44 protein-coding genes and 2 tRNA genes are annotated in these 46,736 nt (G+C 67.4%); 18 read left to right on the forward strand and 28 right to left on the reverse strand.

Annotated elements, in window-relative coordinates:
• Nucleotides 1-68: 68 nt before the first annotated feature.
• Complete coding sequence (locus ACFWU2_RS08110) at nt 69-221, forward strand: hypothetical protein (protein ID WP_378603631.1); 153 nt, start codon at nt 69-71, stop codon at nt 219-221.
• Nucleotides 222-462: 241 nt separating this feature from the next.
• Here ACFWU2_RS08110 and ACFWU2_RS08115 read toward each other — a convergent pair whose 3' ends face one another.
• The gene (locus ACFWU2_RS08115) at nt 463-789 is read right to left on the reverse strand and encodes a hypothetical protein (RefSeq protein ID WP_378603634.1); all 327 of its coding nucleotides are present in this window, start codon (nt 787-789) and stop codon (nt 463-465) included.
• A gap of 435 nt (nt 790-1,224) precedes the next feature.
• Here ACFWU2_RS08115 and ACFWU2_RS08120 point away from each other — a divergent pair, with 435 nt between their 5' ends.
• Nucleotides 1,225-1,968 (forward strand): ANTAR domain-containing protein, encoded by a 744-nt coding sequence (locus tag ACFWU2_RS08120; RefSeq protein WP_378603637.1) that lies wholly within the window; start codon nt 1,225-1,227, stop codon nt 1,966-1,968.
• A gap of 165 nt (nt 1,969-2,133) precedes the next feature.
• Here ACFWU2_RS08120 and ACFWU2_RS08125 read toward each other — a convergent pair whose 3' ends face one another.
• Nucleotides 2,134-3,741 (reverse strand): CHASE3 domain-containing protein, encoded by a 1,608-nt coding sequence (locus ACFWU2_RS08125; RefSeq protein ID WP_378603640.1) that lies wholly within the window; start codon nt 3,739-3,741, stop codon nt 2,134-2,136.
• 365 nt (nt 3,742-4,106) lie between these two features.
• Between ACFWU2_RS08125 and ACFWU2_RS08130 the strand changes: the two genes are divergently transcribed.
• Nucleotides 4,107-4,604 (forward strand): hypothetical protein, encoded by a 498-nt coding sequence (locus ACFWU2_RS08130; protein ID WP_378603643.1) that lies wholly within the window; start codon nt 4,107-4,109, stop codon nt 4,602-4,604.
• Between the two features lie 62 nt (nt 4,605-4,666).
• On the opposite strand, the gene ACFWU2_RS08135 is transcribed toward ACFWU2_RS08130, so the two are convergent.
• The 10 genes from ACFWU2_RS08135 to ACFWU2_RS08180 all read right to left on the reverse strand — a co-directional run bounded on the left by ACFWU2_RS08135 (nt 4,667) and on the right by ACFWU2_RS08180 (nt 13,628).
• Nucleotides 4,667-4,740 (reverse strand) — tRNA-Leu (locus ACFWU2_RS08135).
• A 12-nt stretch (nt 4,741-4,752) separates the two neighbouring features.
• A complete protein-coding gene (locus tag ACFWU2_RS08140) occupies nt 4,753-5,706 on the reverse strand; it encodes an exopolyphosphatase (RefSeq protein WP_378603646.1) in 954 nt (317 codons plus the stop codon).
• On the reverse strand, nt 5,703-6,230 hold the full coding sequence (locus ACFWU2_RS08145; RefSeq protein WP_169621523.1) for a DUF501 domain-containing protein: 528 nt from the start codon (nt 6,228-6,230) through the stop codon (nt 5,703-5,705). Before ACFWU2_RS08145 ends, ACFWU2_RS08140 begins: the two co-directional genes overlap by 4 nt.
• On the reverse strand, nt 6,227-6,931 hold the full coding sequence (locus tag ACFWU2_RS08150) for a septum formation initiator family protein (protein ID WP_378603649.1): 705 nt from the start codon (nt 6,929-6,931) through the stop codon (nt 6,227-6,229). The genes ACFWU2_RS08145 and ACFWU2_RS08150 overlap by 4 nt, the downstream gene beginning before the upstream one ends.
• A gap of 8 nt (nt 6,932-6,939) precedes the next feature.
• Nucleotides 6,940-8,226 (reverse strand): phosphopyruvate hydratase, encoded by a 1,287-nt coding sequence (eno, locus tag ACFWU2_RS08155; protein WP_378603652.1) that lies wholly within the window; start codon nt 8,224-8,226, stop codon nt 6,940-6,942.
• Nucleotides 8,227-8,365: 139 nt separating this feature from the next.
• The gene (locus tag ACFWU2_RS08160; RefSeq protein ID WP_378603655.1) at nt 8,366-9,127 is read right to left on the reverse strand and encodes a lytic transglycosylase domain-containing protein; all 762 of its coding nucleotides are present in this window, start codon (nt 9,125-9,127) and stop codon (nt 8,366-8,368) included.
• Nucleotides 9,128-9,174: 47 nt separating this feature from the next.
• Complete coding sequence (locus ACFWU2_RS08165) at nt 9,175-10,590, reverse strand: sugar transferase (RefSeq protein ID WP_378603658.1); 1,416 nt, start codon at nt 10,588-10,590, stop codon at nt 9,175-9,177.
• Nucleotides 10,591-10,843: 253 nt separating this feature from the next.
• Nucleotides 10,844-12,616, reverse strand: coding sequence for a putative bifunctional diguanylate cyclase/phosphodiesterase (locus ACFWU2_RS08170; protein ID WP_378603790.1), 1,773 nt, complete (start codon nt 12,614-12,616; stop codon nt 10,844-10,846).
• Nucleotides 12,617-12,741: 125 nt separating this feature from the next.
• A complete protein-coding gene (locus tag ACFWU2_RS08175; protein ID WP_378603661.1) occupies nt 12,742-13,167 on the reverse strand; it encodes a hypothetical protein in 426 nt (141 codons plus the stop codon).
• Nucleotides 13,164-13,628, reverse strand: a complete 465-nt coding sequence (locus tag ACFWU2_RS08180; protein WP_378603664.1) for an effector binding domain-containing protein — start codon at nt 13,626-13,628, stop codon at nt 13,164-13,166. The genes ACFWU2_RS08175 and ACFWU2_RS08180 overlap by 4 nt, the downstream gene beginning before the upstream one ends.
• Before the next feature lie 316 nt (nt 13,629-13,944).
• Here ACFWU2_RS08180 and ACFWU2_RS08185 point away from each other — a divergent pair, with 316 nt between their 5' ends.
• Nucleotides 13,945-15,051 (forward strand): class I SAM-dependent methyltransferase, encoded by a 1,107-nt coding sequence (locus ACFWU2_RS08185; RefSeq protein ID WP_378603667.1) that lies wholly within the window; start codon nt 13,945-13,947, stop codon nt 15,049-15,051.
• A 19-nt stretch (nt 15,052-15,070) separates the two neighbouring features.
• Here the strand turns inward: ACFWU2_RS08185 and ACFWU2_RS08190 are convergent, their stop codons facing one another.
• The 6 genes from ACFWU2_RS08190 to ACFWU2_RS08215 all read right to left on the reverse strand — a co-directional run bounded on the left by ACFWU2_RS08190 (nt 15,071) and on the right by ACFWU2_RS08215 (nt 21,856).
• Complete coding sequence (locus ACFWU2_RS08190) at nt 15,071-15,727, reverse strand: MazG family protein (protein WP_378603670.1); 657 nt, start codon at nt 15,725-15,727, stop codon at nt 15,071-15,073.
• Nucleotides 15,724-19,377: a transcription-repair coupling factor gene (mfd, locus tag ACFWU2_RS08195; protein WP_378603673.1), complete on the reverse strand. Its 3,654-nt coding sequence runs from the start codon at nt 19,375-19,377 to the stop codon at nt 15,724-15,726. Before mfd ends, ACFWU2_RS08190 begins: the two co-directional genes overlap by 4 nt.
• Before the next feature lie 102 nt (nt 19,378-19,479).
• Nucleotides 19,480-20,061 carry a PIN domain-containing protein gene (locus ACFWU2_RS08200; RefSeq protein ID WP_378603675.1) on the reverse strand — a complete coding sequence of 194 codons (582 nt, stop codon included), beginning with the start codon at nt 20,059-20,061 and terminating at the stop codon, nt 19,480-19,482.
• A gap of 20 nt (nt 20,062-20,081) precedes the next feature.
• The gene (locus ACFWU2_RS08205; RefSeq protein WP_378603678.1) at nt 20,082-20,411 is read right to left on the reverse strand and encodes a helix-turn-helix domain-containing protein; all 330 of its coding nucleotides are present in this window, start codon (nt 20,409-20,411) and stop codon (nt 20,082-20,084) included.
• Nucleotides 20,412-20,495: 84 nt separating this feature from the next.
• A complete protein-coding gene (locus tag ACFWU2_RS08210) occupies nt 20,496-21,137 on the reverse strand; it encodes a ScbR family autoregulator-binding transcription factor (protein ID WP_378603681.1) in 642 nt (213 codons plus the stop codon).
• 113 nt (nt 21,138-21,250) lie between these two features.
• A complete protein-coding gene (locus ACFWU2_RS08215) occupies nt 21,251-21,856 on the reverse strand; it encodes a TetR/AcrR family transcriptional regulator (protein WP_378603793.1) in 606 nt (201 codons plus the stop codon).
• A gap of 236 nt (nt 21,857-22,092) precedes the next feature.
• Here ACFWU2_RS08215 and ACFWU2_RS08220 point away from each other — a divergent pair.
• The 8 genes from ACFWU2_RS08220 (at nt 22,093) to ACFWU2_RS08255 (ending at nt 31,059) form a co-directional block, all read left to right on the forward strand.
• A tRNA-Gln gene (locus ACFWU2_RS08220) sits at nt 22,093-22,164 on the forward strand.
• 83 nt (nt 22,165-22,247) lie between these two features.
• Nucleotides 22,248-23,723, forward strand: coding sequence for a bifunctional UDP-N-acetylglucosamine diphosphorylase/glucosamine-1-phosphate N-acetyltransferase GlmU (gene glmU / locus ACFWU2_RS08225; RefSeq protein ID WP_378603684.1), 1,476 nt, complete (start codon nt 22,248-22,250; stop codon nt 23,721-23,723).
• Entirely contained in the window at nt 23,720-24,697 is a 978-nt protein-coding gene (locus tag ACFWU2_RS08230) for a ribose-phosphate diphosphokinase (protein WP_378603687.1), read from the forward strand. Before glmU ends, ACFWU2_RS08230 begins: the two co-directional genes overlap by 4 nt.
• A 56-nt stretch (nt 24,698-24,753) precedes the next feature.
• Nucleotides 24,754-25,383: a DUF2461 domain-containing protein gene (locus tag ACFWU2_RS08235; protein ID WP_378603690.1), complete on the forward strand. Its 630-nt coding sequence runs from the start codon at nt 24,754-24,756 to the stop codon at nt 25,381-25,383.
• 155 nt (nt 25,384-25,538) lie between these two features.
• Nucleotides 25,539-26,216 carry a hypothetical protein gene (locus tag ACFWU2_RS08240; RefSeq protein ID WP_378603693.1) on the forward strand — a complete coding sequence of 226 codons (678 nt, stop codon included), beginning with the start codon at nt 25,539-25,541 and terminating at the stop codon, nt 26,214-26,216.
• Nucleotides 26,217-26,268: 52 nt separating this feature from the next.
• Nucleotides 26,269-27,240, forward strand: coding sequence for a calcium/sodium antiporter (locus ACFWU2_RS08245; protein ID WP_378603696.1), 972 nt, complete (start codon nt 26,269-26,271; stop codon nt 27,238-27,240).
• Between the two features lie 137 nt (nt 27,241-27,377).
• The gene (locus ACFWU2_RS08250; RefSeq protein ID WP_378603699.1) at nt 27,378-28,346 is read left to right on the forward strand and encodes a TIGR03557 family F420-dependent LLM class oxidoreductase; all 969 of its coding nucleotides are present in this window, start codon (nt 27,378-27,380) and stop codon (nt 28,344-28,346) included.
• 118 nt (nt 28,347-28,464) lie between these two features.
• Nucleotides 28,465-31,059: a LuxR C-terminal-related transcriptional regulator gene (locus ACFWU2_RS08255; protein WP_378603702.1), complete on the forward strand. Its 2,595-nt coding sequence runs from the start codon at nt 28,465-28,467 to the stop codon at nt 31,057-31,059.
• Here ACFWU2_RS08255 and ACFWU2_RS08260 read toward each other — a convergent pair.
• The 5 genes from ACFWU2_RS08260 to egtA are packed head-to-tail and all read right to left on the reverse strand — an operon-like array spanning nt 31,007 to nt 36,534.
• Nucleotides 31,007-32,266 carry an MFS transporter gene (locus ACFWU2_RS08260; protein WP_378603704.1) on the reverse strand — a complete coding sequence of 420 codons (1,260 nt, stop codon included), beginning with the start codon at nt 32,264-32,266 and terminating at the stop codon, nt 31,007-31,009. The two genes, ACFWU2_RS08255 and ACFWU2_RS08260, sit on opposite strands and share 53 nt — an antisense overlap.
• A gap of 42 nt (nt 32,267-32,308) precedes the next feature.
• Nucleotides 32,309-33,265: an L-histidine N(alpha)-methyltransferase gene (egtD, locus tag ACFWU2_RS08265; RefSeq protein WP_378603706.1), complete on the reverse strand. Its 957-nt coding sequence runs from the start codon at nt 33,263-33,265 to the stop codon at nt 32,309-32,311.
• Nucleotides 33,262-34,011, reverse strand: a complete 750-nt coding sequence (egtC, locus tag ACFWU2_RS08270; protein ID WP_378603708.1) for an ergothioneine biosynthesis protein EgtC — start codon at nt 34,009-34,011, stop codon at nt 33,262-33,264. The genes egtD and egtC overlap by 4 nt, the downstream gene beginning before the upstream one ends.
• Nucleotides 34,004-35,350: an ergothioneine biosynthesis protein EgtB gene (gene egtB / locus ACFWU2_RS08275; protein WP_378603711.1), complete on the reverse strand. Its 1,347-nt coding sequence runs from the start codon at nt 35,348-35,350 to the stop codon at nt 34,004-34,006. Before egtB ends, egtC begins: the two co-directional genes overlap by 8 nt.
• Nucleotides 35,311-36,534 (reverse strand): ergothioneine biosynthesis glutamate--cysteine ligase EgtA, encoded by a 1,224-nt coding sequence (gene egtA, locus ACFWU2_RS08280; protein WP_378603714.1) that lies wholly within the window; start codon nt 36,532-36,534, stop codon nt 35,311-35,313. Before egtA ends, egtB begins: the two co-directional genes overlap by 40 nt.
• A gap of 173 nt (nt 36,535-36,707) precedes the next feature.
• Here egtA and ACFWU2_RS08285 point away from each other — a divergent pair, with 173 nt between their 5' ends.
• From ACFWU2_RS08285 to ACFWU2_RS08305, 5 genes are all read left to right on the forward strand, one after another.
• Nucleotides 36,708-37,886, forward strand: coding sequence for an aminotransferase class V-fold PLP-dependent enzyme (locus ACFWU2_RS08285; protein WP_378603796.1), 1,179 nt, complete (start codon nt 36,708-36,710; stop codon nt 37,884-37,886).
• 207 nt (nt 37,887-38,093) lie between these two features.
• Nucleotides 38,094-38,714, forward strand: a complete 621-nt coding sequence (locus ACFWU2_RS08290; RefSeq protein WP_378603716.1) for a 50S ribosomal protein L25/general stress protein Ctc — start codon at nt 38,094-38,096, stop codon at nt 38,712-38,714.
• A 95-nt stretch (nt 38,715-38,809) separates the two neighbouring features.
• Complete coding sequence (gene pth / locus ACFWU2_RS08295; protein ID WP_378603719.1) at nt 38,810-39,382, forward strand: aminoacyl-tRNA hydrolase; 573 nt, start codon at nt 38,810-38,812, stop codon at nt 39,380-39,382.
• Between the two features lie 119 nt (nt 39,383-39,501).
• The gene (locus tag ACFWU2_RS08300; protein WP_378603722.1) at nt 39,502-41,190 is read left to right on the forward strand and encodes a peptide chain release factor 3; all 1,689 of its coding nucleotides are present in this window, start codon (nt 39,502-39,504) and stop codon (nt 41,188-41,190) included.
• Nucleotides 41,191-41,289: 99 nt separating this feature from the next.
• Complete coding sequence (locus ACFWU2_RS08305) at nt 41,290-41,910, forward strand: hypothetical protein (protein ID WP_378603725.1); 621 nt, start codon at nt 41,290-41,292, stop codon at nt 41,908-41,910.
• Between the two features lie 48 nt (nt 41,911-41,958).
• Here ACFWU2_RS08305 and ACFWU2_RS08310 read toward each other — a convergent pair whose 3' ends face one another.
• The 5 genes from ACFWU2_RS08310 to ACFWU2_RS08330 all read right to left on the reverse strand — a co-directional run bounded on the left by ACFWU2_RS08310 (nt 41,959) and on the right by ACFWU2_RS08330 (nt 45,542).
• Nucleotides 41,959-42,996 carry an enoyl-CoA hydratase/isomerase family protein gene (locus ACFWU2_RS08310; protein ID WP_378603728.1) on the reverse strand — a complete coding sequence of 346 codons (1,038 nt, stop codon included), beginning with the start codon at nt 42,994-42,996 and terminating at the stop codon, nt 41,959-41,961.
• 58 nt (nt 42,997-43,054) lie between these two features.
• Entirely contained in the window at nt 43,055-43,729 is a 675-nt protein-coding gene (locus ACFWU2_RS08315) for a pyridoxal 5'-phosphate synthase (protein WP_378603731.1), read from the reverse strand.
• A 56-nt stretch (nt 43,730-43,785) separates the two neighbouring features.
• On the reverse strand, nt 43,786-44,256 hold the full coding sequence (locus tag ACFWU2_RS08320; RefSeq protein ID WP_378603733.1) for a VOC family protein: 471 nt from the start codon (nt 44,254-44,256) through the stop codon (nt 43,786-43,788).
• 63 nt (nt 44,257-44,319) lie between these two features.
• Nucleotides 44,320-44,805, reverse strand: coding sequence for a nuclear transport factor 2 family protein (locus tag ACFWU2_RS08325; protein ID WP_378603798.1), 486 nt, complete (start codon nt 44,803-44,805; stop codon nt 44,320-44,322).
• A gap of 131 nt (nt 44,806-44,936) precedes the next feature.
• Nucleotides 44,937-45,542 (reverse strand): TetR/AcrR family transcriptional regulator, encoded by a 606-nt coding sequence (locus tag ACFWU2_RS08330; RefSeq protein WP_378603735.1) that lies wholly within the window; start codon nt 45,540-45,542, stop codon nt 44,937-44,939.
• A gap of 97 nt (nt 45,543-45,639) precedes the next feature.
• Between ACFWU2_RS08330 and ACFWU2_RS08335 the strand changes: the two genes are divergently transcribed.
• A partial coding sequence (locus ACFWU2_RS08335; RefSeq protein ID WP_378603737.1) for an acetyl-CoA acetyltransferase occupies nt 45,640-46,736 on the forward strand: 1,097 nt, incomplete at its 3' end.

Consider the following 46,736-nt stretch of genomic DNA (forward strand, 5'->3'; position numbering starts at 1 on the left):
CGGCCGAGACCCGGGTGCCACACACGAGCATCTGGCTATTTCCGGCGAAGAAGTCCATTGTTCATCGCATGCAGTCGGTTCTGTGGGCGCTCCTCGCGTGGTGTGCGGTGTCGGTGACGACAGCGTTGGTCGTCGGTCGTGTCATCGCGATCCGCGACCGGAAGGAAGCGCCCTCGTTCGCCGGGAACGACGAGGACAGCCGTGACGCGCAGGTCCGGTGAGGCGCGGCGCTCCGGGACGGTCCCGGCCGCCGTCCGGGCGGCTCGTCGGCCGATCCGGACTCGGCCGGGATCGAACGATCCCGGAGCCCGCGTCGTACTACCCGTTCAACGTCGCCGAAGGTCCCTACCGATAACGCCGTTCGTCCTCAATCCTGACGACCTTCGGCTCGAAAACGGTTTCCGGCCCGTATTTCCACGCCGGGTGACGGGGACGGCCGGCTGGGGATATAAGCCTCCGGCGTCACTTGCCCTTGTGCGAACGGCCGCGTTCACTCGACCCACGGCTGCGGCGCCTGCGGAGGAAGTTCGACACCGCCAGCAACGATTTCGACGTCTTCGTCGGATGCCCTTTTCGACGCTGCAGAACACCGGCAACGAGAGACAAACCCCCGGCGACCAGCGGAACTGCCAACGACAGCAGCACCCATCGACGGACCGGCTTACTGAGCAGAGCCCACATGTGAAGTCCTTTCACCCCATACGCCGCCTCGTCGATCGAGGCGGCGGTCGTGCCATCCACGGGATGACCGACGTCTTCCCCCTTATCTATGCCCAGAGTGCCCGCCACCTATTCCCTCCTGCGGCGATGAAGATCATCCGGCACAACGCGATCGGATTCGGCGTCGCAGCAGGAAAAAGCCCCTTCGAGGGCCCGGCAGGGAAGGATCGGTGCCCCTTCCCCTCGGGTACGATTCCTCGGGGTTAAAGAGAAGCCCTTGATCGTCAATCGTGTCCGCGGTGTCGAGTGCGAGTTTTCGAACCGGCGGGATCGGGTCTGTTTCAGGAGAAACCCTTCAATGAAAGTTGTTCCCGCGTCGAATGCTCGGCCGGTCTCCCTTCCCCGCGGTCCAGCGGGAATCGGGGCTTCGGATCGCCGCGCGTCGCGTCACCGGTGGTGCCCGCCGAGCACAGTCGGCCGATACCCGTGTTCGTCTGAGCCGGAAGAGGTCTCGAGTACTTCCGAGGGCATGCACCGAGATTCCGGTCGCCCGGTGATCACCGCATGACGGGCCACGACGGGAACGGATCCTCGACCGTCACCCCGGCGTCGAACAACGCCGATCCGGCAACCGTGTTCACTGCCCTGGCCGAGATCTTGTACGGCGGCGCCGACGCTTCCGAGGTGTATTCGGCGATCTGCGTGGCCGCAACCCTGCTCGTGCCCGGCTGTGACCACGCGAGTGTGATGCTGCGCCGCAACGGAGAGTTCGTCCTCGTCGCCGCCAGCGATGATGTCGCTGCGGCCATCGATGCTCACGAGCGGCACCTGGGTGAGGGACCCTGCCTGGACGCGATCGAGGAGGAGGTGCCGCAGATCGAAGCCGATCTGCGGAACGGCTCGTCGTGGCCCGCACTCGCCGGTGCGGTGGTGGAGTCCACTCCCGTGCGCGGAGCAATGGGTTTTCGGTTACTGATCGACAAACGGAAGGTCGGGGCACTGAATCTGTTTTCGGATACTCCCGGCGCGTTCACTTCCGCGGCGGCCGACCACGCCAGCATGCTCGCGGCATTCGCCTCGGTCACTGCCACCGCAGTCGGGCGTGGCGAAGACATCGACTCGCTGCGTAGCGGTTTGGTGAGCAATCGGGAGATCGGCAAAGCAGTCGGGCTGGTAATGGCCTCCCAGGACCTCACAGCAGAGGAGGCGTTCGACCTACTGCGTCGCACGTCGCAGCAAGTCAATCTCAAGGTTGCCGATCTGGCGCGCAGCGTCGTCGAGAATCATTCCGTCGGCAAGGACCGCTGAGCCCCGACGGCGGCGTGAGCTACTCCTCTGAACTCACGCCGCCTGAGTCCGAACACCCGCCCGGGCAGATGTCAAACCTCCCTCTCCGGTACCCCGCCCTCGCCGCACGGAAACCCGCGGGATCGACAGCACCGCCCTGTGCCTCCCAGCGGCGCCCGAGCGACCCTAGGCGCGCGCCGCGTCCGGCAGATCCGCGGGGTGAACCGCTCCCGATGGGCCCAGCTCGGTCTGGGTCTTCGCCCCGACGAGTGTGAAGCACACGCGGGCTCCCTCCGTCCGGTCGGTGTCGATCCAGATGTTGCCGCCGTGGTAGTCCACGATCTTTCTGCATACGGCCAGACCGATGCCGGTCCCGGTGTAGACGTCCCGGGCATGCAAGCGCTGGAAGATGACGAAGACCTTTTCCGCGAATTCGGCGGGGATACCGATGCCGTTGTCGGTGACAGCGAACTCCCAGCCGGCGGCATCGTTCTCCGCGTCCACCCTCTCGCACGTGATCCGGACGACGGGAGGCCGGTCGGGATGCCGGAACTTGATCGCATTGGCCAGTAGGTTCTGCCAGAGCATCGTCAGCAGGGTGGGGTCACCGGTCAGCTCGGGCATCTTCTCGGGACGCTCGATGCGGGCCTGCGCCTCGTCGATCATGATCGCGAGATTGGACTGCGCCTTGTCCAAGGTCTTGTCCAGGTCCACGCGCAAACGCGCGTCGTTGACTCGGCCCACTCGGGAGAACGCCAGCAGGTCGTTGATGAGTACCTGCATACGTTTCGCCCCGTCGACCGCGAACGCGATGTACTGGGCGCCCCGGTCGTCGAGCTTGTCGCCGTAGCGCTTCTCGAGCAACTGGCAGAAGGAGGCAACCTTGCGCAGTGGTTCCTGCAGGTCGTGCGACGCAACGTAGGCGAACTGCTCGAGTTCGGTATTGGAGCGGCGAAGCTCGTCTGCCTGGGCATCGAGATCGGCGGTCTGGCGAGTTAGCTTGTCCTGCTGCCGGCGTGCATCGGTCAATGCCTGGGCGATGTGCTCGCGCATCGCTTCGACGTCCGCCGCAAGGTCCCGGATGTCCTTCGGGCCCTGCGGGTAGATGTGCTGATCGAAGTTCCCGTCACCGGCAACCCGTCGTGTCGCTGCCCGCAGCCGGAGAAGTGGCGTGGCGACCAGGTTGTGCACGAGCACCACCATGAGTGCGCCGGTGAACAAGAACCCCACCACCATCGCCACGAGGACCGAATTGCGGACAGTGCGAGCGTGCACGAGCCCCTCGTAACCGTCCGCCTGGGCCTGGACGAGGATCGTGTTCTGGTCCTCGAACTGGGCGCGCAAGAGGTCGAAGGCGGCACGTCCGCGTTCGATCTCCGCGATATCGGTTCGCCCCGTCCCGCTCGGCGGCGCATCCACGAGCGGCTCTGCGTACTCGGCACGCCACGCCGCCGCATTCGACGTGATGGCGTCGAGATTGGCGAGCGCATCGCTGTGGCCGGCCATCAGGGTGCGCAGCCGCTCCACGGAGTTCTGCTCGGCCTCGCGCCCGGTGAGGTACGGCTCGAGGAAGCCTGTGTCTCCGGTGAGGGCATAACCACGCGCGCCGGTCTCCTGATTGAGCAGAGCAGACTGGAACCGGTACGCCTCGACCTGCGCCGGCTGGATGTCCACGACCAACTGGTCGGTGATCCGGGCGGTGCGGTCGATGAAGTAGGTACCGATAACCGTGCCCACCAGAAGGAACACCGCCAAGGCTGCGAACGCAACCTGAAACCAGCCCTGGACAGTCATCCGGGAACGGATCTGTTCGCTCCTGGGTTCCGGTAACGAAGGATCTCTCATGCTCGCTTAGGTCCTGTTCTTTCCACTTCGCGCCGCACACCGGTCCGATGTCCGCGTGCGCTTCCGATCCGAGCGAGACGGGACGACCCTGCACGCGGCAGGGGTACCCGACATCGAGAACACCGCCGTAGCGTACTGGGAGGAATCGGACACCGGTAATCGCACGACGGTCGACCGTGACGAGCGGTGTGTAGCCGTGCCCGAATTGCCGCCATCATCGCCGAACCGAGGACGCGAGCACGACCACGTGACATCGTTAAAGGGCTGGCACCTGCATGTTCACCGAGCACCACACCGTAGGCCTGGAGGCCACCATGCTCATTCTCCTCGGACTCGTTCTCCTGCTCGCCGCAGTTGTCGTCGGGGTTGTCGGCGTATTGACCAACAGCGGTGAGGAACACGCACTCACCGACGGGTTCTCCGTCTTCGGCTACGACGTCACGGGCTCCACCGGGACACTGTTCCTCTACGGCATCGTCGTGGGCGCTGTAGGTCTGCTCGGGCTGGCCCTGCTCATGTCCGGGGCACGGCGATCGTCCCGGCGAGCCAGAACTGCCCGCCGCGAGGCGAAGGACGCTCGCAAGGAAGCAACGCGAGCGCAGGAGGACCGGGACCGCATCGCGGAACAGAACAGCACGCTCGTCTCGGATGCGAATACCGCCCGCACCACACCTGCCACCGACACCACACCCACTACCGGGACGACACCCAGTGGCACGTCATCACCCACCGACACGACATCACCCACCGACACGACGTCGCACGGCGCCCATCAACGCGGCGCACGGCACACGGGAGAAGAACGGCCCTGAACGGCCCTGAACGTTTCTGGGGGCAAGGCCAACTGCGTCGATCCTGTCGACGTCGCCCGAAGTGCCCCCAGTCGGACTCGAACCGACACTTGGCGGATTTTAAGTCCGCTGCCTCTGCCAATTGGGCTATAGGGGCGTCCGGAACACCCTAACGCGTGACGGACTGGGCGATTCCGTCCAGGATGTCGTGCTCGCTCACGACGAGTTCGGTGATGCCGGCGCGGCGTCGGAGTTCGTCGGCGAGGACGGTGGTGACGATTGCGCCGCCACCGATGACGTCCACGCGACCGGGGTGCATCGGCCCGAGAGCAGCACGTTCCTCGCGCGTCGCCGCGAGCAGTCCGTCGCACACCTGCCGGAGGCGGCCGAATCCGACGGTCGACAGATGCACTCTGTCGGGATCGTAGGTGTCGAGGTCGTTGCCGAGCGCGGCAAGCGTGGTCATGGTGCCCGCGACTCCGACCCAGGTGCGGGCGCGCTCGACAGGAACGTGCGCGAGCGCCTCTGCGATCTTTTCCGCGGCGATCTCCCGGGCCGCCGTGACCTGCTCGGCGGTGGGCGGATCGTCGTGCAGACACCGCTCCGTGAGGCGCACGCACCCGATGTCGGTGGAATACGCTGCGTGAACACCGTTTTCGTCGCCCAGCACGACCTCGGTGGAGCCGCCACCCAGATCGACGACGACGAACGGTCCGCGGGCGGCATCGAGTTCACCGACGGCACCGGCGAAGGACAAGCGCGCCTCTTCGTCACCGGTGATGACTTCGGCTTCGGCGCCGGGAATCACGGCTCCGAGCACCTCGCGGGTCATGGAGAAGAAGTCTTCCCGATTCTGCGCGTCGCGAGTCGCCGACGTCGCGACCATTCGCACCCCGGTCGCGCCGGTGTCGCGAATGATGCCGGCGTACTCGGTGAGCGCCACACGGGTTCGCTCGATCGCCTCGGGCGCGAGACGGCCCGTCGCATCGACTCCCTGCCCGAGCCGGACGACGCGCATCAGCCGGGTGACATCGGTGAGGGTGCCGTCGTCGGCGATGTCCGCGACGAGCAGGCGAATGGAGTTGGTACCGCAGTCGATGCCCGCTACGCGAGAGACACTCACTGCGCTTCCCCGCGGAGTTCGGCGTAGGTCGGCCAGTCCGCAGGAACAGCGGTGCCGCGCAATCCGGCGTCTGCGGCGAGGGCGACGGATTCGTCGCCGAGCCGGTTGAGACCGGGGCCCTTCGCGAGCGAATGCGCGATCAGAACGTGCAGGCACTTGACCCGGTCGGGCATGCCTCCGCCGGTGAAATCGGTACCCAGCGATTCGATGGCGTTACGTTCGGCGAGGTACGACTCGTGGGCACGCCGGTACGAGGATGCAAGCTCGGGATCGGTGCCGAGCCGTTCGGTCATTTCCCTCATCACACCTGCGGACTCCTGCCGGCTCGCTTCCGCGGTGAGCCGGGGGTCGGTCAGGTAGTACAGCGTCGGGAACGGTGTGCCGTCCGGCAACTTCGGCGCGGTTTTGACCACGCCGGGCACGCCGTCGGGGCAACGGTAGGCGATGGCCAGGACGCCGCGGGGTTCGCGCCCGAGCTGTGCTGCGACGGCGTCGAGGTCTTCCTGCGTCACTGAATCGGTCACCCGGGGATATCTCCTGGTTCTGGGGGTGCCACAGGCATCGGCTGCGGCAGTGGTTCGGTTTCTGGTTCGGGAGGCGGTTCGGCCACCGAACGCCACAGGTCGCTGTACCAGGCTCCGGTGGTCGGCGACTCCGGTTCTTCTTCTTCGAGTTCGGGCGGCACGTCGCCGGGCAACTGCACCATGTAGGGAACGTCGCCGGGCATCACGAACCGCAACCGCTCACGTGCCTGCGCCCGGATCCACGCGGGGTCTTCGATGTGCGCCTTCTTTTCTTGGAGCGCGGCGATCTCCGTCTCGAGCTGCTCGCGTTCGCGAGCGAGCTGCTCGGCTTCGGAGCGCTGGCTCACGTACGTGCGCAGTGGCACCGCGAGAGTCAATGCGAGCGCACACACGACGAGCGCGAGGATGGCCGCGCGACCCGTGGACAGACCGAGAAAGGTGCGTTCCTGGTTCCGGCGCGCGGCGTCGGTCGCACCGACCCGGGTGGGCCGGGCGCGACCGGAGGCTCCGGAACGCCCGCGGCCGGGCGAGGAATGGACGGGGTCCTCGCGTCCGGCCGGACGGGCTCCGGCGCTCTCGGTACCGCTGTCGACCGGAGCGGTAGATCCCGTGGGGCGTGCCCGGCTGGGCCGCCGCGCACTTGCCGCACCTTCGGTGCGGGCTCGACGGGCGCCGGGCCGGGATCTACCGCGCTGGTTCATACCGGATTTCAGCCCTCGAGGTTGAACCGCGGGAAGGCGACTTCACCCGCGTAGCGGGCAGCGTCCCCGAGGGACTCCTCGATGCGCAGCAGCTGGTTGTACTTCGCCACGCGCTCGGATCGTGCCGGTGCGCCGGTCTTGATCTGGCCGCTGCCGACCGCAACTGCGAGGTCGGCGATGGTGGTGTCCTCGGTCTCGCCGGAACGGTGGCTCATCATCGTCTTGTACCCGTTGCGGTGCGCGAGATCCACGGCATCGAGAGTCTCGGTGAGAGTGCCGATCTGGTTCACCTTCACGAGCAGCGCGTTGGCGGCACCCTTGACGATGCCCTCTTCGAGCCGCTCGGGGTTGGTGACGAAGAGGTCGTCGCCGACGAGCTGCAGCTTGCCGCCGAGCTTGTCGGTGAGCGCGACCCAACCGTCCCAGTCGTCCTCGCTGAGCGGATCCTCGACGGAGACGAGCGGGTACGCGGCGAGCAGTTCGGCGTAGAAATCCGCCATCTCGTCGGCGGTGCGATTCTTGCCCTCGAACGCGTAGCCGGTGCCCTCGGTGTAGAACTCGGTGGCGGCGACGTCCAATGCCAGAGCGACATCGGTGCCGAGCTTGAGACCGGTCTTCGCGACGGCCTCACTGATCAGGTCGAGTGCTTCCTTGGTGCCTGCGACATCCGGCGCGAAACCGCCCTCGTCGCCGAGCCCGGTGGCCAGTCCCCTGCTCTTGAGCACGGACTTGAGCGAGTGGTACACCTCCGCACCCCAGCGCAGCGATTCCTTGAACGTGGGCGCGCCGATCGGAGCGACCATGAACTCCTGGACGTCGACTCCGGTGTCGGCGTGTGCACCACCGTTGAGGATGTTCATCATCGGCACGGGCAGGATGTGCGCGTTCGGGCCGCCGATGTAACGGAACAGTTCGAGACCTGCCGATTCGGCACCGGCCTTGGCAACGGCGAGCGACGCTCCGAGAAGTGCGTTGGCGCCGAGACGACCCTTGTCGGGCGTGCCGTCGGCATCGAGAAGCGCCTGGTCGACGGTGCGCTGTTCGGTTGCGTCGAGTCCGATGATCGCCGGCGCGATCTCTTCGAGGACCGATTCGACGGCCTTCTCGACACCCTTGCCCCCGTAACGGTCGCCGCCGTCACGCAGTTCGACGGCTTCGTGCTCACCCGTGGACGCCCCGGAGGGTACCGCAGCGCGGGCGAAACTTCCGTCCTCGAGCAGCACCTCGACCTCGACCGTCGGGTTGCCCCGGGAGTCGAGGATTTCGCGGGCTCCTACCTGCTCAATGATGGCCACTGGCTGATTCTCCTTCGATGGACTTCACGCTGCGGTGTCTGCACGCTGGGGACAGCCTAACCGGCGCGACCAGGGTGTGAGGCACAGGCGCGCGTCTGGGACGCGGCCGTGACCCGCCTGGACCGTGCTCGACGGTCTGCTACGGACGTACGCCCACACCGTACGCAGCCGCGCGGTCGCGTACGAGTGTCATGTACTCCCCCGAACGGTTGTAGGCCATCAGGGCTCGCGTCCACCCTTCCGCACTGTTGAGGTCGCCACCGCGGTCGCACAGGTAGCGTCCCGCGCTGAGCGCGGCGTCGTCGATGTTGTCCGGGTCCGCCACACCGTCCCCGTTGGCGTCCACGCCCCACCGCTCCCATGTCTCGGGAATGAACTGCATCGGGCCCATGGCCCGGTCCAGCAGGGAGTCGCCGTCGAGCCTGCCGCCATCGGTGTCGCGGATCTCGGCGAGGCCGGGACTTCCGTCGAGCGGCACCCCGCGGATCTCGGGTGTCGCGGTGCCGTCGGGTGCGAGCGTCGCGCCGCCGTGGCGCCCGTGCCGGCTCTCGACGCTGCCGATTCCGGCGAGGGTCGTCCAGGCGAGGCCGCACTCGGGCCGCGTGGCGGCCAGCACCGCCGCGGCGTGTCCGTACGCTTCGAGCGCCACCACCGGGATGTCGAGCGCGTCGGCCTGGGGTTGCGCCCATTCCCCCAGCAGTCCCGCGGTTCGCCCGGGGCCTGCGAAGTCGATCGGGGGAACTTCCGTACCGCGTGCGGGCGGCACGCCGTCCGGGATGGCGATCCGGGGCTCCTGCGGCACGGTGAGGCTGATACCGACCGCAAGGAGGACGACCACCCCGAAGATGCCGAAGAGGGCGAACGGCCAGGGTGAACGACGTCGGCGCGGTGCTTGGTACACACCTCCATCCTCCACACCTCAGGTCGGAGGTCCTGCGATCGGCGCCGTCAGTAGGCACCGTCCCGGCGCAGGACCGCGCCGACGGTACGACGGAGAATGGACAGATCCATGGTGAAACTCCAGTTCTCCACGTACCGGAGGTCGGCTCGGACGGACTCCTCCCAGGAGAGGTCGCTGCGGCCACTGACCTGCCACAATCCGGTCAGACCCGGCTTGACGAAGAGTCTGCGGTGCGCCCCGTCCTCCCCGTAGCGCGCCACCTCCGATTCGAGAGGGGGCCGGGGACCGACGAGCGACATGTCACCTCGGACGACGTTCAACAGCTGAGGCAACTCGTCGAGCGAGTAGCGCCGGATCACCCTGCCCACCCGCGTGATGCGCGGATCGTCGTGCGCCTTGAACAGCACGCCGGCTCCGGCGTCGAGTTCGAGAACGTCGTGCAGTCGCTGATCTGCGCCCGGCACCATGCTCCGGAACTTGTACATCGTGAACCGCGCTCCGTCACGGCCGACGCGGGTCTGCCGATACAGCACCGGCCCGGGGCAGTCGATCCGCACTGCGAGCGCGACGGTGAGGAGAACGGGGGCCAGCACCACGACGATCGCGAGGGCGGCCACCCTGTCCAGGATGTTCTTGACGACCCACGCCGGGCCGCTGTAGCGAGGAGCGCTCATCCGCAGCAGCGGCAGACCCGCCATCGGCGCGATGTGCAGCCGCGGGCCGACCACGTCCATGAGAACGGGAGCGATCAGCAGTTCGGAACCGATCTCTTCGAGGTCCCAGCTCAGCCTGCGGGTCCGGGTGTGCGTCCACCGCCCGGACGGCAGGAGCGCGACCGCATCGAACCGGTGCCGCTCGGTCAGGGCGACGATGTCGTCGTGGGTGCCGAGCACACGTACGCCGTCGACGAGCGAGGGCAGGGCGTCGGCTCGGCCGGCGGAAGAAAGGCAGACGCCGTCCACCCGCCATCCCAGCTTCAGGAGGTCTTGTGCACGGGTGATGATTTCGTGTATCTCCTCGGCGTCTCCCGCCACCAGCACCGAGTGCACGCAGCGTCCGGTACGACGGAATACCGCGACGGCGTGCCGCAAAATCCTGCGGACGACGAGTGTGAGGCCGAGACCGATGGGGAGCGCACCGAACACCCACGACTGCCCCTCTGCGGTTCCCCATGCATATCCGGCGATCGACATGAGCGCCAGAGCGAACAGGTACGCCCGCACGACGCGCCGGTACTCCCCCGTGCCCGCCCCCAAAACCCTGGGATCCCAAGCACGTTGAGCTGCGAGGGCCGCCATCATGACGAGCGGAACGGCCGCCACGACGGCGCCGGTCCGGTGGTCGGCCACTTGCGGCCACGTGTGGTAGCCGAGAGCGACGACGACGAGCGCTAGGACGATGCACAGGAGGTCGCAGCATCCGGCCGCTGTCTCGTACCGGCGTTGCCACCGCGCCGGCCACACCACCCGTTCCCGGACGGTTCTGCTCGAAACGATCCGATCCCGTGCCGGCCTCCTGTGACCCGCTTTCCTGCGGTGAGCCCCCTCGGCCGTAGTGGTCTCGGTCCCGGCGGTGCCCGTTGAGATCAGGCCGTTCGAGATCACATGGTCTTCGCGCTTGTACATCACGGTCACCCCGTTCGGAGGAATCGGATCCACCCGACCGCAAAAAACATACCTCTGGTTTGTTTATTCCGCAATAACAAACTACTTGACTTCAGGTGGCCCGGAGCACACCGTTGCCCCGCCCGGTCACCCAGGGCAGGTCGATGTACCCGGACCTCACCATGTCCTCCACCGTCTCGGGCGGCTTCGGCGTGCTCAGCAGAAAACCTTGCCCCCGTCTGCATCCCAGCTCCAGGAGATAGGGCACCGCCCCCTCCGCCTCGATACCCTCGGCCACGAGGTCCAGACCGAACGACGTCGCGAGTCCGGCGATGGAATTGACGATGACCCGGTCACCTTCGCTGCGATGAAGATTCTGAACGAACCCCTTGTCGATCTTGAGCGTGTCCACCGGCAGCGACTTGAGGTGACCGAGCGAGCTGTATCCGGTCCCGAAGTCGTCGATCGCGATTCGGACTCCCAGCCGTTCGAGCCGCGAGAGAGTCGCCCTGGTTCGCCGCAGGTCACCGACCACGACATTCTCGGTGATTTCGAGACAGACCTCGGCACCCCTCAGTCCGTGACACCTCAACATCGACGCGACCGACTCGTCGAACCCCACGGTCACCAACTGGACCGGTGAGACGTTGATGCCCATCACCAGATGGAGTCCGGGAATCTTCTTCTTCCACGACGCGAGCTGTGCACACGCCGTCTCCATCACCCACCTGCCCAGTTCTCCTGCAAGATTGGTCGATTCGGCGACATCGATGAATTCGGCGGGCGCAAGCGTGCCGAGAACCGGATGGTTCCAGCGCACGAGCGCCTCAACCCCGAGGATCGCTCCCGAACGCAGATCCACCTCCGGTTGATACTCGAGGATCAAGTGGTCGTCGTCGATCGAGGCCCGCAGATCGAGTTCGATGCGGGTCCGGCGCTCGCCTTCGTGGTTCATGTCCTCCGTGAAGAAACCGACGCTGTTGCCGCCCTGCACCTTCACCACCATCATCGCCTGGTCGGCGCGACCGAGGAGCGCCACCGAGGAGATCTCCCCCGGCTCACCGAACGCGATTCCGAGACTCACTCCGCGTCCCACCAATTGGCCGTCGAGAGAGACGGATTCGCCCAGCACCCGCTGGATCTGCTCCGCTCGCTCCCACGCGTCGGCCGGTGTGGCCGAACCGGCCAGGACGACGACGAACTCGTCGCCACCGAGCCGGGCCACCAGGTCGACCGGACGGTTGACCCGCATCAGCCGCTCTCCGATCCTGCACAGGTACGTGTCGGCGGCACGATGCCCGAGGAAATCGTTCAGCGCTTTGAGGCGGTCGAGGTCGAGAAACAGCACCCCCACCGGTCCCGGATTCCCGGGTCGCAGTCGTTCGTCGAGGTGCTCGAGCAACGCCCGTCGACTGGCCAGACCCGTCAGCGAGTCGTGATATGCGGCGTACCGCAGTTCGCCCTCGGCCCGAACCCGTGCTTGCACCTGCGCGAACAAGGCGGCGATGAGGCGAAGCGACTCCATCTCGTCTTCGGCCCAGGTGCGGCCCCGCGCGCCCACCAGACCGAGGGTTCCGGTGGTGATGTCCCCCCAGAGCAGCGGTATCGAAGCAATCGACTTCCCCGGCGCCGGCGCCGGCAACACATGGAGATCCTTCGAGTTTTCGGAGTCGGCCATGACCGGACCCGCATCGCGGAAATGCAGCACACCGGAAGAATCCGGACCGGGGTCGTGCACCCGCGGGGGCCACTCGGCAACGAGCACGGTGACCGCGAGGTCGTGATCGTTGTATCTGAGGTAGCAGGCGTCGACCTCGAAGTGGTCGGCGAGAAGCTCGAGAACCCGGTCGAACACCTCGCGATGCGTGGCCACATCGGCGGGCATGAGATGTGCCGCCACCCGGGTAACCAGGCTTTCGAGAGTCGAGGACGAGCGGACCACGCCTTCTCCCTTCGATCGCACCCCCGCATGAGCTCACAGTGCCGTATCGACAAGCGGGCGAAGGCCCTTCATTCCAGGGAGATATACAGTTCCATTTCGCCGGCCGCGGGAAGATATGCGACCTCCTCGCGGAACGCCCGGGCGATGTCGCCCTCCTTTTCGGCGATATCCACCTGGGTCCACACGTCTTCCCACGGGTCCGTGCTCGACCCGTCCGGAGTGAAGCGTGCGGCGTACTTGCCGGTCACGCGGATCAGCGAGTCACCCACCGCGAGACTGCCGACGTCGTCGCAGCGATATCCGGCCACCGCCGTCCATCCCACCTCCGGATTGGAGACGTAGACGACGGTGACGTCGCGCAGACCTCGTGCGCGGAGTCGCTCCAGGGTGAAGGCCAGCAGATCGTCGCCGGGACGCCCGGACCCCGGCTCGATCCCCGGGACCACCAGACCGCCGACCGCACATCCGCGCATCTTGACGATGGTGAATGTCATTGCTGCGCACCCGATGTGACATCCCTGATCGATATGTACAGCTCGATGCGATAGGCGTGCGGGTAGCACTCGAAATCGCCCGTGAACGCCCGCACGATCTCGCCGCGCCCCTCGGCCCTCCAGATCTGCCGCCACAGCTCACTGAACACGTCGGGAAAGTGACTCCCCACCGCGGAGAACTTCGCATACAGACCGGACGGAAGCCGGGACACGACATGCCCCGGCTGGACCTCGTCGAGCGTCCGGCAGCAGTACCCCACCGTTTGGGTGTAGTACGAACCGATATCTTCCGCGTGATCGGTGTAGGTCGACGCAAGGGGCCCGCCGGCGTCCTGCTTCAACACTGCGGACCAAGCCCGCTCGAGGTGTGGGTCTCTCAGTTTTCCCAACGCCCGGCGCGGACTCCGCACGGGCAAGCCTGCTACCAAAGTTTCTTCACGCTCGACAATGCAGAACGCCATCGGGCAATCCCCCTCCAAGCCACTTGCGTAGGCACCCACCCCGCGCTTGCCCGACCCGCACGCGAAATAGGAATTGCTTCGAGACTAAAGGCAAGACCCACACCTTTCAAACGGTAGCCATAAACAAACTTCTGGTATGTTTGACAGAGGTTTTCAATCTTTGAGTCATGGCTACACCGCTATATGCGATATGCAGGTCGGCGCTCAGGCACCCACGAGGAGAAGGAACTCTCATGGACGAACTCCCGGCGCCCGATCGGAGCAGGCATACCCCGATGTCCTCGGGCGGCGGCACCCGCCGGACCGGACACGCGCGGTGACGGGGTGCCGCGCATGCGGTCATCCGGATCTCGATCCCGCCCTCGACCTCGGCCGCGTGCCACTGCCCGGCCGTTTCCCCCTTCGGGAGACTCCCGTTCGCCCCGACGAAGTGCGCAGCCGCCTGGCGATGCTGCTCTGCCGCGCGTGCGGGCTTGCCCAGCTCGGCTGTGACGCCGGTCCGGACGCACACCGCACTGCAGTCCGGCCCGAAGACCGCGACGTCGACCACGCTGTCCGGATCATCTGCGAGGCGGGCCTGCTCTCCGGGGGAACCATCTCCGAATTCGGATCACCGGAAGGTGAGCGATGGCTTCCGCGATTGCAGCCCTTCGGTTTTCGATCTCCCCGACACGGTGAGCCCGCCTCGGTCGTGGTGGACTCCTTCGTCCTCGAACGAGAACTCGATCAGCGCCGCGCTCTCCGGGAGCGGGCGGCTGCGCTGGCTCCGGACGGCACACTTCTGCTGGAATTCCATTCGCTGTCCGCTGTCATCGCCCAACGGCGCTGGGATGCCCTGCAGTACGGACGTTTCGCCTATTACACGGTGACGACACTGCGTCGCGCTCTCGAGGATGTCGGCCTGCTTCTCTGGAACGTGTGGCCGATCGGACCCACCGCGGACGTGATACTCGCAGCAGCGTTCTGCGAAGGCGAGCTGTATCCCGAACCGTTCGTCCGCCGGCGACTCGCCGCCGAACGCGAAGAGGGCATCACCACCGTTCGTACGGTCCGTGTCCTCCAGTCCGCCGCCAACCGTGACGCTGCCGCACTTCACACCTGGCTGCGGCAGATGGCCCTCCGGCATCGAACCGTGATCGCCTACGGCGCAACGGCCTCCACCGTCACCTTGTTCACGCGCGCCTACGTGAGTAGCACCCTCGTCGCCGCTGTCGCCGACGGCACACCGGGTCACCACGGCCGCCGGATGCCAGGTACCGACGTACCCATCGTGGCGCCTCATCTGATGGCGTCTGCGGCACCCGACCACATACTGGTGACCGCGCCACGGGAGCTGGCCGAATTGCGCTCGCGCTACCCGGAACTCGGCGACCGGTGGACGTTGCCGCCCCGCGGAACGGACGAGCTATCCGGGGACGGTTGAGAACTCGCCGGGAGGCCGGTCAGCCTATCCAGTGACGCTTCCATGTTTCGGCGTCGTGCGGTCCGGCGCCCGCCGACCGCTCGGCCGTCCGGATCGCATCGGCGAACCGCAGCACGACGCCTCGCAACGCCGCCTCGGTGTCACCCGAACCGTCGATCCGGACCGTTCTCAGCTCGTCGGGTATCAGCTCGTCGGGGAATCCGGCGCGTCGCGCGCGTTCGAGTACCTTGTCGACCAGGGCCAGGCTCGGCTGCGCCATGGCGATCCCGTCGAGGCACGACTCGCGGGCCTTCTCTGCTCTCTTCGCGACCTCCCACGCGGCTTCCTGCTCCGCGACGTCCAGCGGCCCGGTATGGCCGTTGGACAAGTGGGGGCTGCGCGCCGCGAGCTTGGCAACGAGGGTCGCGGCGACGTCGTCGACAGTGAACGCGCCCGACTCCTCGGCGATCCGTGAATGGAAGAGCACCTGCAGCAACAGGTCGCCGAGTTCCTCCCGTAGGGAGTCCGGGTCACCGGACTCGATCGCGTCGAGCACCTCGTAGGTCTCTTCGACGAGATATCGGCGCAGCGACTCGTGGGTCTGGGTGACCTCCCATCCCCCGAACGCCCACAGCCGGTCCATCACCTCCGCTGCTTCGCGCAGCCTGTCACCCGGCCCGGTCATCTCCGCACTCACACGCCCACCGGTACCGGGGCGCTGATGTCCACCGAGCCCTGGGGCTTTCCGTCCATCGCGAGGAGGAAGTCGGCGATGAACTGGAGCAGTTCGACGTCGCGGACACGATCCGAACCGATGCCGCCGGTGCGCGGGATCGGCAACTGCACGGTGCCGCTCGTCGGCCGGTACTGCGCGGACGGATAGAGCCGCTTGAGCCGCATCTGCTTCGAGTCCGGCAGCTCGAACGAACCGATCTTGAGTTGCGAGCCGACCACGGTGACCTCGTCGAGGCCGTACTCCCGGCACAGCAGGCGCAGTTTCGCGACCGACACGAGCCTCCGGACCTCCTCCGGCATCGGACCGTACCGATCGACGAGTTCGTCGATGACCGTGTCGATGGCGTTGTCGTCGTTCGCAGCGGCGAGTTTGCGGTATGCCTCGAGACGGAGCCGGTCGGACGTGACGTAATCGGACGGGATGTGCGCGTCGACGGGCAGGTCGATGCGTACCTCCTTGGGCGCTTCGTCGGTCGAGATCGGGCGGCCGTCTGCAGCAGCGCGGAATGCCTCGACGGCCTCACCCACCAGCCGCACGTAGAGATCGAATCCGACCCCTGCGACGTGGCCCGATTGTTCGGCGCCGAGCACATTGCCCGCGCCGCGAATTTCGAGGTCCTTCATCGCCACGGCCATGCCCGCACCGAGATCGGAGTTCTGGGAGATCGTCGCGAGCCGGTCGTATGCCGTTTCCGTGAGCGGCTTCTCCTGCGGATAGAGGAAATACGCGTACCCACGTTCGCGCGACCGCCCGACACGACCGCGCAACTGGTGCAGCTGCGACAGCCCGAGCGAATCCGCCCGCTCGACGATGAGTGTGTTGGCGTTCGGGATGTCCAGGCCCGTCTCGACGATCGTCGTGCACACGAGTACGTCGAAGTCACGTTCCCAGAAGCCCTGCACGGTCTTCTCCAGAGTGTCCTCGTTCATCTGCCCGTGCGCGACCGCCACGCGCGCCTCGGGGACGAGATCGCGGATCTTCTTGGCGGCCTTGTCGATCGAGCTGACGCGATTGTGAACGTAGAACACCTGGCCGTCGCGCAGCAGTTCGCGCCGGATCGCAGCGGCCACCTGCTTGTCGTTGTAGCCACCCACGTAGGTCAGGATCGGGTGCCGTTCCTCCGGTGGAGTGAGGATCGTGGACATCTCGCGGATGCCGGCCATACTCATCTCGAGCGTGCGCGGAATCGGCGTGGCGGACATGGTCAGGACGTCGACGTGGGTACGCAGCGCCTTGATGTGCTCCTTGTGCTCGACGCCGAACCGCTGTTCCTCGTCGACCACGACGAGACCGAGGTCCTTCCAGCGGATACCCGTCTGCAGCAAGCGATGCGTGCCGACGACGATGTCGACGGTGCCGTCCTCCATGCCCGCGAGGGTCTCGCGGGATTCGGCGGCGTCGGTGAAGCGGCTCAGTCCCTTCACCACAACCGGGAACGCCGCCATCCGCTCGGTGAAGGTCTGCAGATGCTGCTGGGCAAGCAGGGTCGTCGGCACGAGCACCGCGACCTGCTTGCCGTCCTGGACGGCCTTGAACGCGGCCCGGACCGCGATTTCGGTCTTGCCGTACCCCACATCGCCGATGACCACCCGGTCCATCGGTACGGGCTTCTCCATGTCGCCCTTGACCTCGGAAATGACCGTGAGCTGATCCTGGGTCTCGGTGAAGGGGAACGCGTCCTCCATCTCCTTCTGCCAGGGAGTGTCCGGGCCGAAGGCGTGGCCGGGCGAAGCCTGCCGCGCCGCGTACAGCCGCACCAGCTCACCCGCGATCTCACGGACAGCCTTGCGCGCCTTACGTTTCGTGTTCGCCCAGTCCGAGCCACCGAGCTTACTGATCGACGGGAGTTCCCCGCCCACATAGCGCGAGAGCTGATCGAGCGATTCCATCGGCACGAAGAGGCGGTCGCCCGGTTGACCACGCTTGCTCGGCGCGTACTCGATCACCAGGTACTCGCGACGGGCTCCGCCGATGGTGCGTTCGACCATCTCGACGAACCGGCCGATACCGTGCTGGTCGTGGACCACGTAGTCGCCCGCGGTCAGCGCCAGCGGATCGACCTGGTTGCGGCGCTTGACAGGGGTCTTACGCGCCTCCGTCACCACCCGGTTGCCGGTGAGATCGGCTTCGGTCACGAGGACCAGTCCCGGCACCACGTTGTCGCCGTTGCCGGTAAGGACGAGACCCTCGTGCAGCGCACCGCGGAGGACGCCGACCTGTCCCCGCACCGGTTCCGCGCCGGGTTCGAGTTCGGCCGCGGGGACCTCGTTCTCCTTCAGCCGCTCGAGCACGCGTTGACCCGTGCCGGTGCCGGCCACCACGATCACGGCACGTCCGCCGGTGGTGACGTGGGCGCGCAGGTTCGCGAACAGCATCGACAGCAGTTCCTCGGAACCGCGGATCTCGGGTGCCGACTGCACGGCGAGGACGGTCTCGGTGTCCGCACCCGATTCGAGCTGGCTCAGCGACCACCACGGTGTCCCCTGGGCCTGCGCAGCCTCGCGCACCTGTCGCAGCGACCTGTACGCCGACGCCGCGAGGTCGAGCGTGTTCCCGTCGACCCCCTTGATGTTCGAGGTGTCCAGCGGCGCGGCCCCGCCGATCGACGCGGCGGTCCACGACGCCTCGAGGAATTCCTGGCCGGTGCGCACCAGGTCGGTTGCACGGGTGCGCACCTTCTCCGGATCGCACAGCAGGACGTGAGTGCCGCGCGGGACGACGTCGGTGAGCAACTGGAGTTCTCCCGGCTGCAGCACAGGCAGCAGCGCTTCCATGCCCTCGACCGGGATTCCGCCGGCCATCTTCTCGAACATCTCGGCGAGCGCGGCGTCGGCCGGGTTGTCCGCGGCGAGTTTCGCGGCGCGCTCCTTGACCGCGTCGGTGAGCAGGAGCTCACGGCACGGTGGTGCGATGAGGGTGGTGATCTCCAGTTCGGGGATGGAGCGCTGGTCGGCAACCGAGAACGGCCGCAGTTCCGTGACCTCGTCGCCCCAGAACTCGATGCGCACCGGATGGTCCGCCGTGGGCGGGAACAGGTCGAGGATGCCGCCACGGACCGCGAACTCTCCGCGCTTGCCCACCATGTCGACGCGTGTGTAGGCGAGTTCGGCGAGCCGCGCGACGAGCTCGTCGAAGTCGTGTTCGGAACCGAGACGCAGCGTGACGGGCTCGATTTCTCCGAGTCCGGGCGCCATGGGCTGCACCAGGGAACGCACGGTGGCGACGACGATCCGCAGCTCCGGGCCGAGATCCCGATCGTCCGGGCGCGCGAGCCGACGCAGCACCTCGAGCCGCCGGCCCACCGTATCGGCGCTCGGCGACAGGCGCTCGTGCGGCAGGGTCTCCCAGGACGGGAACTGCGCGACGCTGTCCCCGACCATCTGAGCGAGTTCGGCGGTCAGGTCGTCGGCCTCGCGGCCGGTCGCGGTGACCACGAGAACCGGGGTCTTCTCCGCGAGGGCTGCGGCAACGAAGGGACGAACCGCGGACGGCGCGACCAGCGACTGCTCGGCAGTGCCGACCAGTTCACCGATCCTCTGGAACTGGGAGTCCAACAGCGCGATCCGCGCCAATCCGGACAAGGGGGTGGCGGCCGGGGGCACAGCAGACAAGGAAAGCGCTCCTGAGTTTGAGACGAGAACCTTATCGAGTCTATGCCTCGCGCGGGATCTGCGTCAGGACCGAGCGGGCAACATGGGTCACCCTCGGCACACTCACGTCGCCGCCGCGTAGCCGCGGAGCAGATCGGCACTGTTGTCGCCCAGGGCCGAACGTGCCCACGCTGCGAGCCGCACCAGCAGATCCGCGTCGCTCGGATCCGAATCGGATCCCGGGTCGAGCCACCGTCGGCGCACCATCCGCAGCAACGACCGCTGTGCCCGCGCGGGGTCGGCGTCGAGTGCGAATGTGACGAAGGCGTCGCGGGTCCACGCTTCGACACCGGATCGTTCCAGTGCCTGCGCGATCACAGCGTCGGCCGTGACCACCGCGTCCGCATGGCAGAGCAGCGCCACGGAGGTGACGTGTGTTTCCCTCGGGTCGATCACGTACGGCACTTCACGCAGAACCGGGGTGGGCCAGGTCACCCGCGCGTCCGGAAACGCGCGGTCCAGTTCGGCGAACAGATAGTCGCGGGTAGGGCGGGCCAGGTGTTCCGGCAGCCGGCGATCGGCCTCCGCGATGATGCCGTCGCTCCAATACGGCTGGTACAAACCGTCTTCCGCAAAAGCGAGTGCGACATCCCGGACCCGCGCGTTCGCCAGGACCGTCGCGTCGAGGACGACTCGGATCGGCACCGCTCCCCCTTCGTCGGGCGTCAGAACTTCTCGTACATGCCTTCGCGGCGGGTGAGATCGGCGAGGTTGTCGAGCACCTCGGTGCGGATCCTGGTGTGGCGTTCGCCGAGCGCGAGGACCTCGGTCCGGGGCACCCGGCGATGCAAGCCGTGAAATTCCGCGGTCAGCGCGCCGGTGTCCACCAAACGGGCGGCGAAGCGCCGCGAGCACCCGAGGACGTCCGCGACCTGCGCGATGGTCAGCAATGCGGGCACCGCCCCGATCGTGACGGCAGTGTCCGGTCCGAGGTCCTCGAGCAGACGTGCCAGTTCCCCGGGCGCCTGGCGCGCGTCGAACGGTCCGAACGTCACGGCGGCGATGCTGTCAGCACGACGGAGGGAATGCAACGACCATCCGGGCCACCCGAAGTCGTGACCGCAGTGGACCCACCGCGTTCAGGACTGCAACCGCAGTCTGCGGGCCGCGAACTGGCGGAAGTACTCGAGTTTGCTCGGCGGGACCACCGACGGCAGTAGCAGGCTCCACATCGCCTCGATCCGCTCGGTCAGATGCTTGGTGCCGCTCATCGCCGCTCCCACGGTGCGCGCACCGATGCCGGCCTCCATCAGCAGCAACGCGAACGCGTCGGTGTCGACGTGCTCGGCCAGGTCGCCTTCGTCGCCTGCGCGCCTGGTGAGTTCCTTCAACTCCTCGAGCCACATGTCGAACGGGCGTTCTTCCGCACCGCGGTAGTCGCCGATTTCGACGAGCAGGCGGAACATCGCGCGCACGACCGGATCGGTTTCGGCGAGGTCGACGTTGAGCACCGACAGTTCGATGGCTGCTTCGAGCGCCGGCGCGCGCCGGTCCGTCTTCCCGGCGGTTTCGGCGGCCATCCGGGTGTACCCGGCGTCGATCACGCCGCGCGCGAGTTCTTCCTTGGAACCGAAGTGGAAGTACAGGGCGCCTTTGGTGACACCCGCCTCTTCGATGATCTCGTTCAGGCTCGCGTTGGCGTAGCCTTCCCGCACGAATACCTCGGCGGCTCCTCGTAGTACCGCCTCGCGCGTCACTTCAGCGCGTACCTGCCGTCCCACAGAGACCCCGATTCTTCGTTCGCCGATGGGCGTCGGTCGTGCACTCCTGTGAAGACAACCGTAACACCGATTATCCTGTTGACGATGCGTTGCAGCACCTCGAAACAGAACGACTACGAGCCGATGTGCTCGTTTCCGAGCGCCGGGTCTGCTTCCAGACGGGTCAGCCCGTTCCAGCACAGGTTGACGAGGTGGGCCGCGACAACTTCCTTCGACGGCGTCCGTTCGTCGAGCCACCAGGTCGCCGTCGTGGCGACCATCCCGACCAGTGCCTGCGCGTACAGAGGCGCGAGTTCCGGATTGAGTCCTCGCCGCGAGAAGTCGCCGGCGAGCAACTGGCCGACCTGGCGCATCGCCTCGTTGAGGAGACTCGAGTAGGTGCCTTCCTCCGCGGCGACCGGCGAGTCACGCACAAGGATGCGGAACCCGTCGGTGCGCTCCTCGATATAGGTGAGCAGCGCGAGGGCAGCACGCTCGACCCGCACTCGTGAGCGGTTCCGGGTCAGGCTCTCGGTCACCATCGACATCAGCACCGTCATCTCGCGGTCCACCACCACCGCGTAGAGCCCTTCCTTACCGCCGAAGTGCTCGTACACGACAGGCTTGGACACCTGGGCCCGCTGCGCGATCTCTTCGATCGACGCGCCGTCGTAACCGCGCTCGGCGAACAACGCCCGTCCGATCTCGATGAGTTGCTCGCGGCGCTGCGTTCCGGTCATCCGGATCCGGGGCGCGCGCTCGGCGCCTTTCCGACTGGTCCGCTCGGTGCGGTCCTGCGACGATCGCGACACGGTTCGTCCTTTCCGACGCACCACGTCGGGGCATCACTCTGGGTCGGTCGCCGCCCAGACTATCGACAACGAGCAGATCACCCCCCACGTTCGACGCCGGACGCCTCCCGTGCGAGGATCAGGGACGCATGCCCGGAGTGCCCCGCGCGCCGGGGGTGTGGCAGTCCGCCGTGGTGTAATCGGCAGCACCTCTGATTTTGGTTCAGATAGTTCAGGTTCGAGTCCTGGCGGCGGAGCGGGGACCGTTTTCGGGGAGCCGTCGCGCTCCCGTGCGCACGCGGCAATTCCGTGCGTATGCAGACCTTGTCGAGGGAGCTACATGCAGGTGCAGACCGCGATCATTGTCCTGGCAGCCGGAGCAGGAACCCGGATGCGGTCGAAGACCCCGAAGGTTCTGCACAGTCTCGGCGGGCGCTCGATGCTCGCTCATTCCCTCCAGGCGGCGAGCGCACTGGAGCCCGGACATCTCGTCACCGTGATCGGGCACGAACGCGACCGGGTCGGCGCCGCAGTGGCCGAGTTTGCCGAGGACACGGGTCGCGAGGTGCGCATCGCGGTGCAGGAAGAGCAGCGCGGAACCGGCCATGCGGTCGCATGCGGACTCGCCGAACTGCCCGCCGACTTCGCCGGGACAGTGCTGGTCACCGCCGCCGATGTACCCCTGCTCTCGCCCGAGACGCTGCGCGAGTTGCTCGAGACGCACACAGAACCGGAATCCGCCGCGGTCACGGTCCTCACGACCACCGTGCCCGACCCCACCGGCTACGGACGCATCGTGCGGACCACCGACGGTGATGTCGCGGCGATCGTCGAAGAGAAAGATGCCACCCTCCGCCAGCGGGCCATCGTCGAGGTGAACACCGGCGTGTACGCGTTCGACGCGGCCCGTCTGCGGTCGGCGCTCGGCAGGCTCGACACGGACAACGCCCAGGGCGAGCTGTACCTGACCGACGTGGTCGAGATCGCCCACAGCGAGGGTCTCGCGGTACGCGGACTGCACACCGAGGATTCGGTCCAGGTCGCCGGAGTGAACGACCGGGTCCAGCTCGCAGCGCTGACCGCCGAGCTGAACCGCCGGGTCCTCACGCGGTGGATGCGCGACGGAGTGACCGTCGTGGATCCGGCGTCCACCTGGATCGACATCGACGTCGTGCTCGGCACGGATGTCACCCTCCATCCCGGCGTCCAGTTGCACGGCCGCACCGTGATCGCAGAGGACGCGGTCATCGGACCGGACACGACGCTCACCGACGTGCAGGTCGGTGCCGGTGCGTCTGTCATCCGTACCCACGGGACCGGCTCGGTGATCGGCGCCGGGGCGACCGTGGGACCGTTCACCTACCTGCGTCCGGGCACCGAACTGGGTGCGAACGGCAAGCTCGGCGCATTCGTCGAGACGAAGAACGCCCAGATCGGTTCCCATTCCAAGGTGCCGCACCTGACGTACGTCGGGGATGCGGAGATCGGCGAGCACTCCAACATCGGCGCGTCGAGTGTGTTCGTCAACTACGACGGCGTCGAGAAGTACCGCACCGTGGTCGGATCCCACGTACGGACCGGCTCGGACACCATGTTCGTGGCCCCGGTGACGGTGGGCGACGGTGCCTACACCGGTGCCGGAACGGTGCTCCGCCGCGACGTCCCACCGGGGGCGCTGGCAGTGTCGGGCGCGCCACAGCGCAATATTGACGGGTGGGTCCAGCGAAACCGCGCCGGAACCGCCGCTGCCGAGGCAGCATCGAGAGCACAGCAGCAGCACGACCACGATCGGCAAAAGGACGGCCAGGACCAGTGACCAATTGGATCGACAACCAGAAGAACTTGATGCTCTTCGCCGGCCGGGCGCATCCCGAGTTGGCCGAGCAGGTCGCCAAGGAACTGGGTGTACCACTCACCCCGCAGACGGCACGTGACTTCGCCAACGGCGAGATCTTCGTCCGGTTCGACGAGTCGGTGCGAGGCTCGGACGCCTTCGTACTCCAGAGCCACCCGTTCCCGCTCAACCAGTGGGTCATGGAACAGCTCATCATGATCGACGCCCTCAAGCGCGGTTCCGCCAAGCGCATCACCGCGATCCTGCCCTTCTACCCGTACGCGCGGCAGGACAAGAAGCACCGCGGACGTGAGCCCATCTCGGCTCGTCTGATCGCGGATCTGCTCAAGACCGCGGGTGCGGACCGCATCATCACCGTCGACCTGCACACCGACCAGATCCAGGGCTTCTTCGACGGCCCCGTCGATCACATGCATGCGCAGGGCCAGCTGGCGGAGTACATCCGCGGCAAGTACGGCGTCGACAACATCGCGGTCGTCTCCCCCGACTCCGGTCGCGTCCGGGTCGCCGAGAAGTGGGCCGACACCCTCGGCGGCGCACCGCTCGCGTTCATTCACAAGACCCGCGACCCGCTCGTCCCGAACCAGGTCAAGTCGAACCGCGTGGTCGGTGACGTGGAGGGCCGGACCTGCATCCTGATCGACGACATGATCGACACCGGTGGCACCATCGCCGGAGCGGTCCGCGTCCTCAAGGAGGCCGGTGCCGGCGACGTCATCATCGCCGCGACCCACGGTGTACTCTCCGACCCGGCCGCCGAGCGCCTCGCGGCGTGCGGTGCCAAGGAAGTCATCGTCACCAACACGCTGCCCATCCCGCCGGAGAAGCAGTTCGACACGCTGACCGTGCTGACGATCGCGCCGCTGCTGGCACAGACCATCCGCGAGGTGTTCGAGAACGGTTCGGTGACTTCGCTGTTCAACGGCGTCGCCTAGAACCTGCACCACGAGGTGGTGACTGCCGGGCCGCACGGACCGAAAGGCACTCCTCGATGTTCACCGGTTTCCCGACCGCGGCTCTCGACTTCTACGAGGATCTCGAGGCCGACAACAGCAAACCGTTCTGGGCCGCGCACAAGGCCGTCTACGACGACTGCGTGCGCGGCCCGATGCTTGCCCTGCTCGCCGATCTCGAGCAGGAGTTCGGGCCGGGCAAGGTTTTCCGGCCGTACCGGGACGTCCGGTTCAGCAACGACAAGACCCCGTACAAGACCCATCAGGGCGGCTTCGTCGCGACCGGCCCGGGTGTCGGCTACTACGTCCAGATCGACGCGGCGGGCCTGACGGTCGCCGGTGGGTTCTATTCGGGGACGCCCGCACAGGTGGCGGCGTACCGCAAAGCCGTCGACGACGAACGACGTGGAACCGAACTCGGCGCGATTGTCCGGCGACTGCGGCGCGGCGGCTACGAGATCGGTGGTTCGACGCTGAAGACGCGACCGCGTGGCGTGGACCCCGATCATCCGCGTCTCGACCTGCTGCGGCACCGGTCACTGAACGCCGGACGCAGCGACGTCTCTCCTCCGTGGATCGACAGCACGCGCACCCTCGACGAGGTGCGCAACTCCTGGCGAGCGTTCCGGCCGCTGGTGGAGTGGCTGACCTCGGCGACCGCTTCTTGACCTGCAGACCACCTGGTATGGAATTGCAGTGTGCCGCAATGGTTTGCCTTTAAACCTGGAGCGTGATGATCTTCGTCACTTCCGGTGGGCTCCGTTGCAGGTCGCGCCGGACCGGGGTGCCGCACCGGTGAGGTCCTGACCTAAAGTTGCTCCTCGTGATCGACGCGCAGACTCTCGAGGCCCCCACCGAAAACGCGACAATCCGAACCTCGCGACGGTGGTCCCCCGGGGCATGCGTCTGGTGTGGAGACACCGATTCGGTCGAGGAATATCGCAACGAACCCCGATGCGCGACTTGCCGACACCACGAATCGGTGATCGAGGAAGCCCGTCGTTTCATGGGCATGTACGGTCTGCGCCCTATCGGGGGAACGCTCCAGTCGGATGACGACGAGGAATACGAGCATCGCGTCGGTGCCCGCGATTCCCGTCGCGTGCTCAACGAGATCCGGCTCGAACACCAGCCCGATCCCGAGCTTGTCAGGAAGGCGCTGCGGCCACGTGCGGCCGCCGTCGTCGCCGAGGGCAAGCCTGCCACCAAGCGCGCCTCCGCGTCCTCGTCGTCGTCCGCTTCCAGCGCCCGTCCCGCGTCCTCGTCGGCGAAGGCGCCGGCCCCCGTCAAAAGCGGTGCGGTCGATATCGACGAGATTCAGACCCGTGCTCTCGCGTTGCTCGACCAGCTCACGTCGATCGACGCGCAACTCGCGCGCGTCGCCGAGCAGAGCGGTCTTGCCGCCCGAGCCCGTCGCAGCGATCTCGAGAAGCAGAAGGCCACCGTCCTGCGCACTCTCGCCGCGCTGGAGAAGGCTCGCCTGAGCGCGACGTCGAAGTAATCCGAGTGCGGACAGGAAGCCACCCGCCCGTCTGCGCGTTACCCTTCGGCCGATGAATTCTGTCCTCGGTCTCGTCACCGGCCTGGTCGTTCTCGTGGTCGGGGCCGAGGTGCTGGTGCGCGGTGGTTCCCGACTCGCAGCCCGGCTCGGCATCACTCCGATCGTGATCGGGGTGACTGTCGTGGCCCTCGGCACGAGCGCACCCGAACTCGCGGTGGGACTCGAATCCGCCGCAACGGGAAACTCTGGTCTCGCGCTCGGCACCATCGTCGGCACCAACATCGTCAACCTGCTGCTGATCCTGGGACTCAGTGCGCTCGTCCGCACGATCCACCTGGGCACACAGACGCTCCGCATCGACCTTCCGGCCATCACCGCAGCCGCGCTCCTGCTGTGGGCGACGTCCGCGGACGGCCGGATCACACCGCTCGAAGGTGCCGGTCTCATCGCGTTCGGGCTGCTCTATACCGTCCTCGTGATCCGCGCCGGCCGAGCCGAAGCCGCCGCCGTCCGCCTCGAGTACGCCGACGAGTTCTCCCCCGACCCCGTCCCCTGGCGGCTCGGCGCAACCCTCACCGAGGTGGCGATGCTGCTCGGCGGGATCGCCATCGTCGTACTCGGTGCGGAAATCCTCGTCGACGCCGCGGTCGCGTCTGCCCAGGCGCTGGGCGTCTCGGACACGGTGATCGGATTGACCGTCGTCGCGATCGGTACGTCCGCACCGGAACTGGTGACCACGATCGTGTCCACGATTCGCAACGAGCGCGACATCGCGATCGGCAACCTTCTCGGTTCCAGCGTCTACAACATCGTGTTCATTCTGGGCGCGACCGTGCTGGCGACCCCCGGCGGTGTGGCGGTGCCCGACGAGATCGTCCGTGTCGACCTGCCGCTGATGGCTGCGGTCGCATTTCTGTGCATCCCTGCGTTTCTCACGGGCCGGCGGCTGTCGCGCGCCGAGGGTGCACTGTTCATCGCGTCCTACGGTGTCTATCTGACGTTCCTGCTCACGACCCGCACGTGACCGGTCACGTCAGCGCGAGATCGGCGAGTTCCGCTGCCAACGGCGCCAGACGACGCGCGCGGTGCCGCGCGCCGTTTCCGGGTCCGCCTCTCGGGTACCCGCAGTAAGTCCCCCATCCGTTCCTATGAGGAGTGCGCATGAAGTTCGGGTACAAACTCGCCTCCGAAGCCTTCGGTCCCGGCGAATTGGTACGGCAGGCAGTCGCCGCGGAAGCCGCGGGTTTCGATTTCGTCGAGATCAGCGACCACTACCATCCATGGCTCGACGTGCAGGGGCACTCGCCGTTCGCATGGTCGGTGCTCGGTGCGATCGCAGCACGCACCGACACCGTCGGGCTCGCCACCGGCGTGACGTGCCCGACCATCCGGTACCACCCGGCGATCATCGCGCAGGCCGCCGCGACGGTCTCCCTGCTGTCCGACGGCCGGTTCAGTCTCGGCGTGGGCTCGGGTGAACGTCTCAACGAACATGTCGTGGGCCTGGAGTACCCGTCCATACGACATCGCCAGGTGATGTTCCGGGAGTCGCTGGAGATCATCCGGCTGCTGTGGTCGGGCGGATATCACAGCTACGACGGTGAGTACCTCCAGCTCGACGAGGCACGCGTCTTCGACCTCCCGGAAGTATTGCCCGACATCGTGGTCGCCGCGGGCGGACCCGACGCTGCACGCCTGGCCGCCGAGTACGGGGACGGGCTCTTCACAACCGAACCGTCGTCCGAGCTGGTCGAGACGTATCGGAGCGCCGGCGGAACCGGGCCACGCTACGCGGAGATGTCGGTGGCCTGGGCACCGAATGCGGACGACGCCGCAGATGCGGCGCTGCGCACCAACCGGTGGGGTGTCACAGGATGGAAGGTGATGAGCGAACTTCCCAATCCGGTGAACTTCGCCGCGGCCACCGAGACCGTGCGGCGCGAAGACATGCTAGAGAACTTCGTATGCGGCAGCGAGCCCGAGGCCTACCTCGACCTCGCACGCACTCATGCCGACGCCGGGTACGACCATCTCGTGTTCATGAATGCCGGACCCGACCCCGACGGCTTTGTCTCGTTTTTCCGCACCGAACTCCTCGAATCGCTGCGCGCCCTTTCGGCATCCGGCTGATCGTCGCAATTCACAGGGTATTTCCCACATCCGACCAGGTAGTCTTTACCGATCAGGCGTGTCGGGGGTCTCGTTCGCAGCCTCGGCATCCAGCCAGGCAATCCTCGAAGGAGCTTGCGTGAGCATCCCCGCCGCCGGTCGCGTCGGCGTACCACAGTGGCGTGCTCTCACCTGTGCTCTCGCACGACCCCGGTTGTTCGCCGCACTCGACCGCGGTTCGCCTCTGACGGTGCTCGATGCGCCTCCCGGTTTCGGCAAGCGCACCCTCGTCGCGTCCTGGCTTCACGGTGGCGGCGCCGAGGGGCGGACGGTGGTGTGGGTCCCTCCCAACCGCGCGAACCCGGGGCACCACGCGACGTGGACGGCCGTCCTCGAGACTCTGAGGGAACACGGCGACGATGCGTTCCCGCACGCCTCCGATCCGGATGAGGCGGGAGCCGACCCGTTCACCCGGGTCGTGCAGTCGTTCCGGGCGTGCGAGAGGCCGGCTCTCCTGGTCCTTGCCGGCGTCTTCGATCCCGCGACCACGCTGCCCTGCGTCTACGAACTGCTGAACCGATGTCCCTCCCTCGATGTCATCGTGTGTTCGCCGGGGACCACGGACACCGACCTTTCCGGCGCCACCGAGCAGGGGATCGACTGCACCTACATTCCGACCGAGCAGATGGCGTTCGCGCCGGCCGAGACGTCGAAGTTGTTCCGAAAGGCGGGTGTGGCACGCACCGACGCCGAGTGCCATGCCCTCCACCGTGCGTTGGGTGGCGTCCCCGCCCATCTCGCCGCGTCCGTCACCCTTGTCCACGCCGCACCCCGGCGACTGGTCGACTCCGACGGCGCACCGGACCCGCGTCTGGCCCACATGATCAAGCGCTACGCCGAGGCACGTCTCTCCGAATTGGACGACGAGTCACGTAATTTCGCGCTGTCGATCGCGGCAGCGCGCAGCACCGACGCGACGACCGCCGTCGAACTCACCCGGCATCCGGATCCCACGACGGTGCTGAACGTCATGACGATGCGGGGCCTGCTCGTCGTGTCCCGGCCCAGCGGCGTCTGGCGGTGGACCGACGCGGTCCGCTCCGCAGTCCTCGAGATTTCCCGTACGGCACGACCGGGACACGTCGACGCGCTGCTGGTGGAGTTGGCCAGGCGGCATCGAGGCGACGAGAATCCGGTCGAGGCTGCAACCTACGCCGTCGAAGCCCAAGACTGGGAGATGGCGAAGGAAATCGTCTTCTCGTCATGGGTCACCATGGTGGACAAGCACTTCGGTTCACTCGTGAGAATCCTGCGCCGCCTTCCGGTGACGACACTCGACGAATACCCCTCGATTCTCGCGGGACGGGCGCTGTTCAGTCAGATGCTCGACGAGCACGCCATCCTGCACTCGTCGCTGCCGTCCGACCCCGCCGATCTCCGTGAACTCGGCAGGACGAAGGAGGCTCCTCAGGCGTTGTTCGTCGGGACCGTGCAGACGCTGGCGCTGCGGGTGGGAGGCCGGGTCGACGAAGCGGCGAGGCGGACATTGAACTTCGAGCCGCTGGTCGATTCCATCCTCGAGCACCAGCCCGACGCCATCGCACCGTACCTTCCGGTGCTCCGCATGCAATGGGCGACCACTCTCCAGCTCGCGGGACTGCTGGACCGGTCGACCCCCGCCTTCCGCCGCGCCTATCGGGGTGCGCACGCGTCGGGAATCACCTTTGCGGTCCAGAACGCGGCGGGCAGTTCCGCTTTGAACTGGGCGGTGACGGGCGACAATCCGCGTGCTCGCGAATGGCTGGACATCGAACAGCGCGCCGAACCCACCGAGGGGCACTGGGGCCCGATGGTCCGCGTGGGCGGCCGGGCAGCGACGGTGTTGCTCCACCTCGACTCGCTCGACCTGGACGCCGCGAGTCACGCGCTCGATCTGCTCGGAACCCCGCGCGAGTCGGAGGAACTGTGGGGGTTCATCGCCTACTGCCGGGCGTACCACGCTCTCGCCGTGGGCAATCCGTACGACGGATTGACCGGTGTACACCAGCTGATCACGTCGCATCGCGACCGCCACGGGCCCGGCTCACTCTCCCGGGTGCTCCTCGGCGCGGCGGAGGTGGATCTGCAACTGGCTCTGGGTAACGGCAACCTCGCCCTCGTGCGCGCCGAGGAGGACTCCGCGGGCCACCCCGTGCTGATCGTCCCCTGCGCGCGGATGGAACTTCTGACCGGTCATCCCGATGCCGCGCTGACGAAACTCCGCCACGTGCCGTGGCCGGAATGCGGTTTTCCTCGCGCACATCTCGAAGCACTGCTCATCGCAGCGGCGTGCCACCTCCACATGGAGGATCATGCGGACGCCGTGCGCGACTGGCAGCGCGCCTGCACTCTTGCACGGACTCTCGGGAACCGGCGCGCGTTCACCACGGTGCCGGCGCGTACCGTGACCCGGTTGGAGGAGCTGAGCGGCATCGCGGTACCCGGAGGGCCGGTCGACGCAGTATTTGCGGAAACGGTGCCGCGCGCGGAATTGTCGCCGCGCGAAACCGACGTTCTGGTCCTCCTCGCTCGCGGCTCGACGCACGCCGAGATCGCCAAGAAGTTGTTCGTCTCCGCCAATACGGTCAAGACCCAGTTGCGCAGCGCCTATCGCAAGCTCGGGGCGCACTCGCGCACCGAAGCTATCGGGCGCGCCCGCGAACTCCGGCTGCTCCCCCTCGACCGGGAGTCGTGACCGCGGAATCGGCTCCGGTCCGGTTCCCCTTCGCGGCGACCCGGATGTCGACTATCCATACCGTGGCGGTACACAGCGAAAGGCCGACACCGAGCAGGCACACCGCCGTCCATCCGCCGGACGACCAGGCTACGGCCCCCAGGGCCGATCCCGACGCCGCGCCGACGAAGTACGTCGTCATGTACACCGAGTTGAGCCGCGAGCGCGCATCCGGATCGAGCGCGTAGACGATGTTCTGGTTGGTGATGTGCACCATGCTCACGGCAAGGTCGATCGTGACCATCCCGACCACGAACCACACCAGGGATACCGAACCCGCCGCAAGCGCCGCCCACGACATGACGAGCACCGCGATCCCGGCCGCGGTCGTCAGAGCGCCGAGGCCCCGGTCGACGAGCCGCCCGACCACGGAGGCTGCGACAGCGCCGACCACCCCGGCAAGTCCGACGAGACCGATCTCGAGTTCTCCGAGCCCGTGCTCCGGACCGGACAACAGGAATGCCATCGTCGAGAACATCGCGCTGATCGAGGCAAAGCTGAGCCCACCCAACAGGGCACGCGTGCGCAGCCGTGGGTGCTCGAACACCAGCGTGCCGAGCGACCGCAGTGTCGCACCGTAGCCTTGGCGTGCCGTCGGCATCGTCGCCGGCAGGACGCGCCACAGAGCGAGCGCGACTGCCGCGGTGAGGACTGCGCCGATGCGGTACACGGTGGACCAGCCGCCGACTTCGGCGAGCATCCCGGAGACACTCCGCGCGAGCAGGATGCCCACCAGCAGGCCGCTCATCACGGTGCCCACCGCAGCGCCGCGCTTCTCGGGGGTCGCGAGCGTAGCCGCGAACGGCACGAGGACCTGGGCAGCGACGGAGAACAACCCCGCCATGGCGGTCCCCACCATGAGCACACCGATGCCGGGTGCGAAACCGCTGATTCCCTGGCCGGCCGCGGCCGCCAGCATGAGCATCACGGCGAGCCGCCGCTGCGGGAACACATCGCCGAGCGGCACCAGGAAGATCAGCCCCAGCGCGTAGGCGACCTGCGCGACAGTGACCGTCGCGGCCGCCGCCGAGTGCGACGTGCCCAGCGCGGTCGCGATCGACTCGAGCAAGGGCTGGTTGAAGTAGTTGCCGCCGACGCACAGCCCCGTCGCCACCGCCATGAGCAACAGCACGGGGGTGGTCAGCGTGGGACGGGACTCCGAGGGCATACCCACCACAATCCCTCCCGCCGCACGTGGGTGTCCAACCGATCAGCGGCGGGCGGCACCCAGCACGACGAACCGGCCGTCGCGGTCGATCCATTCCCGGTGCACCACGAACCCGGCCTGGTCGAGTTCCGCCCCGAGGCCGTCCAGCCGGAACTTCGCCGAGATCTCGGTGCGGATCTGCTCACCCTTCTCCAGCGACACTTCGAGATCGAGTCCCGGCACCGACACCGTCATCGTCTCCGTCGCCTCGAGGCGCATCTCGATCCACTCGTTGTCCGGGTCCCACACGGCACGATGGGCGAAACGATCCGGGTCGAAATCGGCACCCAGACGGTTGTTGAGCACCCGCAGCACGTTCCGGTCGAACTCCGCGGTGACTCCGGCAGCATCGTCGTACGCGGGGATGAGCACCTCCGGATCCACCACGAGTCCCGCCCCGAGCAGAAGCCACTCGTCACGGTCGAGGATCGACGCGAGTCCGGAGAGGAACGCGGCGCGTTCCTCGGGCACCAGGTTGCCGATCGTGCCCCCGAGGAAGGCCACCATCCGGCGGCCTCCCGAGGGAAGACGTTCGAGCGATTCGGTGAAGTCACCCACCACGCCGTGTACCGACAGCCGTGGGTACTCCACCGACAGCTGTGCCACCGCGGTGCGCAGAGCCGGCTCCGAGACGTCCTGGGGTACGTAGGTGTGGATGTACGGTTCGAGCGCATCGAGCAGCACGCGGGTCTTCTCCGATGAGCCCGACCCCAGTTCGACGAGCATCTCCGGGCGCGCCGAGTCGGCGATCTCACCCGCGTACTGTCGCAACAACCCGAATTCGGTGCGGGTCGGGTAGTACTCGGGGAGCCGCGTGATCTCTTCGAAGAGTTTGCTGCCCCGCGCGTCGTACAGCCACGTGGGCGAGAGATATTTCGGGGTCGACGTCAACCCTCGGTAGGCATCGGCGCGGAGCTTCTCGTCGAATTCTTCGGGTTCGAGATAGACGTCGACTGTCATGGAGCCTTGACCTCCAGCGGGGAGACGATGAGCTTTCCGGGTATCGCATGGACGAGATGGCGGTCGGGCACCGGCTGCCAGCGCGGGTCGTCGTCGTACGGTTCCGAGGCCACGATGGCGACGTCTTCGTCCACAAGTGTCCACAACGAGTGGTACCACGCCGTCGCCCACATCTCGGACCCGTTGCACAACAACAGGTTCAGCCGGGATTCCGGAGCGGCACCGACGATGTCGCGCACAAGGGACATCACAGCGATGTCGGGTGTCCCGGACCGGAGCCGGTGGCGCAACAGCATCCACAGGGCCGCGGAGTCGGTCGGCGCATCGAGTTGCAGCAAGTCTTCGACGGGCAGTGTGGACGCGAGAGCGGCGAGGGATCCGGGCCATCCTCGGACCGCCCCGTTGAGACTGAACCCCCAGCGCGCGTCGCCGAACGGTGCCGCCGCGGACCGTTCCACCGGCATACCTTCCGTAGCCGATCGCAGCGCGACCATCAGGGCTCCGCCGCGTATGCCCGACAGCCCCTCTCCCACAAAAGGATCCGACCAGATCGGTGAGGCCGACCGGTACCGGCCGAAAGTTCCGTCGTCGCGCCACCAGCCCACCCCGAAACCGTCGGCATTGATGGTGCCGCCCCCACGCATGTCGCGGGGCGCGAACGACTGGCGAATCAGGGAGTGGGGGCCGCGATGGAGAAGCTCCGCAGCTCCGGTGGCCGGTCCGAGATAGCCCAGGTGTCTACACATTCGACTCCCCGGCACCGGCCGGGCTGTATGCGAGGCGGAAACCCGCGAAGATCTGGCGGCGGATAGGAAGATCCCAGTTGCGGAAGGTTCCCCGGCACGCGACCGAGTCGGTTCCGAACGAACCGCCGCGCAGTACCCGATAGTCGTTCCCGAAGAACACTTCCGAGTACTCCCGGTACGGGAAGGCCCGGAAGCCCGGGTACGGCTCGAACGGTGAGGAGGTCCACTCCCACACGTCCCCGATGAGCTGGTGAACGCCGAGCGGTGACGTCCCCGCCGGATATGCGCCCACCACGGCCGGGCCGAGGTGACACTGTCCGAGGTTCGCATGCTGGGGGCCGGGCTCCTCGTCGCCCCACGGGTATGCGCGGCTGCGGCCGGTGGCGGGATCCCACCGCGCTGCCTTCTCCCACTCGAACTCGGTCGGCAGCCGCCCACCCGCCCAGCGGGCGAACGCCTCGGCTTCGTAGAAACACACGTGCACCACCGGTTCGTCCGGGTGCAGTTCCACGATCCGTCCGAACGACCGCCGTGCACGCCGGCCCGCAGGATCGTAGGTCCAGAAGCGGGGCGCCTCGAGCTCGGCGTCACAGCGGTGCTTCCATCCGGGCTCGGACCAGAGTTCGGGTCGCCGGTACCCGCAGTCCTCGACGAATTCGAGGTAGCGCCGGTTGGACACCGGCACGGTGTCGATCGAGAACGCGGGCACGTGGACGCGGTGCGCGGGCTGTTCGTTGTCCAGCGCCCACGGATCGCTCGACGTCCCGATCTCGACCTCGCCGGCAGGCACGAGAACCCGGCTCTGCTCCGGTGGCGTTCCCCGCCGCGGCGCCTCCGGGGCCTCGAGCAACGGTGGCCCCTCACGCAATTGGTGGGTGGCGAGCATCGTCTCGTTGTGCTGCTGCTCGTGCTGCGCGACCATGGCGAAAACGAATCCGTCACGCGTGAGTTCGGAATCGAAACTCCCCTGGTCCAGCGCATCCCAGGTGGCGGCACGGACCTCGTCGACGTAACGACGCGCTTCGTCCGGGCCGAGCAGCGGCAACTCGGGCCGTGTCGCGCGGGGATGCAGGAACGCGTCGTACAGGTCGTCGATACCGCTTCGCAGCGGCGGCCGGCCTCCGACCTCCCGCACGAGCCACCGCTCTTCCTGGTTGGCGATGTGCACGAGATCCCAGACCAGCGGGCTCATCAACGGCGAGTGTTGCGTGGTGAGTTCGGAGTCGGGGAGATCGGTCAGGAATCTCGTCCGGGCGCGCGCACGCTCCAGGTGCTGCCGGAGCCGGGTACGCGCGGCCGTCACCGCCCGGTCACCTCCGGCGCACGCCCCCGCAGGCATCGGGCTGCGGCGGCATCGAGAGCGCTGGTGAAACGCATGTCGCGCGAGGATTCCGCGGCGAGCGACAACAGTCCTGCTGCCGCGGCCCGCAGTTCGACCGCCCCGAGCCCGACTCGTGCTGCCTCGCTCCACATCTCCCGAACCGGAGCCGCGACGGCAGTGGCTTCCCTCGTCACCGCCGGTGTACTGAGCAGCGCCTCGATGGCGGCCACGGGCACCTGCCACAGGTCACCGGGCTGGGCATCGATGTACCGAACCTCGAGGTGTCCGCGTGGCCGCACCGGAGGGAACAGCGTGGTCATGTGGTAATCGAGATCGCCGACGGTGGGGCGGCGGCCGATTTCGGCGTCGAGACGTCCGTCGAGCCAGTCGGCGAACGTCGCGCCCTGTGGGGCATGCCATTCCGGTTCGCCCGAACGTACGCACGTCAACGGCGCGTCGATCACCCACGCCGGATAGCCGGCCGGGTCAGGAACATCGGTGAGCTCGGGGTCGAGTGCCAGCCACGCGCGCATCCGTTGCGACACCCACTCGCCGTCCGGAGCGCCTCGCATGATCGGCGAGCACGCGAACGCGGCGATCATCGCCGGGCCCATGGCGTGCAGCAGCGTCCAGCGGCGGTCGATGTCGTCGTCGTTCTCACCGGCATCGACACTGACCTGCACAGCGGCGGTGTTGTTCATCATGAGCCGGCCCATCGGCCCGGTCCGGTCGTAGCGCATTTCCATCGCCCCGTACCGGGGAGTGTGAAGCAGCCGCTGCGGGGGCCGGATCGCGTCGGAGGCGCCGTCGAGCATCGTCACCGAACGCCGCGCGAGCAGCGCGCGGAGCATCCTCGCGTCGGCGCTGAGCCGATCGCATACCTGACGCGCGGAGGTGCAGGGCGCGCTCGACAGTTCCACCTGGCCACCGGGCTCGAGGCTCACCACACTGCCCGACGGGAGCGGTCTCTCCGACGACGGCGGCAGGACCGTCCGGGGCGCATGGGAGCCGAGCGCGTCGACGAGGGAGGACAGTTGCGGGCGCGCGGCCGTGATGTCGGCACGCGCCGTGAGCCACTCGAGTTCGACGCCGATCAGTCGTGGTGGACCGGCACGGAAGCTCACCTCCCGGACGTGCTTTTCCGCAGCCCCGCGTGTGCCGAGTCCAGCCCGAGCGTGCGATACCGGAAAATTGATCGACATCACCACTCGATTCACCCCCCACGGCTGCCTGACAAGGTCTGCGAACGAGACTAACGCGCGTCGGCACGCAACGCGGGGAGATCGCCTCCGCCCGGGTGGCAACCCGGTTGGATTCCGGCGCGGCGGGATACTGTCCGGGAGGACCACGCCGACGGGCGGGAGGGGATGTGCCGATGCTGGATCTCGAGCAGGCGCGCCGGGACACACCCGGATGCTTCGAACGCGTGTTCCTCGACAGCGCGGGTTCGTCGCTTCCGCCCACCCCGGTGGTCGACACGGTGGTGTCGCACCTGCGGCGGGAAGCCGAGGTGGGCGGATACGCCGCGGCGCACGAGCGGCGCGGCGATCTCGACGCGGTGAAGACCTCGCTCGGCCGTCTGCTCGGCGCGCCGGCGGAATCCATCGCACTGTCGGACAGCGCGTCACGTGCGTGGACATCGTTCTTCTACGCGGTGCCGTTGCAGCCCGGCGACAGAATCCTCCTCTCCCGGGCCGAATACGCCGCGAATGCGGTTGCGGCACTGCAGCGTGCACGAACGACCGGAGCTCACGTGGAGGTGGTTCCGTCCGATCCGTCCGGACGCATCGACCTCGATGCGCTGACCGGGATGCTCGACGAGCGTGTCCGGCTGGTGTCCGTGGTGCACGCCCCCACCAACGGGGGGCTGGTCAACCCGGTGCGGGAGGTGGCCGATGCCGCCCACGCAGTGGGTGCACTCGTACTGCTCGACGCGTGCCAGTCCGTCGGCCAGTTGCGAGTCGAGATCCCCGAACTCGACGTCGACGCGCTGTCCGGAACCGGCCGCAAGTGGCTGCGCGGGCCGCGCGGCACGGGCTTCCTCTATGTCCGGCCGCGCCTGGTCACGCAACTCGAACCCGCGATGATCGATCTGCACAGCGCGGTGTGGACGGCGCCGGATCGCTTCGACTACGCGCCGGACGCCACCCGGTTCGAGATGTGGGAGGCCGACGTCGCCGCACGACTGGGACTGGGCGCGGCCGTCGACTACCTGCTCGGTCTCGGGGTCGACGAGGTGGTCGACGCGCTCGGTTATCGCGCCCAGCACCTGCGCGACGGCCTCGACCGCATTTCCGGAGCGACCGTGCGAGATCTCGGTGACCGGCGCAGCGGAATCGTCTCGTTCACGCTGGACGGCTGGGAACCGGACGCTGTGCGGGACGCGCTGGCGCAACAGTCGGTGACGGTGACGGTGAGCCACCGCAGTTCGACGCTGCTCGACATGTCGGCCCGCCGTCTCGACGCGGTCGTGCGGGCCTCCCCGCACTACTTCGTCTCTCCGGCCGACGTGGACCGGTTCCTGTCGGCCGTCCGCGACCTCGCAGCGCGATAAACGGTCTCCACCTGCGCGGGTTCGCGTCCGAGGAGCCGATCCGGTAGAGTGGATCGAGTTGTCTCGGCGAGGGTGGACCGCATCTGTCGGATCACCGTGATCGACGCGGCCGCGGCTTTGATGAGCACCTGCTCCTGTCGCGCGTGCCGGCCCACTTGCCGAGAACACCCGACCACGAAGTGCCATCAGCGTAGGAGCCGTTACATCATGTCCGACGAGAACAATCTCGTAGCCAGCGTCCGCACCGAGTTCGGCAAGGGCGCCGCGCGCCGTGCCCGCCGCGACGGTCAGGTCCCCGCCGTGCTGTACGGCCACAACACCGACCCGCAGCACCTCGCGCTCCCCTCGCGTGAGTTCGCCGCCGTCCTGCGTGCCCACGGCACCAATGCCATCCTGACCCTGGACATCGACGGCACCGAGCAGCTCGCGCTGACGAAGTCCGTCGTCGTCCACCCGATCCGCCGCTACATCGAGCACGCCGACCTCCTCGTCGTGGTGCGTGGCGAGAAGGTCACCGTCGAGGTGCCCGTCGTACTCGAGGGCGAGCCCGCCAGCGGCACCCTGGTCGTGAACGAGGTCAGCACCATCAAGATCGAGGCCGACGCGATGAAGCTCCCCGAGGAGATCAAGGTCTCCATCGAGGGCGTCGAGGCCGGTACCCAGATCCTCGCCGGCGGCATCGAGCTGCCGTCGGGCTCGAGCCTGCAGGACGACGCCGATCTGCTGATCGTGAACATCGTCGAGGCTCCGTCCGCCGATGATCTCGAGGGCGAAGACAGTGCCGACGAGGCCCCCGTCGCAGAAGAAGCAGCAGAAGAAGAGGCCTGAGTCTTCACCGGCTCCCTGTGAAGTCACTCGTGCGGCGCGTCATCCTCCGGGGTGGCGCGCCGCACGTCGTTGTAGATGCACGGAAGGAACTGCACGTGAGCGAGGACACCGCGCTCGTCGTCGGGCTCGGAAATCCCGGGCCGAAGTACGAAAACACCCGGCACAACATCGGTTTCATGGTGGCCGACGTGCTGGCAGGCCGGGTCGGTGGCAAGTTCGGTGCCCACAAGCGCAGCAATTCCGACATCGTGCAGGCACGCCTCGACGGTCGTCAGGTGATCATCGCCAAGCCCCGCACGTACATGAACCTCTCCGGTGGCCCGGTCGCGAGCCTCGCGAAGTTCTTCTCGGTCGAACCGTCGAACATCGTGGTGATCCACGATGAACTCGATCTGGACTTCGAGACGATCCGTCTCAAGCAGGGCGGTGGTGAGAACGGGCACAACGGACTCCGGTCGACGTCCTCGGCACTGGGTACCAAGGATTACGTGCGCGTCCGGATGGGCATCGGGCGCCCTCCCGGCCGGCAGGACCCCGCCGACTACGTGCTCAAGCCGTTCTCCACCACGGAACGCAAAGAGCTGCCGGTGTGGTGCGAAGAAGGCGCCGACGCCGTGGAACTTGTGCTGCGACTGGGGCTCGAAGGCGCCCAGAACCGCGTGCACTGATACAGAACCGTCCGGACGGGCGCAGTCGAATCCGCCCGAAACGACCGTACGAGTCGCCGAGTAACATGGACGAGTTGCCGGCGACAGCCGCACCAGTCCCGCTTCGAGAGGTTTCCGCGTTGAGCACCCCGCACGCTTCGGCCGTCAGCGAATCCACCGGAGTTCCGAAGCCCGGATCCGGGAAGGAAGTACGTGCCGAGGCCCAGCGCCGCCGTACATTCGCCGTCATCTCCCACCCCGACGCCGGTAAGTCCACGCTCACCGAGGCCCTCGCTCTGCACGCGAAGGTGATCTCCGAGGCGGGCGCCGTGCACGGAAAAGCCGGCCGCAAATCGACCGTCTCCGACTGGATGGAGATGGAGAAGGCGCGCGGCATCTCCGTCAGCTCGACGGCACTGCAGTTCAACTACACCTCCTCCGAGTCGGCTCGCGGCGACGACGGAAGCGAGACGGTCAACGTCATCAATCTCGTCGATACGCCCGGTCACTCCGATTTCTCGGAGGACACCTATCGCGTGCTCACGGCTGTCGACGCGGCCGTGATGCTCATCGACGCCGCGAAGGGCCTCGAGCCGCAGACCCTCAAACTGTTCCAGGTGTGTCGTCACCGCGGCATCCCCGTGATCACCGTCATCAACAAGTGGGACCGGCCCGGTCGCGCACCGCTCGAATTGCTCGACGAGATCGACGAGCGCATCGGCCTGACCCCCACTCCCCTGTTCTGGCCGGTCGGTATCGCCGGTGATTTCCGTGGGTTGCTGCGTCGCGGCGAGGACGGCACCGCCACCGAGTACATCAAGTTCACCCGTACCGCGGGTGGCGCGAAGATCGCACCCGAAGAGCACCTGTCGGTGAACCAGGCGTCCGAGCGCGAGGGCGATATCTGGACCGAAGCCGCAGAGGAATCCGAACTTCTCTCGGCGAGCGGTCAGGACCACGACCAGGAGATGTTCCTCGCCGGACAGACGTCCCCGGTGATCTTCGCGTCGGCGATGCTCAACTTCGGTGTCCGGCAGATTCTCGACACGCTGGTGTCGCTCGCACCGCCGCCGCGCGCCCGGATCGACATCGACGGCAACCCGCGCAACGTCGACGATCCGTTCAGCGCGGTGGTGTTCAAGGTCCAGGCCGGTATGGACACCGCGCACCGCGACCGGCTCGCCTTCATGCGGATCGTCTCCGGTGTCTTCGAACGCGGCATGGTGGTCACGCACGCCCAGACCGGGAAGCCGTTCGCCACGAAGTACGCGCTCACCGTCTTCGGGCGTGAACGCACCACGGTGGAGAACGCCTACCCCGGGGACGTGGTGGGTCTGGTCAACGCGACCGCGCTCGCGCCGGGCCACACGTTGTACGTGGACAAGAAGGTGGAGTTCCCGCCGATTCCGTCGTTCGCCCCCGAGCATTTCGCGATCCTGCGCGCCGAGAGCGCGTCGAAGTACAAGCAGTTCCGCAAGGCGGTCGATCAACTCGACTCCGAAGGTGTCGTGCAGATTCTGCGCAACGACATCCGCGGTGACGCCTCGCCGGTGATGGCGGCAGTCGGTCCGATGCAGTTCGAGGTCGTCGCGGCCCGGATGAAGGCCGAGTACAACGTGGACCCGAAGATCGAGCCGCTGGGTTACGCGCTCGCGCGGCGGACGGACACCGCATCGGAAGACGAGCTCAACCGGCAGCGCGGGGTCGAGGTGTTCACGCGGTCCGACGGTGTGCTGCTCGCACTCGTGAGCGACAAGTGGCGTCTGCAGTACATCCAGAAGGAACACCCGGACCTCACGCTCGAACCGCTCGTCGCCGCGGCCGACTGACGGAATCCCGGCGGACGCACCCGGTGAGTGCAACCTGCGGACTTTACTGATACTTTCCCTTCCGTCGATCCGACGTATCGGGTGGAATCAGGAGCAACGATGAGCGACGACGCACCGGCCTCGGCTGGGGACGGACTGCCGTCCGGTACGCCGGGGGACGCAACCGCACGGTCCGGAGGACCGAAACGGTCGGGAACCTTCGTCTACCCGTTGCCGAGCACCCCTCTGCCCAGCAGCACTCCGCTCACGGGCACGGTCCGGCCGGACTCGGCGGGGAAGTCCGCTCCGGGTGCGTCCGGAGCGAACACCGAGAGCGAGCGCGCGATCGACCGCGACCCGGCCGGCGGGGTGGACGCCGGCATCTTCGACGAAGGGACGACCCTGGTGAGCAGCACCAGCACGAACGGCACGGTCAACGGTGCGGGAACCGCAACCGACGGTGCCCGCACCACCACCGCGACGTCCTCCGTCACCGCGCCGACTCCGTCCCGGCGGAACTCGATGGGTGTGGCCTCGGTCCGGATCGCAGCCCGGCTCGCCCAGAACGAACTGGGAACCTCCGGTGGCCAGGGCGACCCGATCTCGGACAACGACGAACTGCTCACCCTGCTCGGCGAGTACCTGGTCGCCGGCGGGCTCGAGAAGCCCGAACTCCACGTGACCCTCGGCGGTCAGACCATCGTGGTGGACCTGCAGACTCCGCAGCGTCACGCACGCTGACCGGTTCCCCGGCGGCGCGGCACGACGCGCGCGCTGCCGGAACGCCGGTCAGTTGTCCAGCAACGCCGCGATCGACGCCTGATCGACGTCCCCGAGCGTGGCGGGCGACCACTGCGGATTACGGTCCTTGTCGACGAGCACGGAGCGAACTCCCTCCGCGAAGTCGGGCGTGAGGGCGATCTTCACCGCTACCCCGAGTTCACGGGTGAAGCACTCCTCCAAGGTGCTTTCGGCACCTCGCCGCAACAGTTCCGCGGTGACCCAGACACTCGTCGGCGACAACGCCGTCAGCGCGTCGCGTGTCTTCTCCGCCCAGACGGTGTCGATATCGGGGTCGTCGGAGAGACGGGCCAGCATGTCCAGCACGGTCCCGTCACCGAAGACCGCCTCGATGTCGGTGAAACGCCGCGCCAAATCCGATTCGGGGGCCGGTTCGACGTACTCGTCGAGCGCGTCCTGCCAGTGTCCCGCTCTGATCCGGTCGGCCAGTTCGTCGATACGTGCGCTCGGCACATAGTGTGTCGCGAGTCCGACCGCGAGTGCGTCACCCGCGTCGATCCGCACACCGGTGGTACCCAGGTACATGCCGACAGCGTCGCAACGCGCCGTGGTTCCGCGCAGCCGGGGAAGGAAGTGGCTGGAACCGACGTCGGGAATGAAACCGATGGCCGTCTCCGGCATCGCGAAGGTCGACTTCTCGGTCGCGATGCGCACTGCTCCGTGCACCGAGATCCCCAGTCCCCCACCCATGGTCACGCCGTCGAGCAGCGCCAGGTAGGGCTTGGGGTAGGTAGCGACGAGCCGGTCGAGCCGGTACTCGTCCGAAAAATAGCCGCGGACGGTGTCGGCGTCGCCCTGCACCGCCGCCTCCCGCACCGGCTTGATGTCACCCCCCGCACAGAACGCGCGATCGGACAGGCTGGTGACCAGGACGGCCGTGATCTCTGGATCGTCGCGCCATGCCTCCAGCGGTGCATACATGTCGCGGATCATCGACCGGTCGAGCGCGTTGAGTGCAACCGCCCGGTCGAGCTGCACCTCGCCGACACCATTGGCGACGCGTGTGCGGATGAAGGAGTCGTTCACGGGCCGGAGCCTACCGGTCGTCCGCCCGTATCGCGGTATGCCCGGGCCGGTTCCCGCTCTACGGATACAGCTGTTCGTACGTCCACGTCGCCCCGTCCCGGCGGTAGCGCAGCCGCCGATGCCGGCGGCCCGGGTCCGCCTGCCAGAACTCGACGGTGGTGGCCTCGAGACACCACGCTCTCCAGTGGGGCGACACCCACGCCGGGTCGGCGTCCAGCGCCTCGAGCCGCTCACTCACCACACGGTCGTAGTCGCGGGGGTCGTCGAGCACCTCGCTCTGCAGACCGGTCGACGCAACCGCGCGAGCCAGCGGGGACCGTTCGACGAAGTCGCGGCCACACACCTCGGAACCGCCGGAACGGACCGACCCCCGCACCCTGACCTGACGGCCGTGCTCACACCAGTAGAACGTCAGTGCCGCAGCGGCCGTCGCGCGCAGGTGGCGCCCCTTCGGGGACCGGTCGTCGCCCGAGAACCACCAACCGTCCGCGGTGACATCCTTGAGCAGCAGGATCCGCGCATCGGGCAACCCGTCCTCGTCGACGGTCGACAGCGTCGTCGCATGCGGCTCCGAAATGCCGGCGTCCACGGCGTCCGTCAGCCACTGCAGGAACAGATCCTGGGGTCGTGGGGTTACCGGACGCTCCGGCGGTGGCTGCGTGGCGAACACCGGGATCGCCCTGACCCAGGCGCGGACGTCGGGGTACTGCTCGCGGTGCGGGATCTCGTCCACCCGGGAAGCGTAACGGCCCGAGGTCGGGTCACGGCTCGAGTCACGGGGCGACGACGTCAGTCTTCTCCCGTGGCCGCGTCGCCGGTGAGCGGACCCGCCAGCATCCACCGGTGACCGAACGGGTCGAGCAGGGTCGCGTTGCGATGACCGTGGCTTTCGTTGATCCAGCGTTCCACCGACCCTCCGGCGGTGCGGGCGCGAGCGAGAACGGCGTCGGCATCGCCGACCGGGAGCATCAAACTCACCGAGGTGGCGCCGGCCTGGGGCGCGGTCAATCCCATCTCGGGAAACTCCTCGGCGAGGTACACCATCCCCGTCGGAAAGCTCAGCTCGGCGTGACCGATCCGCCCGTCCTCCATCACCACCGGGTCGCCGACGAGCGAGGCGCCGAAAACTCCGGTGTACCAGTCGATTGCGTCACGCGCTCGGGAGACGGTGAGGTACGGGAGAGCGCCGGCGGCGGGAAAGTCGTCGTCAGGGTTGGTCGGCATCTCCGGATGATCTCCCTTTTCCGATGTGTTTGTCATGACCCCAGTCTTCGCGCCGGCGGCTCACTCGTCTTGGACGATTGGGAACACTTCCTCGGCCGCTCACGAGGCTCGGGGCTGATTCGTCAGCATCGCCCACCGGTTGGTGGTCAGCCGGAAGTTCGGGAGGTCGGACAAGAAAGTCACCGTCTCCCAGTTACGTTCGTAACCGGTGTGGCAGATGCGCCAATTCCCGTCGGCGCCCAGGATGTAGCGATCGAAGTAGTGCGCCGACCCCCGCATCATCATTCCGTCCTCGGGCACCATGATGGTGTCGGCCAGAAGCCACACGCCCGTTGCGGTGGTCCCGTCGGGTCCGATTTCGATCTCGGGATGACTGCAGTGATGTTCGGTCACCATGCGGGTGCCGAGCGTGTTCTCGAGGAAGCCCAGAAATGCGTCACGCGACTCGAAACTGAGATGCTCGCCGTACACCGCGGTGGCGTCGGGCATCAGGGTGTCGGACAGTTCGGTCCACGACTTGGTATCCAGCGCTCGCAGGTAGCGGTATTTCAAGCGCTCGATCGCCGCCACCGCCGCCAGATCCATCACGGGCCTCCCGTCACCATGTACCTGCAGGTACCGCTCCAAGGCTAGTCCCGAAATGTCTCGGCGGGCGTGCAATTCGGAGACTCGGAGACCGGCTCGATTGCGGTTCGGTCACAGCACCGGGCCCCGGATCACGGCGGAGGACGAAGTCCGCGAACGGTGGTCTCGACGACCAACTCGGCGTACGCGTCGTCCTCCGCCGGCTCGGGGGTCGTCAGGGCGAACAGCGCGTGACTCAGGACGGCACCGGTCACCAATTCGAGAAGCAACGTCGCCGACGTGTCCGTCGGCAGATCGCCGCGCTCGACGGCCCGGTGCACGATGGTGCGCGCCGCGAGCAGACGGCTCTTGTTGAGGGTGTGCGTCAAGCGCGCGAGCAACTCCGGATTCACCCGGGCATCGAGCGCGACGCGAAGGCTGACCAATCCGGGCGTGGTGCGATAGCCCTGCAGCAGCTGGCGCGCGAGCTCGACGAGATCCGAGCGCAGATCGCCGGTGTCGATGGGCACCGGAAGGGGGCTGCGTGCCTCGAGCGCCTGGACGAGCAGGTCGTCCTTGCTTTCCCAGCGGCGGTACAGCGCGGCTCTGCCCACCCGCGCCCGCCGGCCCACGGCATCGAGGGTGAAGCCGCGCCAGCTCGTCTCCGAGTACACCTCCAGTACCGCGTCGAACACTCGGTCCTCGAGGTCGGCGTCGCGGGGCCGCCCGCGGCGGCGCGGGGCTGCTACATCGGTCACCACCCGAGTGTGCCAGACCGGGTCCACATTTACAGACTGAAACAGTCCGTATTAGGCTGTGGGCGTCCCTCCCCGACGAAGTACTCGAAGGAACGCCATGACAGACCCCACCCGGGTTCCCGTCGTGATCGGCGTCGGCGACCTGCGCTCCGGCCGCGCCGGTTCGCCCGCCGACCCACGCGAACCGCTCGACCTCATTCATGAGGCCACCGCGTCCGCGCTGACCGACACCGGTGTCGATCGCGACGATCTGGTCTCGCGCATCGACACCATCCGGGCCATCAAGACCGCAAGCTGGTCCTACGACGATCTGCCCGGCCTTCTCGGCGAGCGACTCGGCGCACGAGCCGTCCACACGTCCACGACCCCCATCGGCGGGCACTGGCCGGCGGCACTGCTCGATCGCATCGCGCACGACATCGCGCACGGCACGAGCAGCGTCGCGTTGCTCGTTGGCGGCGAGGCCCAGGCCTCGGTGACCAACGCCTTCAAGAAGGGCACCGATCCGGCATCGCTCGGCTGGACGACCGCTCCCGGCGGCCCGCCCGCATTCGATCCCGACGACCTCGGCAGCCCCGCCATGCAGCGGGCCGGAATGATCGCTCCGACCCGGGTCTACCCGCTCTTCGAGAACCGGCTCAGTCACGAATTGGGCCACACCCGCGAGCAGTCGATCGACTGGTCCGCCGAGCTGTACGCGGCGTTCTCGGAGATCGCCGGCAACAACCCGGCTGCCTGGAACCCCACCCTGCGCACCGCCGACGACATCCGCACTGCCGGACCCGGCAACCGCATGGTCACCGACCCGTACCCACTGCTGTGCAACGCGATGCCGTTCGTCGACCAGGCAGCCGCCGTGGTCGTCACCTCGCTCGCGACGGCCCGGGAACTCGGCGTCGCCGACGACCATCTGCTCTACGTGTGGGGTGGCGCCGGAGCCACGGAGACCCCGGACGTCCTCGCCCGGGCAGAACTCGGCCGCTCCGCCGCGCTCGCGGATTCCCTGCGCCGCACCCTCGAGGCCACCGACCTTCGGCCCGGCGACTTCGACATCGTCGACGCATACAGCTGCTTCCCCGTGGTACCCAAACTGCTCGTCGAGCACCTTGGTCTCCCGCGCGACACGGTGCCGTCCGTCACCGGTGGCCACTCGTTCTTCGGTGGACCGCTCAACAGCTACACGCTGCACTCGGT

This window comes from Rhodococcus sp. NPDC058639, assembly GCF_042717545.1.
Lineage (GTDB): Bacteria > Actinomycetota > Actinomycetes > Mycobacteriales > Mycobacteriaceae > Rhodococcus.

Bases quoted from the DNA above. Each gene is read 5' to 3' on its own strand.
- ACFWU2_RS08110 (WP_378603631.1), top strand. From the start codon at position 69: ATGCAGTCGGTTCTGTGGGCGCTCCTCGCGTGGTGTGCGGTGTCGGTG.
- ACFWU2_RS08120 (WP_378603637.1), top strand. From the start codon at position 1,225: ATGACGGGCCACGACGGGAACGGATCCTCGACCGTCACCCCGGCGTCG.
- ACFWU2_RS08125 (WP_378603640.1), bottom strand. From the start codon at position 3,741: ATGACTGTCCAGGGCTGGTTTCAGGTTGCGTTCGCAGCCTTGGCGGTG.
- ACFWU2_RS08130 (WP_378603643.1), top strand. From the start codon at position 4,107: ATGCTCATTCTCCTCGGACTCGTTCTCCTGCTCGCCGCAGTTGTCGTC.
- ACFWU2_RS08150 (WP_378603649.1), bottom strand. From the start codon at position 6,931: ATGAACCAGCGCGGTAGATCCCGGCCCGGCGCCCGTCGAGCCCGCACC.
- ACFWU2_RS08170 (WP_378603790.1), bottom strand. From the start codon at position 12,616: ATGCCCGCCGATGTGGCCACGCATCGCGAGGTGTTCGACCGGGTTCTC.
- ACFWU2_RS08175 (WP_378603661.1), bottom strand. From the start codon at position 13,167: ATGACATTCACCATCGTCAAGATGCGCGGATGTGCGGTCGGCGGTCTG.
- ACFWU2_RS08180 (WP_378603664.1), bottom strand. From the start codon at position 13,628: ATGGCGTTCTGCATTGTCGAGCGTGAAGAAACTTTGGTAGCAGGCTTG.
- ACFWU2_RS08215 (WP_378603793.1), bottom strand. From the start codon at position 21,856: ATGACCGGAACGCAGCGCCGCGAGCAACTCATCGAGATCGGACGGGCG.
- glmU (WP_378603684.1), top strand. From the start codon at position 22,248: ATGCAGGTGCAGACCGCGATCATTGTCCTGGCAGCCGGAGCAGGAACC.
- ACFWU2_RS08235 (WP_378603690.1), top strand. From the start codon at position 24,754: ATGTTCACCGGTTTCCCGACCGCGGCTCTCGACTTCTACGAGGATCTC.
- ACFWU2_RS08245 (WP_378603696.1), top strand. From the start codon at position 26,269: ATGAATTCTGTCCTCGGTCTCGTCACCGGCCTGGTCGTTCTCGTGGTC.
- ACFWU2_RS08250 (WP_378603699.1), top strand. From the start codon at position 27,378: ATGAAGTTCGGGTACAAACTCGCCTCCGAAGCCTTCGGTCCCGGCGAA.
- ACFWU2_RS08260 (WP_378603704.1), bottom strand. From the start codon at position 32,266: ATGCCCTCGGAGTCCCGTCCCACGCTGACCACCCCCGTGCTGTTGCTC.
- egtD (WP_378603706.1), bottom strand. From the start codon at position 33,265: ATGACAGTCGACGTCTATCTCGAACCCGAAGAATTCGACGAGAAGCTC.
- egtC (WP_378603708.1), bottom strand. From the start codon at position 34,011: ATGTGTAGACACCTGGGCTATCTCGGACCGGCCACCGGAGCTGCGGAG.
- egtB (WP_378603711.1), bottom strand. From the start codon at position 35,350: ATGCCTGCGGGGGCGTGCGCCGGAGGTGACCGGGCGGTGACGGCCGCG.
- egtA (WP_378603714.1), bottom strand. From the start codon at position 36,534: ATGTCGATCAATTTTCCGGTATCGCACGCTCGGGCTGGACTCGGCACA.
- ACFWU2_RS08285 (WP_378603796.1), top strand. From the start codon at position 36,708: ATGCTGGATCTCGAGCAGGCGCGCCGGGACACACCCGGATGCTTCGAA.
- ACFWU2_RS08290 (WP_378603716.1), top strand. From the start codon at position 38,094: ATGTCCGACGAGAACAATCTCGTAGCCAGCGTCCGCACCGAGTTCGGC.
- ACFWU2_RS08305 (WP_378603725.1), top strand. From the start codon at position 41,290: ATGAGCGACGACGCACCGGCCTCGGCTGGGGACGGACTGCCGTCCGGT.
- ACFWU2_RS08320 (WP_378603733.1), bottom strand. From the start codon at position 44,256: ATGACAAACACATCGGAAAAGGGAGATCATCCGGAGATGCCGACCAAC.
- ACFWU2_RS08325 (WP_378603798.1), bottom strand. From the start codon at position 44,805: ATGGATCTGGCGGCGGTGGCGGCGATCGAGCGCTTGAAATACCGCTAC.